Source organism: Thioclava pacifica DSM 10166 (genome assembly GCF_000714535.1).
Taxonomy (GTDB): domain Bacteria; phylum Pseudomonadota; class Alphaproteobacteria; order Rhodobacterales; family Rhodobacteraceae; genus Thioclava; species Thioclava pacifica.
In genome coordinates this window covers 285,311-340,416 of sequence record NZ_AUND01000034.1, presented here as the reverse complement: position 1 = coordinate 340,416, position 55,106 = coordinate 285,311, and the positions used below count along the sequence as shown (strand labels likewise).

Genomic DNA, 55,106 nt, shown 5'->3' with positions numbered 1-55,106 from the left:
CGCCGAGGTGGAGCGACAGATGAAACTCTCGGAAGATCTCCTGATGGTCGCGCGCAATCGCAAATGGTTTCCCAAGATCGAGGCTGCTGCCGAGAAGGGGGCGGTCGTGGTGGCGGTAGGTGCGCTGCACCTGTCGGGCAATGACGGGCTCCTGAAGATGCTGGCGGATGATGGCTGGACGATCGAGCGGTTGGACGGGTAGGGGGCACGCTTTAGCCATTCAGCCCGCGCCAGTAATCTGTTGGCACGGGCGACCAGACCGGGCCGCGCCCGTCCGGCGTTCGCGATGCTCAGGCGTTCGCCGGGGCGCCCTTCCACTGGAAGGCCGCTCAATCCCGGCTCACCCCTCCCCCCGGGAGGGCGCATTGGCGATGTCTCGCGGGCACCACCGACTTAAGGCCTTTCGAGATAAAGCACCAAGCCACGGTCGGATCGAAGCGCCCACCCGAGGGTCGGGTGCGGCCCTTTTCGCTCCTGGCGACGCCCGGCTTCTTCCCGATGGTGACAAGCCCCCGCGCAGCCCCTATAACCCGCCGCGACAGACGAACATCCGAGGGGATTTCTCCATGACGACCAAGGTTTTCGGCCATAAGGCCCCCGATACCGACTCGACCGGCTCGCCCATCGCCTGGGCTTGGTATCTCAGCGAGATCAAAGGCACGCCCGCGAAGGCTTGCCTTCTGGGCGAGCCCAACACCGAGGCCGCCTTCGTGATCGAGCACTGGGGTCTCGAGAAACCCGAGATCATCGCGGATGTGGCCGAGGGCGAGAAGGTCGTCATCGTGGACACCAACAACCCCGCCGAGCTGCCCGCGAGCATCAACTCGGCCGAGATCCTGCAGATCATCGACCACCACAAGCTGACCGGCGGAATCGAGACCACCACGCCGATCGACATCACCATGCGCCCGCTCGCCTGCACCGCGACCATCATGTATGACCTGATGGGCGACGATGTGGCGAAGGCGCCGCGCGGGGTGAAAGGCGCGATGCTGAGCTGCATCCTCTCGGACACGCTGGAATTCCGTTCGCCCACCACCACCGATCACGACCGCGCGGTGTGCGAGGCGCTGGCGTCGGATCTGGGCGTCGACATGCACGAGCTGGCGACGAAGATGTTCGAGGCGAAATCGGACGTCTCGGCCTTCTCGGACGCCGAGCTGCTGCGCATGGACTCGAAGGAATATGCCGTGGACGGCACCTCCTTCCGCGTCTCGGTGCTGGAGACCACCGCGCCGAAGATGATCCTTGATCGCAAGGCCTCGCTGATGGGCGCGATGGAGACGGTCGCGAAAGAAGATGGCGTCGATCAGGTGCTGCTCTTCGTGGTCGATATCCTCAATGAGGAAGCGACGCTGCTGGTGCCGAACGATCTGGTGAAGGGCGTGGCCGAGAAGAGCTTTGGTGCCACCGTCGCGGGCGACACCGTCGTGCTGCCGGGCGTGATGAGCCGGAAAAAGCAGATCATCCCGTCGCTCAAGGTCTGAGCCTTTCGGGATTTGGAATGGGGAAGGGGCGTCCGGTCGGGCGCCCTTTTTCGTCAGTCCATTGCTGGCGAAACCGATCCTGGCGCGGGGCGACCAACCCCGGGCCGCGCCCGACCCTCCCCACGGGAGGGCGCATTGGCGATGTCGTCGCGGGTATCACCGTCGTCCGGGCTTTAGAGATAAAACGCCCAGCCACGAGTGGATCAAAGCGCCCACCAAAGGGTCGGGCGCGTCCCTCGCTGCCTCAAACTTCCATCGTCCCGGTCTCCACGAACCGCTGGTGCCAGCTCAGCGCCTCGCCCAGCAGGTTCGGCGCGTGGTTCGCGAAACTTCCCGACTGCGCGCGGGTGAAATAGTCGCGCAACATCGGGCGGTAGACGGGGTGGGCGCAGGTCTCGATGATCGTCTCGGCGCGCTGCTTGGGAGAGAGTCCGCGCAGATCGGCCAGACCCTGCTCGGTCACGATCACCTGCACGTCCTGCGCGATGTGATCGACATGGGCGGCCATCGGGACAATGGCGGAAATCTTGCCGCCCTTGGCGACCGAAGGCGTCATGAAGATCGACACATAGCCATTGCGCGCGAAATCCCCCGAGCCGCCGATTCCGTTCTGGATCTTCGAGCCCATCACATGGGTCGAATTGACGTTGCCGTAGATATCCGCCTCGATCAGCCCGTTCATCGCGATGCAGCCCAGACGGCGCACCAGCTCGGGGTGGTTCGAAATCTCCTGCGGGCGCAGGATCAGCTTGTCACGGAAATAGGCGGCGTTGTCGTTGAAATACTGCGCCTTCTCGGGCGAGAGCGAGAACGCGGTGGCCGAGGCCATGCGCAGCTTGCCCGCCTCGATCATGTCGAGCATCCCGTCCTGAATGACCTCGGTGAAGGCGGTCATCTGGTCGAAGGGGGCCTCGATCAGCCCGGCCATCACCGCGTTGGGCACGTTGCCGACGCCCGATTGCAGCGGCAGAAGCCCGCGCGGCAGGCGGCCCTGTTTCACCTCATTGCCGAGGAAGTCGAGGATGTGGCCCGCGATCGCCTCGGCCACCGCGTCGGGGGGCGAGAACGGCGCATTGCGGTCGGGCGCGTCGGTCTCCACCACGGCCACGACCTTGTCGAGATCAACTTCGAAATAGGGCTGGCCAATCCGGTCATCGGGTTTCACGAGCGGGATCGGGACGCGGTTCGGGGGCAGGGCGGTGCCGTAATAGATGTCGTGCATCCCTTCGAGCATCGGCGATTGCCAGCGGTTCACCTCGAGGATGATCTTGTCGGCACATTCGAGCCACGTTTTGTTGTTGCCCACCGAGCTTGACGGGATCAGCTTGCCGTCCTCGGTAATGCCCGAAATCTCGATCACCGCGGTGTCGAGCTTGCCCAGAAACCCCATCCACGCCATCGGTGCGACCTGGCTCAGATGCATGTCGAAATATTTCATCTGACCCTTGTTGATCCGCTCCCGCGCGATCGGGTCGGAATTGTAGGGCAGGCGGAACTCGATCCCGTCCGCTTTCGCCAATGCGCCATCGAGCTCCGGGCCCGTCGAAGCCCCCGACCAGATCTTCACCTTGAAGGGACGACCGGCCGCATGTTCGGCCTCGATCCGGGCGGCGAGCGCCATTGGCACGGCCTTGGGATAGCCCGAGCCGGTGAAGCCGCTCATGCCAATCGTCGCACCATTGTCGATCAGCTGAGCGGCTTCCTCGGCCGACATGACCTTGTGGGTCAGCCCGGCATGGCGTTTGCGGATAATGCTGTTCACGCGCTCCTCCTTCGCTATCACTCGCAGGCCCGGGCGGAGCGGAGGCGCGATTAAAGCTCGCGCGCGATCCCGCCGGACCGGACGTTCCGCAGGTGATGAAAGGGCGGGCGTGGGAAGAGTCCACGTTTGGCTGGCATGCGAAAATTGCATACCTTTGTGCACAATGGGCATGGCTTGGCGCAGGAATAACGCGCGGGCGATCCGTTTATGTGGTCGCAAATCCCAAGGATTGCAGCGCCTTAGCGATATCGTCGGCGGTATAGGGCTTGAGCAGCATCTCGCCGCGGGGAAAGGCCTCGAGCATTTCGGAATCCGCGTCATACCCAGTCGAGTAGATGATGGGGACGGCATTTTCGTCGAGTGCACAGGCGGCTTCGAGCGAGGTCTCACCGCCCAGATCGATATCGAGAAGCGCCAGCGCGGGCCGCAACCCCGTTCCGATACGCTGCATCGCATCGCTCAGCGTGGCGCAGACCACGACCTCCGGGGCGCCGAACTCGCTCAGCATGGCAGCGGCATCGTAAGCCACGATCATCGCATCCTCGAGCACGAGCGCGATCCCGTCGATCCGCGGCAGGACAGGCATCGTCATGCGTGCGAGCTTTCATCTTGGAGGATAGTCGATCCGTGCGTTCCGCAGGAGATCTGAACCATTTTGCGATCCACCGTTACACCTTGTCCGGAGAGTGCCGGACGCTACTCGTTCTGCGCCCCGAATGAGGCAAAGTCATTTAACTATGACATAGGATTCGTGGAAAGCGTGAATTCGGGCAACATCCTGCCGCGCGTGGTTTTTTGCCGATTTCGCGGGGGTGCCTAAAGCTTTGCGTAGCTCAGGCTCAGGGCAGGGGGCATGTAAGATCACGGGAACCTTCCGCGCGATGGGGCGTTTTGCAAATGACACATCAACCGGAGAGAGAATGCCCTGTAGTTGCGATCATTGCCCCTTTGCCGAGAACCCGGCCTTCGAGCGTCACGATGCGAATGAGCGTGACGCCGTTCGTCTGGCGCGCTCCGGTGAGATGAGGGTGCGCGCAGGCCATCCAATTGTGACGGAAGGCTCGACACCGCAGCGATTCTATACGTTGCTCGAAGGGCAGGCGATCCGATACCGCATCTTGGAGGACGGGCGGCGTCAGGTGCTCAACTTCCTTTTCCCGGGCGACCTGATCGGCCTGCAATCGGCGCTTCTGGATGAAACCACGCACACGACCGAGGCGCTCAGCGCGGTGCGTCTTTGCGTGTTCGAGCGCAGCCAGCTCTGGGATCTTTTCGCAAAAGTTCCACGCCGCGCGATGATGCTGACTTGGCAGGTCGCGCGAGAGGAACATTTCCTGGGTGACGCGCTGGTCACGGTCGGTCAGCGCAGCGCGCGAGAGGCCCTCGCCTGGGCCTTCGTGACGCTCTTCGATCGTGGTGCACAGACCGGGCTAGTGCAAGACGGGCGCATGCCTTTCCCGGTGCGTCAGCAGGATCTGGCTGACGCATTGGGGCTGTCGCTGGTGCATACAAACAAGACTTTGGCGAAATTACGCGCTGAGGGCCTTGTCGAGTGGACAAATGGAGTGCTCGCTCTACCTGAAATCGAGGCCTTGGCGAGAATGGGGCTCGTGGAGCGGCATCAGATGCGTCCACGCTTCTTTCTCTAGTACTTTCCGCAACGTCCCGAAGCGTCTGCGGCGAAAAAATTTACCCTTTTAATCTATGACATAGCGGATTTCGTGGCTTCTTGCGATTGGTGCAAGGCTGCGGGGTTGCGCTGGCGAGTAAAGGACGAGACGCGGTTTGGAAGATCTGACGAGACAACCTGATTTCGGCTACTTGGCCGAACTGGTGACCGGGCGCCGTGTGGTGGCACCGGGGACGAGCTGCTTGCCCGATCAGAGCCAGGCGCTCGCACGGATCGAGACGGGAATTGCGATCCGGTATTCGCTGCTGGAGGACGGACGCCGCCAAATCGAGGGGTTGCTCTATCCGGGCGAACTCTGCGGGCTGAGCGAAAGCCTGATCGGGGGGGCGGGGAGCTATTACGAAGCCGTCACTGCCGTCGAGATCAGCTTCCTCGATCACGCCGACACGCGGCTGCGCAACAGCCCCGGTGAACATCCGGGTCATCACCTCCTGTGGCTGCTTGCGCGCGAGGTCTCGTTGATGTCGCAATGGCTCGCCTCGGCTGGGCAGCGCAACGCGGCCGAGGGTATCGCGTGGTTCGTGCACCATGTCTGGCAACGCGCCGAGGAAGCGGGGATGATCCTGCGCAACAGCGCGCCGTTCCCCTTCTCGCAGCAGGTCGTAGCCGATGTGCTCGGGCTGTCTCTTGTCCATACCAACAAGACGCTGCGCCGGCTGAGCGAGGACGGGTTGTTCCGGATCTCGGGCGGGCGCGTGCATGTGCGCTCGCTGGCGCAGCTTCGGCAGGCCGCGGCGCTCTGAGAGCGACCGCGGACCCATCTCATCCGACTTTGGTCTGAGGCTTTGCGGGGGCACGATGTCCCCATTTCGTTCACGCATCGCTCACGGCGGATTCACAAGCGCGAGAGAATGGGGCGTTTCGACCTGTATGAGGCCGAAATTTTGCAACCCCAACCCCCTTTATTTCTTGGGTTTTTGACAATGTGTCGCAGGGGTGCGACCAATAGTGACTAATAAAAACAAATACTTACGAGACATAGTGCGACATTTTGTCAAGTTCGTTTGACCTGCCTATTCCCGCCCTAGCTCGAAAAACATCGCGCGGGACGGGAGCCCTCGCGGCTTTCCAGCCACCGCGCCAAGAAGAGGGAATAGGAAAGGTATTCCGTGTTGTTCCATGACATATACAAGCGGCCCAGCCGCTATGCTGTTCCGGCCTTGATGGCCGTGACGGCCGTGTGGCTTTCAGGCTGCGCAGAAAACGGGGTGATGACCCCGCTCGGCCCGGTGGCGGCCGGGGAACGTTCGCACCTGATCAGCTTTTTCCTGTGGATGCTGCCGATCTCGCTGCCGCTTCTGATCGGCACGCCCTGGATCGCCCTGCGCTATCGTCGGCGCGGCGGCAAAGGCAAGTATGATCCGAACTGGTCGCATTCGGTTGCGGCCGAAACCGCGATCTGGGGGGGCGCCACGTTGACCTTCCTCATCGTCGGCTGGCTCACCTGGGGGCATGTGATGGGCGAAGATCCCTACAAGCCCACCGGCAAGGATCCGATCCATGTTCAGGTGATCGGCTCCGAGTGGAAATGGATGTTCATCTATCCCGACAAGATGGCGACCGTGAACAAGCTGGTCCTGCCGCAGCACACGCCGGTCGAATTCGACATCACCGCGACCGGCGCGATGCAGAGCTTCTGGATCCCGCGTCTGGCCGGTCAGATCTACGCTATGCCCGGCATGGGCACGAAGATGAACCTCACCACCGGCGATACGACCGAGATCTTCGGCTTCAACAGCCAGTTCAACGGTGCAGCCTTCCCGCTCGACAAGTTCGAAGTCGATGTCGTGACGAAGGACCAGTACGACGCCTTCCTGCAGGAGCCCAAACATCCCTGGGCCCAGCTTGAAGCCGCGTTCAAGAAAACCGCGACCTGGTCGGGGCCCGAGCTCTTCGAGCCGCCGATGAAGGATTACTGGATGAAAGTGATGATGAACCCCTCCATCGCGACCGATGGCGGTGCCGCGATCCTGCCTGACAACTCGCCCGCCCAGAAGGACATCGACAAGGCGATCAACCAGGATCTGCATCTTTCGCAACTCAACGGGGGCGCACAATGAGTATTCTTGGTAGCCTTGATCTGAACGATATCTTCATCGTTCCCTTCCTAAAGGAGCCGACGCTCTCGACCGGCATCGCCGCCGGCGCGGGGGGAATCGTGGTCCTCGGGGCGCTTGCCGTGGCTCTGTGGCTCACCGTCAAGGGCTGGTGGAAACCGCTCTGGAGCGAATGGCTGACCTCTCTCGATCACAAGAAGATCGGCGTGATGTATATCGTGCTCGCCGCGATCATGTTGATCCGCGGTGTGCTCGAGGCGGTGGTGATGCGTGCCCAGCAGGTTTCGCCCGCACCGGGCTTCCTGTCGGTCGAGCACCATGCCGAGCTGTTCTCGACCCATGGCACGATCATGATCTTCTTTGTCGCCATGCCCTTCCTGACCGGCGTGATCAACGTCGTCATGCCGCTCCAGATCGGCGCGCGCGACATGGAGTTCCCCTTCATGAACGCGATCTCGCTCTGGCTGTCGGTGGGCGGCGCCGCGCTGGTCATGGCCTCGCTGGTGGTCGGTCATTTCGAAACCGGTGGCTGGACGGCTTACCCGCCCTATACCGGCATCAAGCTTTCGCCCAATGAGGGCGTGGATTACTGGATCTGGTCGCTCGCGTTGACCTCGGTGGGCACGACCCTTTCGGGGATCAACTTCGCGGTGACGATCTACAAGCAGCGCGCCCCGGGCATGGACCTGATGAAGATGCCGATCTTCGCCTGGACGACGCTGTGCACGGCGATCCTGATGATCTTCGCGATGATGCCGCTGACCGTGGCCTCCTTGATGCTGGCGCTCGACCGCCATGCGGGCTTCCACTTCTTCACGGCCAGCAATGGCGGGAACATGATGAACTTCGCCAACATGTTCTGGCTCTTCGGTCACCCGGAAGTCTACATCCTGATCCTGCCGGCCTTCGGCGTGTTCTCGCATGTAATCCCGACCTTCTCGGGCAAGAAGCTCTATGGCTACACTTCGCTCGTGTGGGCGACGATCGCGATCGCGGTCCTGTCCTTCACGGTCTGGGTGCACCACTTCTTCACCATGGGTCAGACCGCGCATCTCAATGCCATCTTCGGCATTGCCACGATGACGATCGGTGTGCCGACCGGCGTGAAGGTCTTCAACTGGCTGCTGACGATGTGGCGCGGCAAGCTGCGCTTCTCGACGGCGATGCTGTTCTCGGCGGGCTTCATGTTCACGTTCGTCATCGGCGGGATCACGGGCGTCATGCTCGCCAACCCGACGATCGACTTCGCGACGCATAACTCGCTGTTCCTGGTGGCGCACTTCCACAACATGCTCATTCCGGGCCTGCTGTTCGGCATGTTCGCGGCTGTGAACTACTGGTTCCCGCTCGCCTTCGGGTTCCGCCTGGACGAGAAATGGGGCCGTCGGAGCTTCTGGCTCTGGATGATCGGCTTCTACCTCGCCTTCATGCCGCTTTACGCAATCGGCCTGATGGGTGCGCCGCGCCGCATGGCCTTCTTCACCGACCCGGCCTATTTCCCGTGGCTCGTGGTCGCGATGATCGGGGCGCTCTGTGTGCTCGCTGGTCTGACCTCGCAAGTCATCCAGATCTGGGTCTCGGTGAAGAACCGCGAGAGCCTGATGGTGCCTGCGGGCGACCCGTGGGACGGCCGTGGCCTCGAATGGTCGCTGGGTTGCCCGGTGCCGGAATACGACTTCACCACCGTCCCGAACATCACCTCGCGTGAGCCCTGGGTCGATACGAAAGCCGCCGGCAAGCACGTGATGGATCCGACCGAGTTTGTCGATATCCACCTGCCCAAGCCGACCGGCTTGCCAATCCTTGTGGCTGGCGTGGCAACCGTTGGCGCCTTCGCCCTGATCTTCGAGATGTGGCTGATCGCGGCGGTGTGCTTCGTGGCGATGTGGGTGCTGGTGCTGATCCGCTCCTACGACACCGATTGGGAAGAAACCATCACCGCCGAGGAACTGCGCGAAGGCTACGAAGCCCATAAGCGCCTCGTCGAGACCACGCCGAAAGTGTCGCTCGACGATGAATTCACCTCGAAAAATCGCGGTCTTATCCTGGAGGAAGCGGTATGAGTGCAACGATGACCAATACGGGGGCGGCGGGTCACACCGCCTCCCACGATCACGGCCACCACGACAAGACGGGCACGGTGATCTTCGGCTTCTGGATCTTCCTGATGTCGGACCTCATCGCTTTCTCGCTGATGATCGCGAACTATGCCGATGCCGAATGGCACGGCATCGCGAACGGGCCGAGCCCGCATGAGCTCTTCTCGCTGGGCCTACCCACGATCGAGACCATGGCGCTGCTGATCTCCACCTTCACCTTCGGCATCTGCACGCTGGGGATGAAATACGGCGCTTCGATGAAGCGCACGATCGGCTGGCTCGTGCTGACCCTCGCGCTTGGCGCGATCTTCCTCGGCATCGAACTTTACGAGTTCCACGAGTTCTGGACCGATGGCAACACGCCGCAGGTTTCGGGCTTCCTGACCGCCTATTACTCGCTGGTCGGTCTGCACGGTCTGCACGTCACGTCGGGCATCATCTGGGGGATCATCCTGATGGTTCAGATGAAGCATTTCGGGATGAATGACCTGCTGAAATCGCGCCTCGTGCGTCTGGGCCTGTTCTGGCACATGCTCGATATCGTCTGGATCGCACTGTTCACCAAAGTCTACCTGATGGGGGTGCTGTCATGAGCCATATCAATTCCGACAAGGGCATGGACTCGGGCGAATACAAGCACGCGATGGCGCGCTATGTCTGGGGGTTCGCGCTCTCGGTGGTGCTGACGCTTGCTGGCGTTGTGATCGCCGGTGGTGGCGTGTTCGGGGCCTCGCTGGCCTGGAGCATCGTCGGCATCCTCGCCATCGCCCAGCTCATCATCCAGTTCTGGGCTTTCATGCACGTGGACCTCTCGCAAGAGGCACGCCCGGATCTCTATCTGGTGATGTTCACCTTCCTGATCATCATCCTGATGGCTGCGGGCACCGTCTGGGTCCTCGCCGATCTGGCAAGCCGCATGGGCATGGGCCCGGGCGGCATGACCGGGATGTAAGAACACAAGAAGAGCAGGGGCGGGCAGCCGTTCGAGCAAAAGAGAACGCGGGCAGGGGATCTGCCCGCGTTTTTCCGTTTCCGAACGGGCTTACATCTCGAAGAGCTGGTAGCCCTCGCTTTCAAGCACCGGGATCGCGGCCAGCGCCGACAGCGCCACCTCGACATGGGGGCCGACCTGATCGGGGGTGATGTCGTTATCGGCCAGCGCCTGTCCGCAGACATAGAGCTTCACCCCGGCCGCCGCGAGCTCGTCCTTGAGTTGCTGGTTCGGGTCATCCTTGCCGAACTTGGACTTGTAGGCGGCGGGCGAAAGCGCGAGATCGGTCGCCGCCCCATGCAGCACCACCGCAAAATCGCGGTGCTCGCGGTCCACGCCCGCATCGGCATAGACATTGACTGCACGCGCGACATGCCAGAGTGCGGCGTTCACGCCGTTTTTCATCGCTTTGCCCATGCCCAGATCGAAGACCACTTTCCAGGTTTTGTTCGGATCGGGTTTGAGTGCGCCAAAAGGCACCGGGTGCATCTGCCCGTAATCCTTGATCACGGGGTTCACCCATTTTTGCGGCGCGTCGGTGGTGGCACCTGCGGCAAGGGCGCTGCTCGCGCCAAGCGCGATCGCAGCGATCGCAGGGACGATCAGGCGAAACGATTTGGTCATGAAAACTCTCCTGGACTGAAATGGCAAAGAGCGTGAGCCCTTGCGGATCAAGCCCGCGCGCCTGCTCCGGGTTCCCGGGACGCGCCTCACCACCGTTCATCAGGGCGTGACGGGAAATCGTTCAGGAATTTTCAACCAGACTGCGACAGAAAGTCACGGAAAACTCACGAAATGTCGCATATCCGTGATAGAGTTATTCACGTTAAGGAATGTGAACCGCCTGACAGCCTAGCCTATCGGAGTGCTGATGAGACAGACCGCTTTGCGGATCACGGCAATCGTCTCGACCGTGATTTGGGCCCAGTTCCCTGCCTTCGCGCAGGAAACCACGGCCGGGGAGGAGACGCCCGCTATTGGCGCCCAATCGAAGCCCGACGCTTCGAAGGCCGCCCGGATGAGCGATCCGGTGAAGGAAATCACCGCCGATCACTCGAAGTTCGATATTCTGAAAGGCCCTTTCGCCTCCGGGTCCGAAGTGACCACGGCCTGCCTCTCCTGCCATACCGAGGCGGGTAATCAGGTCATGCACTCGGTGCACTGGAAGTGGGAATACCAGAACGAGGTTACTGGCCAGACGCTTGGCAAGGCGCATGAGATGAATGCGTTTTGCGGCAACGTCGCCTCGAACGAGGTGCGCTGCACGAGCTGTCATACGGGCTATGGCTGGACCGATGTGCGTCAGCCGATGCCGGATGATCCGACCAAGGTCGACTGCCTCGTGTGCCACGACAAGTCGGGCCAGTATACCAAGCAGGACAACCTCGCGGGCGAGCCGCCGCTGGAGCCGGTCGCAGCCGGCGCCAAGACGATCACGGGCGAAGCTGCGTGGCCGGTCGATCTGGCCGAGGCCGCGCAGTCGGTCGGCCCGCCGCCCGGGCGCGACAACTGCGGCAACTGCCACTTCTACGGCGGCGGCGGCGATAACGTGAAACATGGCGATCTCAGCTCGGCGCTGTTCAACCCGTCGCGCGATGTCGATGTGCACATGTCGCCCGACGGCGGGAACTTCGCCTGTGAGACCTGCCACGTCTCGGACAAGCACGTCTTCGAAGGTTCGCGCTACGAGACCGACGTGGTCGATCCGCATCCCGATCGCATGGCGGGCTCGGCTCATGACGCGGCAGCCTGCCAGTCGTGCCACACCGATACGCCCCATGAAGGGCCCAATCCGCTGATCGCGGCGAAACTCAACGACCATACCGACACGATCGCCTGTCAGACCTGCCACATCCCGTCCTTCGCGCGCGGTGGCGTCGCGACCAAGACGGTCTGGGACTGGTCGACGGCGGGCAAGCTCAAGGATGGCAAGCCGTATCACGAAGAGGGCTTCACCCAGTCTGACGGCAAGCACCTGCACACCTACATGTCGCAGAAGGGCGATTTCCAATGGGGCGAGAACGTCACGCCCTATTACGCCTGGTCGAATGGCGAGATGACCTACACCCTGCCCGAAGAGAAGATCGACCCCACGAACGTCGTCGAGATCAACAAGATCGGCGGCAATCCGGGCGGCGACGACAGCCGGATCTTCCCCTTCAAGCGGATGGAGGGCACCCAGGCCTATGACAAGCAGCGCGACGTGCTTCTCTACAACCACGTCTACGGGCCGGGCGACGGCACGGCGCTGTGGTCCTATTTCGACTGGGAGAAATCACTCCAGGCCGGGATGGACTATGTCGGCCTCGAATATTCGGGCGATTTCGGCTTCGTGGAGACCTACATGTACTGGCCGATCACCCATATGGTCGCGCCCAAGGAAGACGCGCTGGTCTGCGAGAGCTGCCACGCACAGGACGGTCGCATGGCCAATCTCGCGGGCATCTACGTGCCGGGTTCGGGGATCAATCTCGGCGGCAAGCTCGGGCTTGCGGTGTTCCTGATGGCGCTTCTGGGCGTGCTCGGGCATGGCGCGCTGCGCGTGATCAGCCGCGGCAAGAACAAGGGAGGCCACCATGGCTGAGCATTGCGTCAAGGTTTACAGCCGCTTCAACCGGCTCTGGCACTGGTCGCAGGTCGGCTCGATCATGCTGCTGTTCTTCACCGGCGCGCGGCTTCTGGGCCTGCATTCGATCATGCCCTTCGGGCTGGCGGTCGTGGTGCATACCGTGGTGGCGCTCGCGCTGCTGTTGCTCTGGGCTTTCGCGACCTTCTGGCTCTTCACGACGGGCGGCTACAAGCAGTTCATCCCGCGCATGCAGGGCATGTGGGAAGTCGGCCGGTTCTACGCCTATGGCGTGTTCAAAGGGGAGGAGCACCCCTACATCAAGAGCTATGAGCGGCGTCACAACCCGCTCCAGGCAGCCGCCTATTTCGCGCTCAAGATGATGCTCTTCCCGGCGATCTGGATCTCGGGTCTGGCCTATCTGAGCTACGGCTTCTGGGACCATCTCGACGGCGGGTCGTTCTGGCTGGAAATCATCGCGAATTTCCACGTCTTGGCCGCCTTCGCGATTGCGAGTTTCGTTGTGATCCATGTCTACCTGCTCACGATCGGCCACGGTTTCCGTCAGCACGTGCGCCCGATGGTCTCTGGCTATGAGAAAGTCGACCTGACGCCGGAGGCCGAGGCCTATTTCCGCCAGCAGGGTCGCCTGCTCGACTGAGCGCGCTCGACAGCAAGAATTTGAAAAGGCCCCCGATAAGTCGGGGGCCTTTTTTGGTGAACCCGGCGGGGGGCTCTGCCCCCGTCGCGCTTTCGCGCGACTCCCCCGAGATATTTGGATCAAGAAGAAGGCCGATGAGGCGATGTCTTGAGGATGCCATGCCGCGGAGGCGCCGATTGCTGCGCGATCGGGTCGCGCAGCAATCGGTGTCAGGCGCCTCCCCGGAGGAGATTTACTTGGCGATCCGGTCGAGAATCCGCGCCCAGGAGCGGATGCCCTTGTGGAAGCTTTTCACGTCGTATTTCTCGTTGGGCGAGTGGATCGCGTCGTCGTCATTGGCGAAGCCGATCAGCATCGCATCCATGCCGAGGATCGACTTGAAGTAATAGCCGATCGGGATCGAGCCCCCCATGCCGACGATCACGGCCTCGCGGTTCCATTCATCCGAGAGCGCCTGACGGGCGGCTTCGAATTCAGGGCGCGACGTGTCCATGACCGAGGCTGGAGCACCGTCGAGATCATTGTCCCAAGTGATGGTCGCATCGACGGGCAGGCGGTCTTCGACATGTTTGCGCAAGGCTTTGCGGACATAGGCCGGGTCCATGTCGCCCACGAGGCGGCAAGTGATCTTGCAATGCGCCTCGGCCGGGATCACGGTCTTCGAGCCTGCACCCTGATAGCCGCCCCAGAGCCCGTTGATCTCGAGCGTCGGGCGCGCCCATTGCTGTTCGAGTGTGGTGTAACCTTTTTCGCCATGCGCGACGGTCATGCCGGCGTGGGCGAGATACTCCTTCTCGTCGAAACCGCAGGTCTTCCACGCTTCGAGCTGTTCGGGAGGAACTTCATGCACGCCCTCGTAGAAGCCTTCGACGGCGACGCGGCCCTCTTCGTCATGGAAGCTCGCAATGATCTTGGAAATCTCGCGCAGCGGGTTCAGCGCGGGGCCGCCGTAATGGCCCGAATGCAGGTCGATGCGCGGTCCGTGGAGTGTGAATTCGTCTTTCAGCATCCCGCGCAACGAGCCCGCGATCGAGGGCACGCCGGGCGAGACCATCGAGGTGTCGCAGATCAGGGCCAGATCGCAGGTCAGCTCCTCGGCGTTGTCCTTCATGAAGGGCACAAGCGAAGGAGAACCCGATTCTTCCTCACCCTCGAGGAAGATCACCAGATTGCCGGGCAGCTCGCCGTTCACGGCCTTGTAGGCGCGGCAGGCCTCGACGAAGGTCATCAGCTGCCCTTTGTCGTCCGAGGCGCCCCGGCCGCGGATCACCTTGCCGTTCGGCGTGTCCTGAATCTGGGGCTCGAACGGGGGCGTGTCCCAGAGCTCCAGCGGGTCCACCGGCTGCACGTCATAATGGCCGTAGAACAGGATGCGCGGGCCGTCGCCTTTCGAATGCGCGACCACCATCGGATGGCCGGGCGTGTCGCGCAATTCCGCCTCGAAACCCAGCGATGCCAACTCCTTGACCAGCCATTCGGCGGCCTCGCGGGTTTCGCTCTTGTAGGCGGGGTCGGTCGAAATCGAGCGGATCTTGAGCAGCTCGAACAGCCGCTCCATCGCGGCATCTAGGCCAGTGTCGATTTCCGTGAGAACCTCGTTCAGTGCCATGCAGGCCTCCTTTGTTTTGGCCTGAGCCTAGGGCTGCGCGCGGGACTGTCCAGAGGGGGTGACGCGAGGGCGCGACAGATTGTGAAAACTGAATGTTTGCTTTTCAGGTCTCTTTGCGACATTTTGACCCTTCAGGGAGAGGAATTTGACATTTATCAATGTCGAGCTTTGTGGTGCCCGGTAGGGCAGACCCAGCGAACAGTCATGCAAGGGAAGCACGAGATGGATTACGACCGCGCACTCGATCAGGCGATTGGCAAGCTGCACGAGGAGGGCCGCTACCGCGTCTTTATCGACATCGAGCGTGAGAAGGGCAATTTCCCGCATGCGGTCTGGACGAAGCCCGACGGGTCGAAGCAGGACATCACCATCTGGTGCGGCAATGACTATCTCGGCATGGGTCAGCACCCGGTCGTTCTGAACGCGATGCACGAGGCGCTCGACGCCACCGGTGCGGGCTCGGGTGGCACGCGCAACATCTCGGGCACGACCGTCTATCACAAGCGTCTCGAGGCCGAGATCGCGGATCTGCACGGCAAAGAGGCCGCGCTGGTCTTTTCCTCGGCCTATATCGCCAATGACGCGACGCTGAGCACGCTGCCGAAGCTGTTCCCGGGCCTCATCATCTATTCCGACGAGCTGAACCACGCCTCGATGATCGAGGGCATCCGCCGCAATGGCGGGGCCAAGCGCGTCTTCCGTCACAACGATGTGGCCCATCTGCGCGAGCTGCTGGCCGCCGACGATCCGGCAGCACCCAAACTGATCGCCTTCGAGTCGGTCTATTCGATGGATGGCGATTTCGGCCCGATCTCGGAGCTTTGCGATCTTGCCGAGGAGTTCAACGCGCTGACCTATCTCGACGAGGTGCACGCGGTGGGTATGTATGGCCCGCGCGGGGCAGGGATCGCCGAGAAGCTGGGCGAGATGCACCGCATCGACATTTTCAACGGCACGCTGGGCAAGGCGTTTGGCGTGTTCGGCGGCTATATCGCGGCCTCGGCCAAGATGGTGGACGCGGTGCGCTCCTACGCGCCGGGTTTCATCTTCACCACCTCGCTGCCGCCGGCGGTGGCCGCGGGCGCGGCTGCCTCGATCGCCTTCCTGAAGACGGCGGGCGGGCAGGAGCTGCGCGACAAGCAGCAACTGCACGCGAAGATCCTCAAGATGCGCCTGAAGGGCATGGGCATGCCGATCATCGATCACGGCTCGCATATCGTGCCGGTGATCATCGGCGATCCCAAGCACACCAAGGCGCTCTCGGACATGTTGCTCGAAGAGTTCGGCGTATACGTCCAGCCGATCAACTTCCCGACCGTGCCGCGTGGGACCGAGCGTCTGCGCTTTACCCCGTCGCCGGTACACGATTCTGGTATGATCGACGGGCTCGTAAAGGGCATGGACGCGCTCTGGTCGCGCTGTGAGCTAAATCGCGCCGAAGCCTCGGCGTGAACTCAATCGGCGCGTGCGCGCCTCTCTGGCTTGTGATAGGTCTTTGTTAATCGAAACGGGTAACACCCGCGAATCGAGACTGGCGAAAAGAGGCAGGGACAGGCGGCATGATCGGGCGGAGGGCTAAACCTTCGACGCAGGATGAACTCAAACCCAAAGGGTTTGACGATTTCGAACTGCGCCTAGGCGATGTGATGCGCGGCGAGCGGGCGACGCTCGCCAAATCGCTCCTCGACGTCCAGCGTGAACTTCGGATCAAAGCCGCTTATATCGCCGCCATCGAAAGCTGCGATGTTGAGGCGTTTGACACCCCCTCCTTCATCGCCGGTTATGTCCGGTCCTATGCGCGTTATCTCCGGCTTGACCCGGAATGGGCGTTCCAGCGCTTCTGCGCCGAGGCAGGCTATTCACCGGCCCATGGCATGTCGGAAGCGGCCTCCGGACCCAAGCCGCAGCGCCACCCGAAAGACGTCGCCGAGGCGCTTGCCAACCCCGCTTTCGTGCCGAAGAAGGAATCCCTCTGGGCCAAGATCGAACCGCGCGCCGTGGGTGCGCTGATGGTGCTTGCGCTGATCGCGGGCGGCATTGGCTATGGCGGCTGGACCGTTCTGCAAGAGGTGCAGCGCGTGCAGCTTGCTCCGGTCGATCAGGCGCCGGGCGTTGTGGCCGATCTCGATCCGCTCGACTCGGTCGAAGAAGGCCCGCAAATGGCGCAGGCTGATGACACGCTGCCGGTGATCGCGCAGCCCGAGCGGACCAGCCGGATCTACCGTCCGGCGGTTCTCGACGCGCCGGTGCTGATCTCGCGCGATGGGCCGATTGCCTCGATTGATCCCAATGCGACCGGCGCACTGGCCGGGACGGGCATCGGGGCCGCGGCTCCGGCGCTGACCCCGAGCCTCGCCACGCTGACCTCGGCAAGCCCCGCCGCGCCGCAGATTGCCTCGGCGGCAGGCCCGGAAAACTCGATCCAATCTGCCGTCGCCAAGGCGCTCGGCGCGGACAAGCCCGAGGTCGTCGTGATGGCGGTGCGCCCGTCCTGGGTGCGGATCAACTCGGCCGATGGTTCGACCATCTTCGAGAAGGTCATGGATGCGGGCGAACGCTACGTGCTGCCCAAGCTTGAAGAACCAGCGACGATGCGGACCGGCGAATCCGGCGCGATCTATTTCGCGGTCAACGGTGTGACCCATGGTCCGGTCGGCAAGCGCGGCGAAGTGACAAAGAACATCGCCCTCTCGCCCGAACATCTCGATGAGAGCTACCCGGTGGCCGATCTCAACCAGGACAAGGATCTGGCGAAGATGATCGCCGTGGCCGATGCGGGCGATACCGCAGCCCCCGCCGCCGATCAGCAATAAGCCCGACCCATTCGGTCGCAGTCACGATCCAGCCCGGCCCGTTGCACAGCAGCGGGCCTTCGCCTATCAGAGGGGCGAAACCCGCGAAGGAGCGTTCACGATGTCTCTCAACCCGGTCCGCCCGTGGCGCAATATCTACCGCCGCAAATCCCGTCAGATCATGGTCGGCAATGTGCCGGTCGGGGGCGATGCGCCGATCTCGGTGCAGACGATGACCAATACCGACAGCTCGGATGTGCGCGCGACGCTCGATCAGGTGATCCGCGCGGCCGATGTGGGCGCCGATATCGTGCGCGTCTCGACGCCGGATGAGGCCAGCACCCGCGCGCTGAAGGAAATCTGCCGCGAAAGCCCCGTGCCGATCGTGGCCGACATCCATTTCCACTACAAACGCGCCATCGAGGCGGCCGAGGCGGGTGCGGCCTGCCTGCGCATCAACCCCGGCAATATCGGCGACGAGAAGCGCGTGGCCGAGGTTGTGCGCGCCGCAAAGGATCACGGCTGTTCGATCCGCATCGGCGTGAATGCTGGGAGCCTCGAGAAGCACCTGCTCGAGAAATACGGCGAGCCCTGCCCCGAGGCGATGGTCGAGAGCGCGATGGACCATATCCGCATCCTCGAGGATCACGACTTCCAAGAATACAAGATCTCGGTGAAGGCGTCGGACGTGTTCCTTGCCGCCGCCGCCTATCAGGGCATCGCCGAGGCCACCGATGCACCGATCCACCTCGGCATTACCGAGGCGGGCGGGCTGATGGCGGGCACGGTGAAATCCGCGATCGGGCTCGGGAACCTGCTCTGGATGGGGATCGGCGACACGCTGCGCGTCTCGCTTTCGGCCGATCCGGTCGAAGAGGTGAAGGTCGGCTTCGAGATCCTCAAATCGCTGGGCCTGCGCACCCGCGGCGTGCAGATCATCTCCTGCCCCTCCTGCGCGCGTCAGGGCTTCGACGTGATCAAGACCGTCGAGGCGCTGGAAAAAAGGCTCGAACATATCAAGACCCCGATGAGCCTCTCGATCATCGGCTGCGTGGTGAATGGGCCGGGCGAGGCTTTGATGACCGATATCGGGTTCACTGGCGGCGGGGCCGGATCGGGCATGGTTTACCTCGCAGGCAAGCAGGATCATAAGCTCTCGAATGATCAGATGATCGACCATATCGTTGAACTTGTTGAGAAAAAGGCCGCCCAGATCGAGGCGGAACAGGCGGCCGCCGAATAAGCGGATAGACGCCGGGGCTTGGAAGTCACCCCGCTCTTCACGGGCTCGTGATCGCGTTTCTGAGGAACGGATCCGGGCCCGTCTTCATTTCGACCCCCACAGACGGAGAGAGATCGCCCTCATTGGCGGTCAGGGTAGAAACGGAGGAAATTCCATGACCCGTAAACTCGGTATCATTCTCGCGGCTGCGGCCAGCACGACCTTTCTCACCGGCACGGCTTTCGCCGAAGCCAATCCGCCGCTGATGGCGACTGCGCAAGGCGCGTTTGAGCTCCATTCCGGTGCGGCGGCACAATCCGCGGTCATCGAGACTGTTGAGGCCGGCTCGACCGTGATGGTTGATGGCTGTCTGCCCGATGGCATTACCTGCAAGGTCAGCGTCGACGGGCAGCCCGGCTGGGCTCCGGCTGCGGCACTCGGGGTAATGGTCGACGGTCAGGTCGCGCTGCTCTCGAGCCCGCCGCAGACGGTGACGATCAAACAGATTGAGGTGCCTGCCGACACGGCCAACAAGGATGGTCAGGCAACCGCCGCAGTGGCGGGCGCTGCCGCCGGTGGCGCGGCCGGTGCGGCTCTGGGTGGCCCGGTCGGCGCTGTGATCGGTGCGCTCGTTGGTTCGGCCTCGATCGGGGCCGCGGCGAAACCCGAACCGGCGACGATCACCTGGGTTGAGAAACACCCCGTGGCGCCGGTCTATCTGACGGGTGACCTCAAACCTGGTGTGATCGTGCCGGACGTTGTGACTTTGACTCCGGTGCCCGAAAGCACCTATGCCTATGTCAACATCAATGACGAGACGGTCTTCGTGAACCCCGACACCCGCGCGGTCGTCTATGTCGTGCCGGCCTCGTAACGGAACGACACGGCGAGGAAAAGCCGGCGCACCGGTGCGCCGGCTTTTTCATGTCGACGGCAAACTCTGCCCTGTTAACGGACGGTCCCGCGTTCAAATGGGGGCAGGGGGCGTGGCCCCCTCTGCCGGAGGCTGAAAAAGAAAGCGCCGCCCGAGGGCGGCGCTGGTTCGAAAGCGGTGATCGGGCCGATCAGGCGCCCCAGTGACGCACCGGGCCGCAATCCATATGGACGAAGTTGGAGCGCGAGTATTTGCCAACGCCGCCGGCGTGGCAGGCGCTCGCGGCCTTGAACATCTGGCTCACCGAGCGCGACTTCAGGCGCAGGTCCGTGGCCTGGCCCTGCATGTGAAGCGAGTTCTTCGCCACACCTTTCGAGTGCGAGCGCAACATCGCATTGGTCTTCGGCGAGCGGTAACCCGAGAGCAGCATGTAGGGCTCATGCACATCCATCAGGTTGTGAGCGGCAGCCGCGATGTCGATGGTTCGGGGGTCGATGGTCTTGACCTGGTTCGTGCGCCAGTCGCGGGCGAAGTAGGAGATCTCTTTCAGGGCTTCCTGAACGTAATCGCCTTCGATCCAGTAGACGGTGTCGAGGCTTTCGCCGGTGCGGCCGTTATACATCCGGATCCGTCGGATATCGCCTGCGCCTTTGAGAAGACCGAAAGCGTTACTCATGGTCGGCGCTGCCGTCACCATGGTCGCGGCAAATGCACCCAGAAGGCCACGCCGGGAGATCGTCGTCATCGCAAAAATCCTGTGTTCGCCTGTCTCTCGATTTTCTTCCGCCCTGTACCGGGCAGCTACATCGACTTGTTACCCCAAAACTTGCCATTGTTATTGCATAGCGGCGGGTGTGGATAAAGAATCGATTTGCCGCAGGAGGGCGTTTGCCCGGAAAATCGGCAAGAATCTGCTCGTTTTGGTGGCGTTTTCCGCTCGTGGGGGATGTTGCGGCGCTGCATCTCTCGGCTGATCTTTCGATTGACCTCGTGGGTAAGGGCTAATGCTGCCAAAGCTTTTCTGGACAGCGCGGGCGAAGTCTGGAAACTCTGGGGGGTGATTTTAGACTGGGTGCAGGTGGGTGTTGATGACGGTGTTTTTCCGATCGGTGGGTCTGGCGTTGTCGCTGACGGGGCTGGCTGTCGCGGCCGAGGCGCAGGGGACGGCGCAGATCGCCGCGCAGGGGGCGATGTCGCCGCTGACCGGAGTCGAGCTGTCGGGCTTCACCCAGGCCGTTGCGGAGGCGGCGTCGGATACGCCCGCGCTGGCTGCGTTTTATGCGGCCCGTGATTATCGCCCGATCTGGACTTCGGAGGCCGACGCGCCGCGTCGAGCGGCCTTCCTGCGCGCGCTCGATCTGGCGGATCTGCAAGGCCTGCCCAAGTCCCATTACGCCCCGGACGCGCTGCGCGCCGATTTTTCCGCCGTGCAATCCGAGCGCCAACGCGGGCTTCTCGAGGTCAAGCTGAGCAAGGTCTTTCTCGATTATGCCCATGACGTGTCGCACGGGGTGCTCGAGCCGCATGAGGTGATCTCGGATATCAAACGCGAGCCGCATCGCACCGATCCGCAGGTGCGTATCACCCAATTTGCGGCGTCTGGAAATCCCGCGCTCTTCCTGCGCGAACTGGCGCCGCAGATGCCGCAATATGCCCAACTGATCAAGGCGCGGCTCGATCTTGCGGCGCAGGTCGCGGCAGGCGGCTGGGGGCCAACCGTGCCCGGCAAAAAGCTTGAGCCCGGTGATACCGGGGAGGCTGTGATCGCGCTGCGCGATCGTCTTCAGGCGATGGGGTATCTCGGGCGGTCCGCCACTGCGAGCTATGACGGCGATATCCAGAAAGCCGTGCAGGCCTTCCAGGCCGATCAGGGGCTGAGCCCGGACGGGATCGCCGGTTCGGGAACGCTGACGGAACTGAACCGCTCGCCCGAGGAGCGGATGCAGTCCATCCTCGTCGCGCTCGAACGGCTGCGCTGGATGAACGGCACCGATTTCACGGGTCGCTACATCTGGGTCAACATCACCGATTTCTCGGTCCGGGTAATCGATGACGGCAAGACGACCTTCCGCTCGGTGACGGTGGTGGGGCAGAACAATCCCGACCGGCGCACGCCCGAATTCTCCGATCAGATGGAGATGATGGTGATCAACCCGACCTGGAACGTTCCGCGCTCGATCGTCACGAAGGAATATCTGCCGCAGCTCAAACGCAATCCCAATGCGGCCGGTCAGTTGCAGATCATCGACTCGCGCGGGCGCGTCGTGCCGCGTGGCGCGGTGGATTTCTCGGCCTATACGGCCCGTAATTTCCCCTTCGCGATGAAACAGCCGCCCTCGAACCGCAATGCACTTGGGCTGGTAAAGTTCCTTTTCCCGAACCAGTGGAACATTTACCTGCACGACACGCCCTCGAAATCTCTGTTCCAGAAGGAAACGCGGGCTTTCAGCCATGGCTGTATCCGTGTGGGCCAGCCTTTTGATCTGGCCTATGTGCTGCTGGGGGCGCAGACCAACGATCCGCAGGCCGAGTTCAAGCGGATCCTGAACACCGGGCGCGAGACGACCGTGCCGCTGAAAAAGCCCGTGCCGGTGCATCTGGTATATTACACCGCCTGGCCGACGGCCTCGGGCCATGTCGAATATCGCCGGGATGTCTATGGGCGGGATGCGATCCTGTTTCACGCGCTTGAGCAGGCCGGGGTGGAATTGGCGACGCAGGACAGCTAAATCTCTGGCGGACGGGGCGCATCGCCTCGCAAGTCACGAGAGGATCGGCCATGCCCCAGACCATCGAGCAAATCGCGAAGGCGCTTGAGGCGAAGGCCGAGGGTGATCTGTCGATTGCGGTTACCGGCGCGTCGGAACCTGCAAGCGCGGGCGCGGACCAGATCGCGCTCGCGATGAGCGAGAAATATGCCGACGGCCTTCGGGCCGGGCAAGCGCGCGCGGCGCTTCTCTGGGAGGGCGCGGACTGGCGCAGCTATGGGCTGGAGGCGGCGATTTTCGTGACGCGGCCGCGGCTTGCGATGGCGGGGCTGTCGAAGGCTTTCGACCCCGGTCCGTCGATTGCGCCCGGCATTCACCCGAGCTGCGTGATCGACCCTTCCGCCGAGATCGGAGAAGGTGCTGCAATCGGGCCGTTCACGGTGATCGGCAAGGGCGTGAAGATCGGGCCGAATGCACGCATCGTGGGTCAGGTCACGATTGCCGAGGACGCACGGATCGGGGCGGAGGCGCTGATCTATCCCGGGGCGCGGATCGGCGCGCGTGTGGTGATCGGGGATCGGCTGATCTGCCAGCCGGGCGCGGTGATCGGCTCGGACGGGTTTTCCTTCGTCACGCCCGAGCCCTCGGGGGTTGAAGAAATCCGCACAACCCTTGAACAACGCTCGGAAATCACCGAGCAGAAATGGACCAGAATCCATTCTCTCGGCACGGTTGAAATCGGGGATGATGTCGAGATCGGCGCCAACGCCTGCATCGACCGCGGCACGGTGCGCGCGACCGCAATCGGCTCGGGGACGAAGCTCGATAACATGGTCCATATCGGCCATAACGTGCAGGTGGGCGAGGATTGCCTGATCTGCGGTCAGGTCGGCATCGCGGGCTCGACCAAGATCGGTGACCGGGTGGTGCTGGCGGGCCAATGCGGCGTGTCCGACAATATCATCGTCGGCGATGACGTGATCGCGGCGGGCGGCACCAATATCTACACCAACGTGCCCAAGGGCCGCACGATCTGGGGCAGCCCGGCGGTGAAGATGGAAACGCAGCTCGAGATCAACAAATCGCTGCGGCGCCTGCCAAGATTGTTTGGACAAATCGCCGAGCTTCGGGAAACTGTTACGAAACTCGCGCAGAAAGGCGGCACGGAGTAACGCCACGAGATGAGGCCCGACGTGCAAGACCAGGTTTTCTCGATCATCGCTCGCGAAGCCCTTCGCGATCCCAGTGAGCTGAGCGCCGAGATGACGCTCGAAGAACTCGGCCTCGACAGCCTCGGGCTCGTCGAGGTGATCTTCGCCATTGAAGAGACGTTTGATGTCTCGGTCCCTTTCAACGCCAATGAACCCGCCGCAACGCAATTCGACATGTCTTCGGTCGGCGCCATCGTGACGGCGGTTGAGCGCCTGATGTCGGGCGGCAACCCCTCCAGCGCCGTCGCCTGATGCGGCGTGTGGTGATCTCGGGGGCGGGCACGATCAATGCGCTCGCCGAAGGGGTCGCGCAGACGCAGGCCGCGATGGAGGCGGGGCGCTGCGCGATCGGCGAGCTCGCGTTTCGTGATGTGGAACGGCTGAGCATCCGTATCGGCGCGCAGATCAAGGGCTATGACGCGAGCGCACGGTTTACCGCACAGGAACTCGCGCTTTACGACCCGTTCACCCAATATGCGCTGATCGCAGGCGCAGAGGCGATGGCGCAGGCGGGGCTGGAGCGCGCGCCCGACCCGGCCCGTTGGGGCTGTATCATCGGGACGGCCGGTGGCGGGCACACCACCGCGAATAACGCCTATCGCGCGGTCTTTGCCGAAGCGAAGAACCGCGTTCACCCGCTGACCGTGCCGAAGCTGATGGGCAATGCCGCGCCGTCGCATCTCGCGATCCGCTTCGGGCTTCAGGGGCCGAGCTTCGCCGTGGCCACCGCCTGCGCAAGTTCCAACCATGCGATCGGTCTGGCCTTTCAGATGGTGCGCTCGGGCATGGTCGAGGGGATGCTCGCGGGTGGCTCCGAGGCGATGCTGAATTTCGGCGGGCTCAAGGCCTGGGAGGGGCTGCGCGTGATGTCGCCCGATGGCTGCCGCCCGTTTTCGGCGAGTCGCAACGGAATGGTGCAGGGCGAGGGTGCGGGCGTTTTCGTGATCGAGACGCTGGAAAGTGCCACCGCGCGCGGGGCCACGCCGCTGGCCGAGATCGTGGGATTTGCGATGACATCCGATGCGAGCGACGTGGTGATGCCCTCGCTCGACGGTGCGGCGGCTGCAATCACGGGGGCTCTCGCCGATGCGGGGGTGGCGCCCGAAGAGGTGGGTTACATCAACGCGCATGGCACCGGGACGGCGGCGAATGACCGGATCGAGACGGCGGCGATCCGTCAGGTCTTCGGCGCGGCGGCTGAACTTGTCGCGATCAGCGCGACCAAGGCGATGCATGGCCACTGCATCGGTGGGACCGGCGCGGTGGAACTCGTGGCTTGCCTGATGGCGCTGCGCGACGGCGTGATCGCGCCCACGATTGGCTATGACACGGCCGATCCGGACTGCGATCTGGATTACGTGCCCAATGTTGCGCGGCGCGCGGAGGTGGGCGCAGCACTCTCGAATGCGTTTGCCTTTGGCGGTCTCAACGCGGTGCTCGCACTGCGTCGGATCTGAAAACGCCGCGCTGGGGTCAGCGCGGCGCTCTAACTTTTCTAAGCCTTGTCAGACGAAGCTAACGCTGATCACTTGACCGCGCCGGTTTCCTCATTGGCCTTTACGACCGCGTCGAATCCGGCGGTGAAGCCAGAAAGCGAGAGCGTCGCATTCACCTTCTCGGTCGGGGCGGCCAGCGGCACGATGGTGATCGTCGCCTTGTTGCCCTTCTTGAACGAGTCGAGGTCCTCCTGGGTCAGGCCGATACGGGCGAAGCACCCCATCGGCTGGCAGAAGGTGAACGGGTAGACCTGCGGCTTGGCGCCGTCGACCGAGATCAGCAGGTGCTGGGTCAGCAGCGTATCAAGCGGCACCATGATCGTGGCGCCAGCCACCGCCTTGCCGCCCTTGGGCAGACCGAAGAGCGAGATATCGGCGACATTGCCGCCCTGGTCGTTCTTGATCACCTGGTAGATCTGGCAGGGGTCCTTGCCATCGGGGGCCTTGATGCACTGAAGCTCCCAGTCACCATAGGTGCCCTTGGTATAGCTTTGCGGCTGCGCCGGAGCGGCAGGTTGCGGGGCGGCTGCGCCATCGACTGTGGTGTCGGGGGTGGCCTGACCGTTCGTCGCCGCGTCAGGGGCGGGCGCATCGGTCGTCGCTTCGGGCGCCGGGGCCGTCGCACCGTCCACCGCCGTCTCGCCGCTCGCGGCCGGGGTGGCCGTATCGGGCGTTGCGGTGGTGTCCTGCGCCCAGGCACCCTGCGCGAGACCGAGGGCGAGCGCGAATGCGAGCGGTTTCGTCAGTTGAGACATGGTAACTCTTCTCCTGAAACACTTCGGCCCGAGGCTTAACATGAGCGCGCGCCACTGTCAGGCGCGAAATCTGCGGCGGCGTTCACGGATCGGCGGTAAGATGCCACAGTTTCGTGAGGGTTGATCCGGAGCCGCTTCAATTGGCGCTCGATGAACCGCGATCCGCAGCGTCTCGTAGCCGCACACCCCCAGAAAAGGTGAAAGGGGCCCCTTGCGGAACCCCTTCCTTATTTCCCCCTGTCGGACTGGCCGACTTCATCATTGACGGCACGCTAGATCGGAATTTTTCACAGGTCAACAGGCAAAATTGAACGGGCGTGACGGGCTACCAAGCCCTTGCCGCGTCACGAAAAAGACCGCGCCGATATGGCGCGGTCAGTCTGACAGGGAGGAAGTGCCCCGCGCCGGAAACGAAGCGCGATGCGGGACAGGAACAGACTGGCGCAAAAGGGTTAAAAGAGTATTGTCGGGGCAAATGATTTTACGGGGGATGGCATGACGGGTGTCTTGACCGAAGAGGGTGTTTTTGTTGGCGGCGGTGGTGAGGGCTATGGCAGCCCGCAGGAATTGCTCCTCAAATACGGCAATCGCCACGGGCTGATCGCGGGCGCGACCGGCACCGGCAAGACCGTGACGCTGCAAATCCTCGCGGAAGGCTTCTCGAGCGCGGGCGTGCCAGTCTTCATGGCCGACGTGAAAGGCGATCTCTCGGGCGTGGCGGCGAGCGGTTCGGAGGCGGCCAAGTTGCACGCGCCCTTCATGGAACGTTCGGCCACGATCGGGTTCGACCTGGCCTATCGTGCCTATCCGACCGTGTTCTGGGACATGTTCGGCGAACAGGGGCACCCGGTGCGCACGACCGTCTCCGAGATGGGGCCGCTGCTGCTCTCGCGGCTGCTCGGGCTGACCGATGCGCAGGAGGGTGTCCTGAACATCGCGTTCCATATCGCCGACGAGGAAGGGTTGGCGCTTCTCGATCTTGATGACCTGCGCGCGATGCTGCGCCATGTGGGTGAGCGCGCCGACGAGATCTCGTTGCAATATGGCAATGTCGATATCCGCTCGATCGGCGCGATCCAGCGTGAATTGCTGGTTCTGGAAAATCAGGGTGGCGAGAAATTCTTCGGTGAACCGGCGCTGGAGCTGTCCGACCTGATCCGCACCGATTCCAGCGGTATGGGCCAGATCAACATCCTCGCCGCCGACAAGTTGATGGCGAGCCCGCGCCTTTACGCGACTTTCCTGCTCTGGCTTCTGTCGGAACTGTTCGAGGAACTGCCCGAGGTCGGAAACCCCGACAAGCCGAAGCTCGTCTTCTTCTTCGACGAGGCGCATCTTCTGTTCGACGACGCGCCCAAGGCGCTGGTGGACAAGGTCGAGCAGGTCGCGCGGCTGATCCGCTCGAAAGGGGTGGGCATCTATTTCATCACGCAGAACCCGACCGACGTGCCCGACGGCATTCTCAGCCAGCTTGGCAACCGGGTACAGCACGCGCTGCGCGCTTTCACCGCGCGGGACCAGAAGTCGCTGCGTCTTGCGGCCGAAAATTACCGTGCCAATCCGCGTTTCGACACCGAAATCGCGATCAAGGAGGTGGGGACCGGCGAGGCCGTGACTTCGTTCCTTCAGGCAAAGGGGGTGCCGGGAATGGTCGAGCGCACGCTGGTGCGCCCGCCGCAATCGCGGCTCGGCCCGCTCACCCCGCCCGAGCGCGCGCAGGTGATAGCGGACTCACCCCTTGGCACGAAATACGACACGCCGGTGAATCGCGAGTCGGCCCAGGAAATCCTCGCCAAGCGCGCCGAGCTTGCAGCCAAGGAAGCCGCCGAGGCGGAACTGCGCGAGAAGGCGTCGAAGACGGCCTCGGGGCGCTCGGAGCTCGATGCGGGCTTTGACGAGTTCAACAATGCCCGCCGTTACCAACCCACGAAGAAGACCACGAAGAAGACCACGCGCTCGAGCCGGTCGGACTCGATCGTGGAGACCTTCGGCAAGAGCCTTGCACGCCAGCTTGGCACGAAGACCGGGCAGGCTCTGGTGCGCGGCGTGCTGGGCTCGCTGTTCAAATCGCGCTGAGAATGGGCCGCGGCAGCAGCCGTGCCTCGGCCATCATCGCGATCAGGATCTCGATATGGCGCGCGACGTTATAGGTGGCCTCACCGTCACGTCGCGCCTGATCGAGGATTTCTTCCTCGGCCATGAGCATCGGCAGCGCGGTCCCCGGGCGCGGCAGTTCAGCGCATCGCAGAACGCGCTTGAGATCGCGTTTGCGGCTATAGCCTTCCAGTCCGAACCGGGCCGCGCGAACCAGTAAGCGCGGGCGCGTGACGTGCGACAGATCGACGGTCGGGGCGGGCAGGGCATGCAGCATGACGGGGTTCTCCGTTTGATTGAAGGCCGCGATCATGAATCAACCATAGCGGGTGTTGCGCATCGGGCCGAACCTGCGAACGCATCGCAAAGGTTTGTTTAGGAAGTTTAAGGAAATCTTGCAGGCGTCCCGTTTATTAACGAACGGGTAACCAAAGCAACCCACGGTTGTATTCGGACAGACTCGCCGTCGCTGCGCGGCGCCATCTGGGGGACAAAATGACTTCGATCGCACCGGTCACGGCGGGGTTTCCCGCCTGGCTGCCTGACCATGCTCGCCTCTATCTGCATCACGTGGAGCAAGGCATTCCGATCCGGGCATTGGCGAGGGCGGAAGGGTGCGCGGCTTCGACGATCCTGCGCCGCGTGCGTCGGATCGAGGCCCGGCGAGACGATCCGCTGATCGACGAGGCGCTCGAAAGCCTTGGCCGCGCGGCCGGGCAGGGCGCCGCCAATACTCTCCCTGAACCGACTATGACCGTGCCCCAAAAGGACACGCTTGCCATGACCGCACCCTTCCGCGCCGCCGAAATTCCCGCCGATGATCATCTGCTTGAGGCCGAGGCCCGCCGTATCCTGCGCCGCCTGGCCGAACCGGCTGCATTGCTGATCGTTGCCGCGGAAATGGAGAAGGCTGTCGTGCTGCGCGGTACCGTTCGCACGGCCGTGCTCGAACGTGCCGTCGCGCAGGCCTTCGCACTCAAGGACTGGATCGAGGTTGCTCATTCCGGACGTGTCACCAGCTACCGGATTACGCCGGCGGGGCGCGGGGCGCTCAAAAGGATCCTTGAGGAGGATCTGGCTGCACGCGGTGGGCATGACCCACAGCCGTTCGCCGCTCAGCATGGCGAGTTTGCCGAGCGGGATGACGAGGATGACGAAGGTCGCCAGCGGCGCATCCGCGCCAATCTCGCGGAAAGCCCGCTCGCGGTACTCGCACGGCGCCGCGACAAGGATGGCGTGCCGTTCCTTGGCGCCGACCTGGTCGCGGCGGGCGAGCGTCTGCGCGAGGATTTCGAACTGGCTCAGATGGGGCCGCGCGTCGCGCAGAACTGGGAGCGGTTCATGACTGGCGGTGGTGGGCGCGGCCAGTATCGCCCCGATCTGACGCAGGGGGGCGGGTCGGAAAGTGCGCGCGAGCGGGTGGCGCTGGCGCTGCGCGATCTGGGGCCGGGGCTCGGCGATATGGCTCTGCGCTGCTGCTGTTTCCTCGAAGGGCTGGAGACGGCCGAGAAACGACTCGGTTGGTCGGCGCGCTCGGGCAAGATCGTGCTGCGCATCGCGCTTCAGCGGCTCAAGCGCCACTATGACGACACCTATGGCGGCGCCAGCCCGATGATTGGCTGAAATCCGTTCCCGGTCCGAATGCAGCGGGACCTGAGAGACAAGCAAGGCGCGAGGGAATGCCCTCGCGCCTTTTTCCGTTCGCGCGTTTCCTGGGAGTGAACGGAAGGTCTCGATGCATCGGCAAGGGATTCGGCGTTAAACGTCCTGAGCCCGAGGTTTGCCGAAGCGTTTAAGTGGTAAATGCCGCGAATGAGCCATAAATGGAAATTGTAAAAACCTATCTCCTGGATAATCAGGCCTTATGAATATCACCCTCCGCCAATTGGCTTACCTTCGCGCGCTCGGCCATGCGCGCTCATTCTCGCGCGCGGCAGAAATGGTTCACGTCTCTCAGCCCGCGCTCTCCGTCCAGATCCGCGAGCTTGAGGATCAGGTCGGCCAGCCTTTGGTCGAACGCCGTCCGCGTGATGTACGTCTGACGCGCGCGGGGCGGCGGGTGCTCGAAACCGCCGAACGCGTCGCGGCAGAGCTGCGTGCGCTTCAGGCCGAGGCGCGCCGCGGTCTCGGTCAGGTCAATCTCGGCGTGATTCCGACCATCGCGCCGTACCTGCTTCCCGCCGCCCTTCCGGGGTTGCGCGCGCAAGGAGCATTGCGGCTGCGCGAGGCCACGACCGAGGAGCTGATTGAGGAGATCGGGCAGGGCACACTGGACGCCGCGATCATCGCAACGCCCGCGCCCGAGCTCTTCGAGGCGCCGCTCTTCGAGGATCGCTTTCTTCTCGCGGGCACCCCCGATCAGCTCGCGATGAACCGCGGACTTGCTCCGCAGGCGATCGATCCCGATCAGCTGCTGCTGCTCGACGAGGGACATTGCCTTGCCGATCAGGCGCTGGCGCTCTGTGGGCTCACGCGGGCGGCGCAGCGCATCGACCTTGGGGCTTCCTCGCTCACCACGCTCTGCGCGCTGGCGGGGCAGGCGATGGGGCTGACGCTGGTGCCCGAGATCGCCGCGATGCAGGAGAGCCGGGCCTTTCCGACGCTCGCACTTCTGCGCTTTTCCGAGGAGCCTGCGCGACAGGTACGGCTGGTGCGCGCGCGCGAGGCATCCGATCCCGAGACCTGGTTCGATCCGCTTGCGCGCGTTCTCAAGACGGCCGGGGATGGGCTGATCGCGCAGGCACGCAAGCGGTTCTGATCGAGAATTTGCATCCTGTGTGCAATCGTCCTATGTGACGGACAACCGCATTCCGAAAGGTCAATCATGCGCGATCTCAAGATCCCTGGTGAACGCCACCCCGAGAAGGCGCATCGCGCCGATAATGCTCAGCCCAAGAAACCAAGCTGGATCCGGGTCAAGGCGCCAGTCTCGGAGGGCTACAAGCAGACCCGCGAGATCCTAAAGTCGAACAAGCTGGTGACGGTCTGTGAAGAGGCGGGCTGCCCCAATGTCGGCGAGTGCTGGAGCCATGGCCACGCCACGATGATGATCATGGGGGAAATTTGCACCCGTGGTTGTTCGTTCTGTAATGTCGCGACCGGCAAGCCCGACAGGCTCGACGCCTTCGAGCCGGGTCGCGTCGCACATGCAGTCGAGACGCTGGGTCTGAACCATGTGGTGATCACCTCGGTCGACCGCGATGACCTCGAGGATGGCGGGGCCGAGCATTTTGCCCAGACGATCCGCGCCGTGCGCCACCGCTCGCCCGACACGACGATCGAGATCCTCACGCCCGACTTTCTGAAATGCGACCCTTCGGCGCTCGAGAAGGTCGTCGAGGCGCGCCCGGACGTGTTCAACCACAATCTCGAAACCGTCCCCGGCCTCTATCCGAGCGTCCGCCCCGGTGCGCGCTACTTCCACTCGCTGCGTCTCTTGCAGCGCGTCAAAGAGCTCGATCCGGCGATGTTCACCAAGTCGGGTATCATGGTGGGGCTGGGCGAGACCGCAGAGCAGGTGCGTCAGGTTATGGACGACATGCGCTCGGCCGATATCGACTTCCTCACCATCGGTCAGTATCTGCAACCCACGCCGAAGCACCACGCGGTCGATCGGTTCGTGACGCCGGAGGAATTCAAGGATTACGAAAAGGCCGCCTATGGCAAAGGCTTCCTCATGGTCTCGGCAACGCCTCTGACCCGTTCGAGCTATCACGCAGGCGACGATTTCGCCCGCCTGCGCGAAAATCGCCTGAAGAAACTTGGCCGGGTCTGATCGACCTGCAAGCCCGTCGAAGGACCCGGCCCAGTGGCCGGGTTTTTTCGTTGGGCGCGGCGCTTGGATGTCGGAGACGCTCCTGCGCAATGCCTCTTGATCGGGCGGCGCACCCCGGCTAGAGGAAGGGCCGGGGGCGGTTAGCTCAGTTGGTAGAGCGTCTCGTTTACACCGAGAATGTCGGGGGTTCGAGTCCCTCACCGCCCACCACCTCCCCAAACCCAATGATAATCAAGGCCTTAGGTTTGGCTTCCTGATCCTGTGAGTTTTCGCAGGGATCCTGCGCGCGGGCCGGGGGCTGTGATCGCGGCCTCGGCGCGCTATCTCTTTCTCTGAAAGGAAGGAAAGAGACATGAGCTGGAATCCCGCCCTCGACCCCGAAATCCCGATCGGCGACGCGGTCGACGCGATCGAAACCGTCATCGCACCCCGCGCCCGAGACCTCGGCGGATTCGAGGTGCGCCGTGCCTTGCCCTCGGCCAAGCGTCAGATGGTCGGCCCCTTTATCTTCTTTGACCAGATCGGCCCGGTGGAGTTTCTCTCGGGTCAGCGCGGCATCGATATCCGCCCCCATCCCCATATCGGCCTCGCGACCGTCACTTATCTTCTTCAAGGGCGGCTGCATCACCGCGATTCCCTCGGCACGGATCAATGGATCACGCCCGGTGCGGTGAACTGGATGAATGCCGGTTACGGGATCACTCATTCCGAGCGCACCGATGGAGACGTGCGCGAGAGAGGGCAATTGCTCTCGGGGATCCAGACTTGGGTGGCCCTGCCCGAGGAGATGGAAGAGGGGGCCGCGGGGTTCGAACATGTCGGCGCCGAGGCGCTTCCCGAGCTGGAGGCCGAAGGCAAGTCCGTGCGCCTGGTCCTTGGCGATGCCTGGGGCGCACGCGCGCCGCTCGATCTGCCGTCCGAGATGTTTTATGCGGATGCGAAGCTCGACCCGGGCGCGCAACTGCCGCTACCTGACAATCACGAGGATCGCGGCGTCTATGTCTTGCAAGGCGAGATCAGCGTCGCGGGCGAGACCTATGAGGCGGGCCGGATGCTCGTCTTTCGCCCCGGCGACCGAATCTCGCTCAAGGCAGGCGGGCAGGGCGCACGGCTGATGGTGTTGGGCGGGGCCACGATGAGCGGCCCGCGTTACATCTGGTGGAATTTCGTGGCCTCCTCGCGAGAGAAGATCGAAGCCGCGAAAGAAGCCTGGCGCGCAGGCGACTGGGCGCATGGGCGATTCCGACTGCCACCCGCCGATGACGCCGAGTTCATCCCCGCGCCCGAACGCTAAGCGCTCGGGGTAGGGGCTCCGCCCCCGGCCTGCGGCCTCCCCCGGGATATTTGGAGCAGTTGGAAACTGCGGACCCCCGCGTTCCAACTGCTCCAAATATCCCCGCCGGAGGCCTCCGAAATCACCGCCCGCGCGAGGTCCATTTCCTTGCCGCAACGACGGGTGAAAAAACGTCGAACTTTTTCGTCTCGTGCCGCTTGACGGGGGCAGGTGGCCCGCGTAATACGCTCCCCACGCTCGGATGGCGATCCGGGAAGATGATGCGAGCGGTTGTAGCTCAGTTGGTTAGAGTACCGGCCTGTCACGCCGGGGGTCGCGGGTTCGAGCCCCGTCAACCGCGCCATCATCCCCGGATCGTCCGAGCGTCATGCGCGGTTGTAGCTCAGTTGGTTAGAGTACCGGCCTGTCACGCCGGGGGTCGCGGGTTCGAGCCCCGTCAACCGCGCCACTTTCCTCCTCTCGAACGGAATGTTGCGTTGTGAATCGCGCCCCGCTCGCCTATATCCGGGCGAAGTTTCGGGAGACGCTCATGCGCTGGATCAAACAGGTTTTCGACCACATCACCCTTCTTCAGGCGGCCCTTTTCGCGGGGCTGCTCGGTCTCGCGCCCTTCACCCCAGAGCCACATATCTGGGAAAAGCTGAAGATGTTGGCGGCAGGCACGCTGGTGCGCCCGCTCGACTGGTTCGATCTGGTGCTGCACGGCCTGCCCTGGGTCGTGCTGGCGATCAAGCTGGCGCAATGGGTGAAGACGGGACAGACCGGGAAATCCGGTGGAGGTGCGTAATGAAAGACGAGTTTGACGCCAAGGGGCTGATCGAGACGATGGGGGCGGCCGCGCGCGCCGCCGCGGCCGAGCTGGCATTCACGAGTGCAGAGGCGAAGCAAAAGGCGCTCGAGGCGGCCGCCGATGCGGTGCTCGCGCATGCGAATGAGATTATCGCGGCCAATGGCGAGGATATGGCGTATGGCTCCGAGAAGGGGCTGAGCCCGGCGATGATGGATCGTCTGATGCTTGACCAGTCCCGCATCGAGGCGATTGCCAAGGGCCTGCGTGCGGTGGCTGCGCAGCGCGATCCGGTGGGCGATGTGATCACCGAGTGGGACATGCCCTCGGGCCTTCATATCCAGCGCGTGCGTACGCCCCTCGGTGTGATCGGCGTGATTTATGAATCGCGGCCCAACGTGACGGCGGATGCCGGGGCGCTGTGTCTGAAATCGGGCAATGCGGTGATCTTGCGCGGCGGCTCGGAGAGCTTCCATTCAAGCCGCGCGATCCATGCCTGCCTGCTCGAAGGGCTCAAATCGCAAGGCCTGCCCGAAGCGGCGATCCAGCTTGTGCCGACGCGCGACCGGGCTGCCGTGGCCGAGATGCTGCGTGCGACGGATTATATCGACGTGATCGTGCCGCGCGGCGGCAAGGGTCTGGTGGGGCTGGTGCAGGCCGAGGCCCGCGTGCCGGTCTTCGCCCATCTTGAAGGCATCTGCCATGTCTACGCGGATGGTGCGGCGGATCTGGACAAGGCGCGCGCGGTGGTGCTCAACGCCAAGACCCGGCGCACCGGGATTTGCGGCGCGATGGAATGCCTGCTGATCGACCGGGCCTTCTGGGATCAACATGGCGGCGTATTGGTCGAGGATCTGCTCAAGGCGGGTGTCGAGGTGCGCGGCATGGGCGATCTGTTGTCAATCGAGGGTGTGACCGAAGCCTCGGCGGAGGATTACGGGCGCGAGTTTCTCGACATGATCTGCGCGGCCAAGATCGTCGAGGGCGTGGATGGGGCGATCGAACATATCCGCCGTTACGGCAGCCAGCATACGGAATCGATCCTGACTGAGGATGATGCGGCGGCGGCACGCTTCTTCGAGCGGCTCGACAGCGCGATTTTGATGCGCAACGCCTCGACCCAGTTTGCCGATGGCGGCGAGTTCGGGATGGGCGCCGAGATCGGCATCGCGACGGGCAAGATGCATGCGCGCGGCCCGGTGGGCGCCGAGCAGCTGACCTCGTTCAAATACCTGGTGACCGGTGACGGCACGGTGCGGCCCTGAGTGCCGCGTCAGAACCGTATCACGCCGCCCTGATCGGTGAGCGCCCAGTCGAGGCCAAGCCCCAATCGCGTCGCCATGCGCGGCAGCAATGCGAATTGCACCCGCGCGGGTGTGACCTCGATGCTCGCCCCGTCAAGCGCCGAGAAGAGCCGCGCATCGCCGCGCGCCTTCTCGGAATGCGCCGCGATTTCCCAGCCGCCGTCGTGATCACGCACCGTAATCGTGCCGCCATAAGGCAGCACCGTCTCGAGGCAGAGGATCGACAGGAAGGCCAGTTTGACGCGAGCGCGGGCATGATCGCCCACGATCTCCCATTGCAGGCGCAGTCGGCCTTGTGCCGAAATCCCCGCCAGCAAGGTCGCGATCTCGGGCTGGCCGAGTTGTTGCTGCTCGCCCGATTGTCCGAAAGCGACGCGGAAGAATTTGACCCGCGCATTGGCCGCCGCGACGCTTTGCGCGATCAGCTCGATCTCGGGACCTTGCGTGGCGCAGCTCATGGTCAGCAATTCGAGCCCGTTTCCGATTGCGCCGATCGGGCTGATCAGGTCGTGGCACAGCCGCGAGCCCAGCAGACCCGTCAGATCGGCTTCAGGCAGGCTTGCCTCAACAGTTTCGAACGGCATCAATATCTCCGAAAGTGAGGGCGTAAATGTATGAGATCCTTGAACCCGGCATGCTGGTGCGAAACCCTGCCCAGCCCGATTGGGGCATCGGCCAGGTGCAGTCGCGGATCGGTGAAAAGGTGACGGTCAATTTTGAACATGTCGGCAAACAGGTGATCGACGGGCGAAGGGTTTCTCTGGAATTGGTTTTCCACGATCAAGGTTGACGAAAGGTTAACACCAGGGCGCGAATGGTCTAGTCGAAAAAACAACCCTAGGTTTTATTCGGCCGCGTCGCATATTGCCAAGCCGCTCGGGGGTTTCTACATCTGCGCCACAACGCGGGCGTCAGGAGGGGATGCGTGGGCGAGAATGCGGCATTCGATATCAGGCTCGCCCGGGGTGCGGCGGATCTCGAAGCCTCGCAACGTTTGCGCTATCGCGTCTTCGTCGAGGAACTGGGCGGGGGCGGTCAGACCGTTGATCACGCAGCGCGTATCGAGCGCGACGATCTCGACCCCGTCTATGATCACCTCCTGCTTGTCGACCGGAATAGGCCTCTGGGCGAGCATGTCGTGGGCGCCTATCGGCTGCTGACGTCGGATCGCGCCGCCGAGGCCGGGCATTTCTATTGCGATACGGAATATGATCTGGAGCCGCTGCGCGCCTCGGGCCGCAAGTTGCTCGAGCTGGGCCGGTCCTGCGTGCATCCCGATTACCGGGGCGGGGCGGCGATGCTTTTGTTGTGGAATGCGCTGGCTGATTACGTGCTGGCCCATGAGATCGAGATCCTCTTCGGCGTGGCCTCGTTTCACGGGACCGACCCGCAGGCGCTGAAGATGCCGCTAGCGTGGCTGCATCATCATCATCTCGCGCCCGAGGGCTTGCGCCCGCGGGCGCGCTCGGAAGCGTTTCAGAGCATGGATCTGGTCCGCGAACCCGAGCTCGACCGGCGTGCGGCGATGGCGCAGATGCCCAACCTGATCAAGGCCTATCTGCGGCTCGGCGGGTTCGTGGGCGAGGGCGCCTTCGTCGACCATCCGTTCAACACGACCGATGTGCTGCTGCTGATGGACACCAAAGCGATGAGCGACAAGCATCGCGCTTTCTACACGCGGCGCTTCGAGGGCAAGGGATGAGCTGGATCGAGGAGGAACCCGATCCGAAACCGCTCGGCCCGCTCGATTGGGCGCGGGCCATCGCGCGCGGACTGATCTGGGGGATCTTGCTGCTGACCGGGCTGATCGTCCTGCTTTTGCTGCGGTTGATCGAGCGCCCGATCCACGGGCTTGCACGCCCTTGGACTCCGTGGATCACACAGACAGTCTGCCGCCTGAGCATGCCGATCCTTGGCATGGGGTACCGGGTGAGCGGCCGCCCGATGAACAAGATCGGCGCGGTGGTGGCCAATCACGGCTCCTGGCTTGATATTTTCGCGCTGAACGCCTGCCAGCGGGTCTATTTCGTCTCTAAAGCTGAAGTGGCGCGCTGGCCCTTTGTCGGCTGGCTCGCCCGCGCTACCGGCACGGTGTTCATCAAGCGTGATCCGCGCGAGGCCAAGGCCCAACAGGCCCTCTTCGAGGAGCGGATCCGCGCAGGCCATCACCTGCTGTTCTTTCCCGAGGGCACCTCGACAGACGCGCGCCGGGTGCTGCCTTTCAAGCCGACCCTGTTTCAGGCCTTCTATAGCCATGGCCTCGACAAGGTGATGCAGATCCAGCCGGTGACGGTGATCTACCGCCCGCCCGACGGAGAAGATCCGCGCTTTTACGGCTGGTGGGGGGATATGGAGTTCGGCCCGCATCTGCTCAAGGTGCTGGCCCAACGCCGGCAGGGCTCGGTCGAGATCGTCTTCCACACGCCGCTGTCAGTGGCCGATTTTCCCTCGCGCAAGGAGCTGGCCTGGGCCGCTGAAGCGGCGGTGCGGGCCGGGCTTCCCTATGAGATTGCGCGGTCGCGGTAATAGGCCAAAACGTAAAGCCGGATCGCGGTCGCAAGCCCCGCATCGGTGCCGCGATCCACATCAATTTCGGCCGCCAGTTCATTGATCCCGAGGGATTTCTCGGCCGCGATCTCGCGAAAGGCACGCCAGAATTCATCTTCGAGCGTCACCGAGGTGCGATGGCCGCCCAAGGTCAGCGACCGTTTCTTCGGTCGGCTCATTCGTCACCGCTTTCACGCTGATGCCCGTCGAGATCGCGCTGCGCTTTTTCCTCGCGTGCGGTCTCGAGCGATTTCTGCGCCTTGCTGCGTCCGAATTTCGCGGCGTTCACATCGCCTTGGGCACGTTTCTTGTCGCGGGCCTGCTGTTTGCGAAACTGGTTGAGATTGGTGACTTTGCTCATGCAATGAACCTGCCACAGCTCGGGGCGTCGGAAAAGGGGCGTCAGGGCGGCTGCATCCGTGCTGGTTCGGTCAGCGCGCGGGTGAGACGGGGATATCCGGGACGGTGGATCGCGGCTGCATCTTCACCGCGACGTGATGCTGCGGCAAGCGGGTCCGCTTCGCCTTGCCAAGGTCTGAGGCCACGGATAGGGTGCGCGCCGACAAACCGGGGCGTGATGCCCCCAAGGCCCAAGACAAAGGACCACTTGTAATGTTCGTGACCCCCGCTTTTGCTCAGGCCGCCGGTGGCGCCGCAAATCCCGCAGCTGCGTTCGGCCAGTTCCTGCCGCTCATCCTGATCTTCGTGATCATGTACTTCCTGCTGATCCGTCCGCAGCAGAAGAAGGCCAAGGAGCACAAGTCGATGCTCGAGGCGCTGCGCCGTGGCGACAACGTGATCACTCAAGGTGGCATCATCGGCAAAGTGACCCATATCCGTGAAGACGGCGAGGTCGAGGTCGAGATCGCGCAGGGCGTGAAGGTGCGCGTCGTGAAGGCGACCATCGTTCAGGTTCTGTCGAAGACCGAACCCGCCAAGACCTCGGAATAAGCCATATAAGGCCCTTCGCCCATGTTGCAGATCTCGCTGTGGAAGCGCGTGCTGATCCTGATCATCGTTCTGATCGGGATCGTATTCGCCGCGCCCAACGTCTTTTACAACCGGGTGGAGGGTCATAATGACGCGCTCTCTGCCGAGGCAAAGGGCAACGCCCTGACGCCCGAACAGCAGGCTGCGAAGTCTGCTTGGCCCGATTGGATGCCGTCGGACATCATCAACCTCGGCCTCGACCTGCGCGGCGGCGCGCAGCTTCTGGCGCAGGTCAATGTCACCGAGGTCTACAAGGCCCGTGTCGACGGCCTCTGGCCCGAGTTCCGCAAGGCACTGGCCGATGAACGCGCGACGCTGGGATCGATCCGGCGCGTGAAATCCGATCCGGGCGTGCTGCGCATCCAGATCGGCAATGCCGACCAGATCCAGGAAGCACAGCGCATCGCCGAGACGCTCAACACGCCGGTCGCTTCGCTGACCGGGGTGGGGCAGAAGACCCTCTCGATCACCACCGATGGCAACCAGCTGGTGATCCAGCTCTCGGATGCCGAGAAAGCCTCGACCGACGACCGCACGATGCAGCAATCGCTCGAGATCGTGCGCCGCCGGATCGACGCTGCGGGCACGCGCGAGCCGACCATCGTGCGCGAGGGCTCGGACCGTATCCTGATCCAGGTGCCGGGCGCGAGCTCGGCGCAGGAGATCAAGCAGCTCATCGGAACCACCGCGAAGCTGACCTTCAATTCGGTGATCGGGACGACCTCGAACCCGAACCAGGCCACCGGCACGGATGAAGAGATCCTGCCCGCCGCCGATCAGAAGGGCCTCTATTACATTCTCGATCCGCTCCCGGTTGTGACCGGCGAGGATCTGACCGATGCGCGTCCCGATACCGATCAGAACGGCTACCCGGCCGTGGCCTTCCGCTTCAACGCCTCGGCCGCACGGACCTTCGGCGATTACACGCAGGCCAATATCGGCAAGCCCTTTGCGATCGTCCTCGATAGCAAGGTGATCTCGGCCCCGACGATCCAGAGCCATATCGCGGGCGGCTCGGGCATCATCACGGGTCGCTTCACCGTCAAGGAAGCGACCGATCTGGCGTTGCTGCTGCGCGCCGGTGCGCTGCCTGCCTCGATGACCTTCCTCGAAGAACGGACCATCGGCCCGGAACTGGGCGCGGACTCGATCCAGGCCGGCAAGCTCGCCGCTGCCGTGGGCGCTGTACTGGTGGTGGTCTTCATGGTCGCCTCATACGGGCTCTTCGGGGTCTTCGCCTCTTTCGCGCTCGGTATCAACATCGCGCTGATCTTCGCGATCATGTCGCTGATCGGCGGGACGCTGACGCTGCCGGGTATCGCGGGGATCGTGCTGACCATGGGCACGGCGGTCGACGCCAACGTGCTCGTCTTCGAGCGGATCCGCGAAGAGCTGCGCATTGCCAAGAAACCCGCCCGAGCGATCGAGCTGGGCTATGAGCGCGCGATGTCGGCGATCATCGACGCCAACGTGACCACCTTCCTGACGGCTGTTATCCTCTTTGTGCTGGGCGCGGGCCCGGTGCGGGGCTTCGCCGTCACCTTCCTGATCGGGATCGTCACCTCGGTCTTCACCGCGATCTGGGTGACGCGGCTGTTCGTGAGCCTCTGGTTCGCGCGCCGTCGTCCCAAGGATCTGGTTCTGTAAGGGAGATCGAGACATGGCATTTCGTCTGAAACTGGTCCCCGAAAAGACCACCTTCGACTTTTTCAAACACCAATACCTGACCTTCGGGTTCTCGGTCTTCATGGTGCTGGCCTCGCTGGTGCTGGTGGTGACCATGGGGCTCAATCTCGGGATCGACTTCCGGGGCGGCACCACGATCCGCACCGAGGCCGATCAGACCGAGCCGGTCGACATCGGCGCGTATCGGTCGGCCATCGCGCCGCTCGATCTGGGCGATGTGCTGATCACGCAGGTCTATGACCCGAATTTCCGCGATGACCAGAAGGTCGTCACGATCCGCATCCAGGCCCAGGACGGGCAGGAGGCGATCAGCCCCGACACCCAGGCCAAGGTGCTCAACGCGCTTCAGACCGTGAACAAGGACATCAAGATCGTGGCAACCGAGTCGATCGGTCCCAAGGTCTCGGGCGAGCTGATCTGGACTGCGGTCTGGTCGGTTCTGGCCGCCGTCTTCGCGATCCTCGTCTATATCTGGCTGCGCTTCGAATGGCAGTTCTCCGTGGGCGCGGTCGCGGCTCTTGTGCATGACGTGACGGTGACGATCGGGATCTTCTCGCTCTTCCAGTTCAAGTTCGACCTGTCGATCATCGCGGCCCTGCTGACGATCCTCGGGTATTCGATCAACGATACCGTGGTCGTCTTCGACCGTCTTCGCGAGAACCTCGTGAAATACAAGAAGATGCCGCTGCGCGACGTGATGAACCTCTCGGTCAACGAGACGCTGTCGAGGACCGTGATGACCTCGGGTACCACGCTTCTGGCGCTGATCGCGCTTCTGGTGCTCGGTGGTGACGTGATCCGCAATTTCGTCTTCGCGATGACCTGGGGCGTGATCGTCGGCACCTATTCCTCGGTCTTCGTTGCCAAGAACATCGTGTTGTTCATCGGCCTCGACCGCAACAAGGAGAAGAAGGACCCCGCCGAGCAGTTCTTCGACAAATCCGATGTCGCTGCTGACTGAGGCGAATTTCGGAGCCTCCCTGCCGATCGACGGCTACGGGCCGGGCTTTTTCCGCGTCGCGGGCGAGGTCCGGCACGGCAATGTCTGGGTGATGGCCGATCGCTGCGGGGACTGGGGCGGGTTCGAGGATCCCGAAACGCTCACCGCTCTTGCGGGTCAGATCGACCTGCTTTTCGTCGGGACCGGAGCCGAAATCGCGCATCTTCCAAAAGCGTTCGTGGCCACGCTCGAAGCGAAAGGCATCATGTGTGAGGGCATGGCGACGCCCTCTGCCGCGCGCACCTACAACGTGCTCCTGTCCGAGGGGCGCCGCGTCGGCTGCGCGCTGATCGCGATGCCTCCGAAGGGAGAGGCGTCATGACGATGCTGTCGGTCGAGGGGCTTGCGGTGTCGCGCGGGGGGCTCCCGGTTCTCGAAAATATCGGCTTCACGCTCGAGGCGGGCCATGCGCTGGTTCTGCGCGGGCCGAACGGGATCGGCAAGACGACGCTGCTGCGCACGCTCGCAGGGCTGCAACCGGCGCTCGCGGGCACCGTGTCGATGCCGCCCGAGAGCATGGCCTATGCCGCCCATTCCGACGGGCTCAAATCGACCCTCACCGTGCGCGAGAACATGACCTTCTGGGCCTCGGTTTACGCCACCCACGATATCGAACCCGCGCTCGATCGGATGAACCTGCGCAACCTTGATCATCGCGCCGCCCATAGTCTGTCGGCGGGGCAGAAACGCCGTCTCGGCCTCGCGCGGCTTCTGGTGACGGGGCGCCCGATCTGGGTGCTCGATGAGCCGACCGTCTCGCTCGACACCGCCTCGGTCGCGCTTTTTGCCGAAGCCGTGCGCGGCCACCTGTCCACCGGCGGGGCCGCATTGATCGCTACCCATATCGATCTCGGTCTCGAGGAGGCCCGCGTGCTCGACCTCGCCCCCTTCAAGGCCAAGCCCCCCGAAGAGGGCGGTATGCAGGGCGCATTCGACGAGGCCTTCCTATGACCCGGCGCGGCACTTTTGGCCCGCTCGGAAGCCTCCGGCGGGGATATTTGAAGCAGTTGGAAGACGCGTTTCTCATTCCAACTGCATTAAATATCCCGGGGGGTGAGCGGCGCAGCCGCGAGGGGGGCAGCGCCCCCATCCTGCGTCCCGATATCGGAGGCGTCGCATGATCGCATTGCTTCTCAGGGATCTGCGTCTTGCAGTGCGGGCCGGTGGCGGCTTCGGGCTCGGTCTTGCGTTCTTCCTGATCGTTGTGACGCTGGTGCCTTTCGGCGTTGGTCCGCAAGGCGAGATCCTCGCTCGGATCGCGCCGGGGATCTTGTGGCTCGGCGCGCTCTTGGCCTGCCTGCTGTCGCTGGACCGGATCTTCGCGCTCGATTTCGAGGATGGCTCGCTTGATCTGCTCGTGACGGCGCCGATCCCGCTCGAAGGGGTGGTCTCGATCAAGGCGCTCGCGCATTGGATCACCACCGGGCTGCCGCTTGTCGTCGCCGCGCCTGTCTTCGGGATCTTGCTGCATCTCGCGCCCGAAGCGCAGATCTGGATGATCGTGGCGCTTCTTCTGGGCACGCCGGCGCTCTCGGTTCTGGGCACGTTCGGGGCGGCCCTCACGGTCGGGCTCAAGCGCGGCGGGCTTCTTCTGTCGTTGCTGGTCTTGCCATTCTACGTCCCGACCCTCATCTTCGGGGCGGAGCTCGTGCGCCGTGGCGCCGAGGGGATGAACACCCAGGTGCCGCTTCTGATGCTGGCAGGGATCACGGCTGCGACGATCGCGCTCGTGCCCTTCGCCTCGGCGGCCGCGATCCGCGTCAATCTGCGCTAGGGCATCCGGCGCACGCCATGCTAGGAAAGGCCGAACCGGCCAAAAGGTGAGCAGAACAACACGATGTCGATCTGGGAATACGCCAACCCCGTCAAATTCATGAAGACCACGGACAAGGTTCTGCCTTGGACCGTTGGACTTGCCGTGATCACCCTCGTTGTCGGGTTGATCTGGGGCTATTTCTTCGTGCCGTCCGCCGAGAATTTCGGTGGCTCGGTGAAAGTGATTTATGTGCATGTGCCCGCCGCGATGATGGCGATCAACATCTGGGTGATGATGCTGGTCACCTCGCTGATCTGGCTGATCCGGCGCCACCACGTCTCGGCCCTGGCCGCCAAGGCCGCGGCGCCCATCGGTGCGGTGATGACGCTGATCGCGCTGATCACCGGTGCCGTCTGGGGCCAGCCGATGTGGGGGACCTGGTGGGAATGGGACCCGCGCCTGACCTCCTTCCTCATCCTCTTCCTGTTCTACCTGGGCTATATCGCGCTCTGGGCTTCGGTCGAGAACCCGGATACGGCGGCCGATCTGACGGGGGTTCTGTGCTTGGTCGGGGCGGTCTTCGCGCTGCTCTCGCGCTATGCGGCGAATTTCTGGAACCAGGGTCTGCATCAGGGCGCGACGCTCTCGCTCGACAAGGAGCAGCACATCGCCGATGTCTACTGGTTCCCGCTTCTGATGTGCATGGCCGGCTTCGTTCTGTTCTTCGTGGCGCTTGTGCTGGTGCGCACCCGCACCGAGATCCGCGCGCGCCGTCTCGGCGCCATCCAGCAACGTGAGCGCATGGCATGAGTGATACGACCGAGCAAGGCACGACCGTCACCGAGGGCGGGGTCGTCCTCGTGGATCCGTCCACAAAATCCTACACCTACACGGTCAATATCGCCTGGGGCGCGACGATCCTGCTACTCGTGCTGATCGTCGTGGTCTCGATGATGCGCAGTGCCAAGATCAAGCGCCAGTTGGCCGAGGCCGAGGCGCGCCGGAAAGGGGGCTCTGATGGTTAAGCCGCTGATGCTTTTGCCGCCGGTTATCTTCGCCGGTCTTGCGGGGCTTTTCATCTGGGGGATGAACCGTGAGGATCCGACCCAGCTGCCGACCGTCTTCGCGGGCAAGGAGGCACCGCCGGTTCAACTCGAACCGCTGGGTGAGTTCGAGCCCTTCACCGATAGCGATCTCAAGGACGGAAAGATCAAGCTGGTGAATTTCTGGGCCAGCTGGTGCGCGCCTTGCCGGATCGAGCATCCCAATCTCGAGGCGCTGGCGAAAGAAGGTGTCGATATCTACGGGGTGAATTACAAGGATACGCCGTCGAAAGCGCAGGGCTTCCTGGCCGAGATGGGCAACCCCTATGCTGCGCTCGGCGCCGATCCGAAGGGGCAGATGGCGCTCAACTGGGGCGTATACGGTGTGCCCGAAACTTTCGTTGTTGATGGCGAGGGCAAGGTGCTGTTCCGCTTCGCAGGTCCGGTGACCGAGCGGGTGATCGCCTCTGATCTGCGTCCTCTCCTCGAAGGCAAGGCACCCGCGCAGTAAGCGCGCCTGAGCGGTCAGCCGGGAAGGGGGGCGCGGCCCTCCGCCCCCTCGCGCCTCCCCGGGTCCTAAAGTGCGTCTTTCAGGGACTTTATCGCCATCAAAGAAGACCGCGCCCCAATGATGCGCGCAGGATTGCAGTCTGCATCGTCAACAAGACGCACAACGTCAAAGCCTTCTCGATGAACGGGCAGGGCCGCAAGGGGGGCAGACCGATCCATCGCGGCTGCCAGTCAATCACACCCAGCAATATCGGCCTGTGGAAACAGACGATCCCGAAGCAGTCCAAGCAGGTGCAGGGCAAGGATTTGGACACGACCAGTCGCGGTGGCGGAGGTGTGGTCATGGTCTGGGTCACCGACTGACGCCTTGCACGATAGGGTCACTTAGTGTGGGAGGTGGCCGTTTTGGCCGCGTTGTCATGTCCGTCGCGTGATTAGCCGCCATCGCTGCGGCGCGGGCGGATACGCATCGACTTCTGAATAGCGCGGGGTTAAGGCGGCCTGCTCAAGGCCTTCGGATCGGGCTTTTGGCCGCGGTCGAAGCGTACATAATGGCCGGGCGCTGTCCCCGTAGCGTCAGGGTTTCCAATTCCGAAGCCCGCGCGGGTTCAGCTTCGCCCAATCGGGCCAGTATCCAAGCTTGTCCACGACGACGATCACGATCACCGCGAGAACCGCCACCGCCGCAATCTTCACATGCAGCATCGAGGGCGGACGGCGTGCCCATTTCGCCATCCGCATCAGCCAGGTGACGTTCACGCCTCATCCTCGAGGAAGCGCACCTTGCCGATGAAGGGCAGGTTGCGGTTGCGCTGCGCAAAGTCGATCCCGTAGCCCACGACGAACTCGTCGGGGATCTCGAAGCCTGTCCAGGTCGCGCGCACGTCGACCTCACGCCGGGAAGGTTTGTCCAGAAGCGCACAGCATTCGATCCGGGCCGGTTTGCGCGCGCGCAGCATGCCCATCACATGCCGCAGCGTGAACCCGGTATCGACGATATCCTCGACCACCAGCACGTCGCGCCCCTCGATGCCCGCGCGCAGGTCTTTGAGGATGCGGACTTCGCGGGTGCTCTCGGTGCCATCGCCATAGGAGGAGGCTTCGAGGAAATCGACCTCCACGGGCAGGTCGATCTCGCGCACCAGATCGGCGATGAAGACAAAGGAGCCGCGCAGCAGCCCCACAACGACCAGCTTGTCGGTCTTGGCATAGGTGCGGGTGATTTCGGCGGCCAGTTCCTCGACGCGGGCGGCGATCTGCTTGGCCGAGATCATCTGGTCGATCACATAGGGACGCTGCGGCATGATGTCGGGCCTTTGATCGGGACGCGGGGCTTGAACTCGCCCCCAGCTTTATCGCATCAAGTGGCGCAAGGAAACGGAAGAGACATGCCCAAGCATCACGAGAACCGCGTCATGCCCTACAGCGCCCAGCAGATCTATGATCTGGTGGCCGATGTCGCGCGCTACCCGGAATTTCTGCCGTGGAATTCGGCCGCGCGGATCCGTTCGCGTGTCGAACAGCCCGACGGCTCGATCCTGATGCTCGCGGACCTCGTGATCTCGTTCAAGGTCTTCCGCGAGAAGTTCGGCTCGCGCGTGGTGTTGCATCCCGAGGATCATCACATCGAGACCGAGTATCTCGACGGGCCCTTCAAATACATGCACAGCCACTGGCGGATGACGGATCGGCCCGATGGCGGCTGCGATGTCGATTTCCATGTCGATTTCGAGTTCAAGAACGCGATCCTGCAAGGCGTGATCGGGGTGGTGTTCAACGAGGCGATGCATCGCATCGTGCGCGCTTTCGAGAAACGCGCCGAGGAGCTTTACGGGGCAAAAGGGTAAGCGCCGGCTGCCAGGCAAGACCCAACGAAAAGGCCGCCCCGAGAGGCGGCCTTTTCTATGATCGCAAGCGCGTACGATCAGGAATTCACGTCATAGGCGCGCTCGCCATGGGTCGACAGGTCCAGCCCGTTCGTCTCGTGCTCAAGGCTCACGCGGATCGGGAAGACCAGCGCCACGAGCTTGGCGATGATCCAGCTGCCCACGATGGTGAACACGCCTACCACGGCCAGCGCGCCGAGCTGCGCCACGAACGAGCCATGACCGAAGACCGCGATCATGATCGTGCCGAAGATGCCGCCCACGCCATGCACCGCAAAGACATCGAGGCTGTCATCGACATGCAGTTTCTCGCGGATCAGGATCACGAATTCCTGGCAGATGATCCCGGCGGCAAAGCCGATCACCAGCGCTTCGACCGGGCCGACCCAACCCGCGGCGGGGGTGATCGAGGCCAGACCTGCAATCGTACCGGTCACGAGGCCGACCATCGAGGCGCGGCCGAACTTGATCCGCTCCCACAGCGCCCAGCTCAGAGAGGCTGCGGCGGCGGAGAGATGTGTCACGGTGATCGCCATGCCCGCAACGCCATCCGCTGCCAGCGCCGACCCACCGTTGAAACCGAACCAGCCGACCCAAAGCAAGCCCGCGCCCATCGCGACCATGCCGGGATTATGCGGCGGTGTATTGCGTTTCGTGCGCGGGCCGATCATCAGCGCCAGCACGAGGGCCGCCAGGCCGGCGGTCTCGTGCACGACGATGCCGCCTGCGAAATCCTTGGTGCCCACCGCGCCCCAGATCCCGCCATCGGCCATCATCCCGCCGCCCCAGATCCAATGCGCGACGGGCGCATAGATCACCAGCATCCAGATGCCGGTGAAGGCCATCACGAAGGCATAGTTGATGCGCTCGACGAAGGCGCCGACGATCAGCGCGGGGGTGATGATCGCGAAGGTCATCTGGAAGGCGAAGAAGACGATCTCGGGGATGGTGCCCGCCAGTGTGTCAGGCGTGACCCCGAGCATCGCGAATTTGCCGAGCCCGCCCCAATAGCCATTGGCGTCCCCGAAGGCGATGGAATAGCCGAACAGGAGCCAGAGCACGCTCATCAGCGCCGCGATCGAGAAACATTGCATGAAGATCGACAGCACGTTGCGTGCTCGCACCAGCCCGCCGTAGAACAGCGCCAGTCCTGGCAATGTCATCAACAGCACAAGCGCCGTGGCCACCATGATCCAAGCGGTATCCGCCCCATTCATCCCTCGAATCCTCCTCGCAAATCCGTCTTGGAGGGGCATGGGGCATAGGTGCTGTGCTCAATAAAGAGTCATTGGCGCGCTAAGACGATTAAATGAGCGCCGGTTTGCATGCAGCATAAAAATTAATCTGAAATAGTGGGCGTTGGCGAAAAAGGTGGCGCTAGTGAATCAGTTGTTTGCTGCCGTGAGCAGCAGTCCCAGCGCGTGATCGCGGGCGGCCATGCGAACGTTCTCGCGTCCGAGCGCGCCGAAATCCACCGTCTCGGTCACCGTCTCGCGCCCATCGCAGGCCAGTCCGAAGCAGACCCGACCCTCGGGCTTGAACTCCGAACCGCCGGGCCCCGCAATGCCGGTGATTGCGACGGCGATCTGAACGGGCGCATGGGCGCGGGCGCCCTCGGCCATTTCGCGGGCGACCTCTTCCGAAACCGCCCCATGCACATCGAGCGTTTCGGCGCGCACGCCCAGCAACTCGCGCTTCGCGGCGTTGGTATAGGTGATAAAGCCACGTTCGACGACGGCCGAGGAGCCCGCGACATCGGTCAGCGCTGCGCAGACCATGCCGCCGGTGCAGCTCTCGGCTGTGGCGAGCATCCAACCGCGCGCCTTGCAGGCGTCAAGAACCTCCGCAGCAAGGCTCATTGCATCATCCCCAGGAAGACGGCGTGATAAAGCGCGGCAAGGATGATGGTCACGACGCCCGCGAAGACGCCGGCCCAGAGATCGTCCAGCATCACGCCGGTCGCGTCGTGGCGACGGTCCGCGCGGCCCACGAGCCAGGGTTTCCAGATGTCGAAGAGGCGGAAGCAGATGAAGGCCGCGACCGCGCCGGGCCAGACCATGTGCAGCTCGACGCCCGTCGAAAGCCCGCGCGACCAGAATCCGAATGCCGGGAAGAGAAGGGCGACCCATTGGCCCGCGACCTCGTCGATGACGATCTCGGAGGGGTCGTCGGAGCTGTCTCCGAGCTGCGCGCGCACCGACCAGAAGCCAAGCGCGGTGACCGCGACGGTCGCGATGACGAGCGGGATGAAGCCCAGCCAATGCTCGATGGCCCAGCCGACCAGGACGGCAACCAGAGAGCCCCAGGTGCCCGGTGCGGGCTTGAGCAGGCCGACATATCCGACCGTGTTGATGGCGCGCAGCATGGGCTTACTCCTTGATCAGCGTGGCGGTGGCGATGGCGGCGATACCTTCTTCGCGGCCGGTGAAGCCCAGACGTTCCGAGGTGGTCGCCTTGACCGAGATCCGGCCGGGCTCCAACCCCATGATCCGGGCAAGCTCCGCGGCCATCTCGAGCGCATGCGGGCCGATCTTCGGGCGTTCGCAGATCAGCGTGACATCGACATTGCCGATCCGGAAGCCGCGCGTTTCGGCCAGTTTCACCGCATGGTCGAGGAAGATCTCCGACGCGGCGCCTTTCCATTGCGGCTCTGAGGGCGGGAAATGCCGCCCGATATCGCCCTCGGCAAGCGCGCCATAAATCGCATCGGTCAGCGCATGCATCCCCACATCGGCGTCGGAATGGCCCTTGAGCTTGGCATTATGCGGCACCTTCACCCCGCAGAGGATCACATGATCGCCCGGCTCGAACGCGTGCACGTCATAGCCATGACCCAAACGGATATCCATTTTGCCTCCAAGTTGCCTCTCGGCCCGGACGAAATCCTCCGGGTAGGTGATCTTGAAATTGTCTTCCGAGCCGCGCGTGATCGCAACCGAAAGCCCGGCTGCGCGAGCCACTTCCACGTCATCGGCGGCCCCGCCCGGATGGGCGCGATGCGCGCTCAGGATCGCGTCGAAATCGAAACCCTGCGGGGTCTGCGCGCGCCAGAGCCCGCTGCGGTCCTGCGTGCCGGTGACCGCGCCTTCCGCCCCGGTCCAGAGCGCATCCGTGACGGGCAGGGCGGGGGCTGCGGCCGGGCTATTCTCGAGCGCGCTAAGGACGCCATCGATGACCTCGCGGCTGACCAAGGGCCGCGCGCCGTCATGGATCAGCACCTTGGTCACGCCCGACCCCTCGAGCATCTCCAGCGCGTTGCGCACCGAAGCGTCGCGGCTGGTCCCGCCCGCGCAGAGCGTCACCGTGCCGCCGAAAAGCGCTACGCCCCGACCCATATCCTCGGGATGAAGGACGACGACGATCCGGCCGACGCCTGCGAACGCCGCGACCGTATGGGCAAGAACCGGCTGCCCGGCGAGAGGCTGCCATTGCTTTGGCTGCTCCCCTCCGGCACGGGTGCCGCGCCCAGCGGCAACGATGATCACTGCGATAGTCATTGGCGCTCCCTTTGCGCCAAAGGCTTAGGCTATGGGGCAGGGCGGCGCAATCGCCTCGGGATGATAGCGCGTGGCTTCTGATGCGACATTCCGCGCGGCGTGTGTGATTAAAAAATACGCAATTGCTAATTTTTCTCGCCACAAAGGGCTCGACGCAATTGTGATTCCCCGATCAAAAGCCTAGATGATGGTTGAAAGAGTGACAGGAACGCCCGTGCCTCAGGTTTTGGCTCTCGACGACATCCAGCTTTCGCCGCCGGTCTTTCTTGCACCGATGGCGGGGATCACCGACCTTCCGTTCCGCCGGATGGTTGCGCGCTTTGGCGCGGGTCTCGTCGTGTCCGAGATGGTGGCCTCGGGTGAGATGCTGACGAAGAAGCCCTCGGTGCGGGCCAAGGCGCGGGTCGAGATGGGGCTTGAGCTTCCGACCTCGGTCCAGCTCGCAGGCCGCGAGGCGCAGCCGATGGCCGAGGCCGCGAAGATGGTGGCCGGCATGGGTGCTCGGATCATCGACATCAATATGGGGTGTCCGGCGAAGAAGGTGACGGGCGGGGCGTCGGGCTCGGCGCTGATGCGCGACCCCGATCATGCGCTGCGCTTGATCGAAGCTACGGTGAACGCGGTCGATCTGCCCGTGACGCTGAAGATGCGGCTCGGTTGGGACGATGACAGCCGCAACGCCCCCTCGATTGCCCGGCGGGCGGAAGCGGCGGGGATCAAGATGATCGTCGTGCACGGGCGCACCCGGATGCAGTTCTACAAAGGCGCAGCCGATTGGGCCGCGATTGCCGAGACCCGCGCGGCCGTGTCGATCCCGGTCGTCGCCAATGGCGATATCGTGGACGCGGCTTCGGCGCGGCGGGCCCTTGAACAATCCGGCGCTGCGGGCGTGATGGTCGGACGAGGGGCGCAGGGCGCGCCTTGGCGTCTGGCTGAAATCGGCCATGCGCTGTTTGGAGACTCCGCTCCGGACGTGCCACACGGAAACTCGCTTTGTGATTTTATCTCAGAGCATTACGAGGCGATCTTGAGCTTCTACGGGCGCGATCTGGGTCTGCGCCTCGCGCGCAAGCATCTCGGTTGGTATGCCGAGGAAGCTGGCGCCCCCTTGCGGGCCGAGATGATGGTCTCCGAGACGCCCGAGGCCACGCTCTCCCTGATTGAACGCGCCTTTGGCGAAAGGATGGCGGCATGAACCTTCCCGCGCCCGGCATCATTTGGAATTCCTTGCCGACCCCGGCGCTGTTGATCGACGGCGAGGACAAGGTCGACGAGGTGAACCCGGCCGCCGAGCTGTTCCTCAACCTCTCGGCCAAATCGCTGAGGGGCCAGACCATCGGCGAGCGGCTCGCGATTTCCGCGCCATTGGAGGAGATCTTCTCACGGGTCCGCAAGAACCGAGCATCGCTTTTCGTGAACGACGTCGAGGTCACGACCGGCGAGAAGGCGCCCGTGCAGTGCAACCTGCAAGCCGCGCCCGTTGGCGAAGAGCCCGACCGGGTCCTTTTGCTGATCGAGCCGCGTGAACTGGCCGACCGTCTTGGCCGCGCGAGCCTCGTGAAATCGGCTGCACGCTCGGCGATCGGCATGGCCGAGATGCTGGCGCATGAGATCAAGAATCCGCTTGCCGGGATTGCCGGGGCCGCGCAGCTCCTGAGCATGAACTTGTCCGGCGAAGATCTTGAATTGACGGACCTTATCGTTGACGAGACGCGTCGGATCGTGAAGCTTCTCGAACAGGTCGAGCAGTTCGGCAATGTCCGTGCACCGGAGAAGAAGCCGGTCAATATTCATGACGTTCTGGATCGTGCGCGCAAATCCGCGGGTGTGGGATTCGGTGCGCATATGACGATCACGGAAGAATACGATCCCTCGCTGCCATCCACGCTGGGCGATGCCGATCAGTTGACCCAAGTCTTCCTGAACCTTTTGAAGAATGCTGCAGAAGCGTCTGACGGAGCAGGAAAAATCAAGATCCGCACCTTCTACGAGCACAGCCTGCGCCTGCGTCGCGCCGATGGTTCGGGACAGCCGCTGCCGCTACAGGTCGAGATCATCGACGATGGTCCCGGCATCCCGCCCGAAATCGCCAACGAGATCTTCGAACCCTTCGTTTCCGGTCGTGAGAACGGCACAGGTCTCGGGCTCGCGCTCGTTTCGAAGATCATCTCCGATCATGATGGCTGGGTCTCGCTCGACTCGGTGCCCGGCCGCACCCGTTTTCGCATTTCCCTACCAGTTGCGCCCAAGGAGGCTTGATCCATGGACGGCACCGTACTTGTCGCCGATGACGATCGCACGATCCGCACCGTTCTCACCCAGGCCCTGACCCGAGCCGGGTGCAAGGTCCATGCCACCGCTTCGCTCGTGACGCTCATGCGCTGGGTCGAGGAGGGGAAGGGCGATTTGGTGATCTCGGATGTGATCATGCCCGATGGCAACGGGCTCGAGGCGCTGCCGAAGATTTCCGAGGAACGCCCCGGTCTGCCGGTGATCGTGATTTCGGCGCAGAACACGATCATGACGGCGATTCAGGCGGCCGAGGCCGAGGCGTTCGACTATCTGCCCAAGCCCTTCGATCTGCCCGATCTGATGAAACGTGCGCAAAAGGCGCTCGAGCAGAAACGCCGCGCGCCCGTGTCCACGAAACCCGGTGAACCGCTGAGCGAAGGCGGCGATCTGCCGCTGGTCGGGCGCACCGCGGCGATGCAGGAGCTGTACCGTCTCGTCGCGCGGGTGATGAATGCCGATCTTCCGGTGTTGATCTCTGGCGAGAGCGGAACGGGTAAATCACTGATCGCGCGTGCAATCCACGACTTCTCCGACCGCCGTACACTGCCCTTCGTGGTGGCGCAGTCGGGGGATCTGCAAGGTGCGGACGGGCCGGCGATGTTGCTGTCGAAAGCCAAGGGCGGGTCGCTCGTCTTCGATGAGGTCGGCGATTACGACGACGAAACCCAGGCGCGCATCGTGCGCATGCTCGACGCGCTGCCCGATCCTGCGCCGCGGATCATGGCGACGACGCAGATCGATCTCGCGGGCCTGATGGAGGCGGGCAAATTCCGGCAGGATCTGTTCTATCGCCTCGGCGGCGTTACGCTGAATGTCCCGTCCTTGCGTGAACGGGTCGAGGATATCCCGCTTCTGGCCGAACATTTCCTGGGCCGCGCCGAGCGTGATGGCCTTGGCACCCGCCGCTTCACCCCCGAGGCGATGCAGCTCGTGCGCGCCTATAGCTGGCCGGGCAATGTGCGCCAGCTCGAAAACACGATCCGCCGGCTTGCCGTAACCTCTTCCGAGGAAGAAATCGCGCGCTCCGAGGTGGAGTTCGTCCTTGGCAACCAGCCTGCGATCGAGCCGCTGCGCCAGGGTGGCGAGGGCGAGAAGCTCTCGGCCTCGATCGCGCGTCACTTGCGCCGCTATTTCGATTTGCACGGAGGCTCGCTGCCGCCTGCGGGCCTATATGACCGGATTCTCAAGGAAATGGAGGCTCCGCTGATCGAGATCGCCCTCGATGCGACTGGCGGCAATCAGGCAAGATGTGCCGATCTTCTGGGCATCAACCGCAATACGTTGCGGAAAAAGATCACCGATCTCGATATTCAGGTTACGCGTCGGCGCAAACTGATGTAAACCCGCAACAGGGGATTGTGGCTTTTCCGCTGTCACGGATTCGCGAGGCTGCCCCCTGAATTGTGGGGGCATCGGTGCAGGGCAGCACGGCATATCGCTCAGGCTGGGACAGGCTGGCGCGCTTTCGGCGTCAGCGGCGCGTGCGCAATATCTTCACGCTGAGCCTTGTCGTGCTTGGTCCCGTTCTGGCGATCGGGACCTTCGTGGTTCTGGGCCCGATGGGACAGGGGGCTGACAGCGCCTCGCTGCGCCTGATCCTGCTGGGTGACTTCGTCTATTTCCTCCTGCTCGCCGGGCTGATCCTGATGCGCCTTGCGCAGATGGTGGCCGCAAGACGCGCGCGGTCCGCGGGCTCGCGTTTGACATTGCGACTGACCGGGGTCTTCGCCGGGATTGCGTTGGTGCCGACGGTGCTGGTTGCGATCTTCGCGGGGCTGACGGTGAATATCGGTCTTGAGGGCTGGTTCTCGGATCGGGTGCGCTCGGTCGTGGGCACATCACTGCAAGCGGCCGAGGCCTATCAGGCGGAACACAAGCGCGACCTTGTGCAGGACAGCCGCGCGCTTGCCGGCTTTCTCAACCTGCGCCGTCAGGCCTCGACCTTCATGTCCGATGGCGAGCTGAGGGAGCTGTTGATCGCCGGTCAGGCGGGCATTCAGCGTGGCGTGAAGGAAGCTTACGTCATTGATGGAACCGGGAAAATCGTCGCGCGCGGTGATCGCTCCTATCTCTTCGATTATGAACAGCCCTCTGCCAAGGATGTGGTCGAGGCGCAAAAGGGTGAGACCGTCCTGATCGAGGATTGGCCGAACTCGGAACTGCGCGCGCTGATCCGTCTCGACGCATTCGTGGATCGCTACCTCTACATTTCGCGCAAGGTCGACGGACAGATCCTGTCGTTGCTCGACCAGACGCGCGAGACGGTGACGCTTTATCAGCAACTCGAGACCGCGCGGGGACGCGTGATCTTCGAATTCGGCCTCGTCTATTTCGGCTTCGCGCTGATCCTGATCCTTGCGGCGGTCTGGATGGGGCTGTGGTTTGCCGAGCGGCTCTCGAAACCGATCGGGCGTCTTGCTGCGGCCGCGGAACGGGTCGGCGCGGGCGATCTGGATGCGCGGGTGATCGAGGCCGAGGGCGATGACGAGATCGCGACGCTCGGCGCGGCATTCAACCGGATGACGAGCCAGCTCAAGGGACAGCGCATGGCGCTGGTCGAAAACCATCGTGAGACCGAGGAGCGCCGCCGCCTCTTCGATTCCGTGCTGTCGTCGGTGACCTCCGGCGTGATCGGTCTCGATGCAGATGGCCGGATAGATTTCGT

58 protein-coding genes and 3 tRNA genes (2 of these 61 running past the window's edge) are annotated in these 55,106 nt (G+C 63.4%); 45 read left to right on the top strand and 16 right to left on the bottom strand.

The annotated features are described in order from the left end of the window. Positions 1-202, top strand: partial view of a TraB/GumN family protein gene (locus TP2_RS13710; RefSeq protein ID WP_038078460.1) — the final stretch only. 788 nt of this gene lie to the left of the window's left edge; only the last 202 of its 990 coding nucleotides appear in the window; the start codon falls outside the window, past its left edge; it ends in the stop codon at positions 200-202. Positions 203-566: 364 nt separating this feature from the next. Continuing rightward, positions 567-1,487: a manganese-dependent inorganic pyrophosphatase gene (locus TP2_RS13705; protein ID WP_038078458.1), complete on the top strand. Its 921-nt coding sequence runs from the start codon at positions 567-569 to the stop codon at positions 1,485-1,487. A gap of 244 nt (positions 1,488-1,731) precedes the next feature. Here TP2_RS13705 and TP2_RS13700 read toward each other — a convergent pair whose 3' ends face one another. Both TP2_RS13700 and TP2_RS13695 read right to left on the bottom strand, forming a co-directional pair. Next, the gene (locus TP2_RS13700; protein WP_276202133.1) at positions 1,732-3,249 is read right to left on the bottom strand and encodes an acetyl-CoA hydrolase/transferase family protein; all 1,518 of its coding nucleotides are present in this window, start codon (positions 3,247-3,249) and stop codon (positions 1,732-1,734) included. A gap of 205 nt (positions 3,250-3,454) precedes the next feature. After that, positions 3,455-3,841 (bottom strand): response regulator, encoded by a 387-nt coding sequence (locus TP2_RS13695; RefSeq protein ID WP_038078457.1) that lies wholly within the window; start codon positions 3,839-3,841, stop codon positions 3,455-3,457. A 328-nt stretch (positions 3,842-4,169) separates the two neighbouring features. Here TP2_RS13695 and TP2_RS13690 point away from each other — a divergent pair, with 328 nt between their 5' ends. The 6 genes from TP2_RS13690 (at position 4,170) to TP2_RS13665 (ending at position 10,047) form a co-directional block, all read left to right on the top strand. After that, positions 4,170-4,898 carry a Crp/Fnr family transcriptional regulator gene (locus TP2_RS13690; RefSeq protein ID WP_038078453.1) on the top strand — a complete coding sequence of 243 codons (729 nt, stop codon included), beginning with the start codon at positions 4,170-4,172 and terminating at the stop codon, positions 4,896-4,898. Between the two features lie 136 nt (positions 4,899-5,034). Continuing rightward, entirely contained in the window at positions 5,035-5,682 is a 648-nt protein-coding gene (locus TP2_RS13685) for a Crp/Fnr family transcriptional regulator (RefSeq protein WP_051692622.1), read from the top strand. Between the two features lie 468 nt (positions 5,683-6,150). Next, positions 6,151-6,999: a cytochrome ubiquinol oxidase subunit II family protein gene (locus TP2_RS13680; protein ID WP_157617132.1), complete on the top strand. Its 849-nt coding sequence runs from the start codon at positions 6,151-6,153 to the stop codon at positions 6,997-6,999. Continuing rightward, positions 6,996-9,059, top strand: a complete 2,064-nt coding sequence (locus TP2_RS13675; RefSeq protein ID WP_084714271.1) for a cbb3-type cytochrome c oxidase subunit I — start codon at positions 6,996-6,998, stop codon at positions 9,057-9,059. Before TP2_RS13680 ends, TP2_RS13675 begins: the two co-directional genes overlap by 4 nt. Then, positions 9,056-9,688: a cytochrome c oxidase subunit 3 gene (locus TP2_RS13670; RefSeq protein ID WP_038078450.1), complete on the top strand. Its 633-nt coding sequence runs from the start codon at positions 9,056-9,058 to the stop codon at positions 9,686-9,688. The genes TP2_RS13675 and TP2_RS13670 overlap by 4 nt, the downstream gene beginning before the upstream one ends. Then, a complete protein-coding gene (locus TP2_RS13665) occupies positions 9,685-10,047 on the top strand; it encodes a cytochrome o ubiquinol oxidase subunit IV (RefSeq protein WP_051692617.1) in 363 nt (120 codons plus the stop codon). The genes TP2_RS13670 and TP2_RS13665 overlap by 4 nt, the downstream gene beginning before the upstream one ends. 90 nt (positions 10,048-10,137) lie before the next feature. Here the strand turns inward: TP2_RS13665 and TP2_RS13660 are convergent, their stop codons facing one another. Further along, positions 10,138-10,710 carry a DsrE family protein gene (locus tag TP2_RS13660; protein WP_038078448.1) on the bottom strand — a complete coding sequence of 191 codons (573 nt, stop codon included), beginning with the start codon at positions 10,708-10,710 and terminating at the stop codon, positions 10,138-10,140. Positions 10,711-10,957: 247 nt separating this feature from the next. On the opposite strand from TP2_RS13660, the gene TP2_RS13655 reads away from it, so the two are divergent. Both TP2_RS13655 and TP2_RS13650 read left to right on the top strand, forming a co-directional pair. Then, entirely contained in the window at positions 10,958-12,670 is a 1,713-nt protein-coding gene (locus TP2_RS13655; RefSeq protein ID WP_038078702.1) for a tetrathionate reductase family octaheme c-type cytochrome, read from the top strand. After that, the gene (locus tag TP2_RS13650; RefSeq protein ID WP_038078445.1) at positions 12,663-13,313 is read left to right on the top strand and encodes a cytochrome b/b6 domain-containing protein; all 651 of its coding nucleotides are present in this window, start codon (positions 12,663-12,665) and stop codon (positions 13,311-13,313) included. Before TP2_RS13655 ends, TP2_RS13650 begins: the two co-directional genes overlap by 8 nt. 232 nt (positions 13,314-13,545) lie before the next feature. Here TP2_RS13650 and TP2_RS13645 read toward each other — a convergent pair whose 3' ends face one another. Next, the gene (locus TP2_RS13645) at positions 13,546-14,922 is read right to left on the bottom strand and encodes a dipeptidase (protein WP_038078443.1); all 1,377 of its coding nucleotides are present in this window, start codon (positions 14,920-14,922) and stop codon (positions 13,546-13,548) included. 222 nt (positions 14,923-15,144) lie between these two features. Here TP2_RS13645 and hemA point away from each other — a divergent pair, with 222 nt between their 5' ends. The 4 genes from hemA (at position 15,145) to TP2_RS13625 (ending at position 19,810) form a co-directional block, all read left to right on the top strand. Beyond that, positions 15,145-16,374: a 5-aminolevulinate synthase gene (gene hemA / locus TP2_RS13640; protein ID WP_038078441.1), complete on the top strand. Its 1,230-nt coding sequence runs from the start codon at positions 15,145-15,147 to the stop codon at positions 16,372-16,374. Positions 16,375-16,481: 107 nt separating this feature from the next. Continuing rightward, positions 16,482-17,735, top strand: coding sequence for a helix-turn-helix domain-containing protein (locus TP2_RS13635; RefSeq protein WP_038078438.1), 1,254 nt, complete (start codon positions 16,482-16,484; stop codon positions 17,733-17,735). 100 nt (positions 17,736-17,835) lie between these two features. Further along, positions 17,836-18,957: a flavodoxin-dependent (E)-4-hydroxy-3-methylbut-2-enyl-diphosphate synthase gene (ispG, locus tag TP2_RS13630; RefSeq protein WP_038078435.1), complete on the top strand. Its 1,122-nt coding sequence runs from the start codon at positions 17,836-17,838 to the stop codon at positions 18,955-18,957. A 154-nt stretch (positions 18,958-19,111) separates the two neighbouring features. Further along, complete coding sequence (locus tag TP2_RS13625) at positions 19,112-19,810, top strand: DUF1236 domain-containing protein (RefSeq protein ID WP_051692614.1); 699 nt, start codon at positions 19,112-19,114, stop codon at positions 19,808-19,810. Positions 19,811-20,000: 190 nt separating this feature from the next. Here TP2_RS13625 and mepK read toward each other — a convergent pair whose 3' ends face one another. Beyond that, positions 20,001-20,555 (bottom strand): peptidoglycan L,D-endopeptidase MepK, encoded by a 555-nt coding sequence (gene mepK, locus TP2_RS13620; RefSeq protein WP_038078432.1) that lies wholly within the window; start codon positions 20,553-20,555, stop codon positions 20,001-20,003. 343 nt (positions 20,556-20,898) lie between these two features. Here mepK and TP2_RS13615 point away from each other — a divergent pair, with 343 nt between their 5' ends. Genes TP2_RS13615 through TP2_RS13600 form a run of 4 tightly spaced genes read left to right on the top strand, consistent with a single transcriptional unit; the run spans position 20,899 to position 25,186 of the window. Continuing rightward, positions 20,899-22,539, top strand: coding sequence for a L,D-transpeptidase family protein (locus tag TP2_RS13615; protein WP_038078427.1), 1,641 nt, complete (start codon positions 20,899-20,901; stop codon positions 22,537-22,539). A 50-nt stretch (positions 22,540-22,589) separates the two neighbouring features. Beyond that, complete coding sequence (locus tag TP2_RS13610) at positions 22,590-23,690, top strand: UDP-3-O-(3-hydroxymyristoyl)glucosamine N-acyltransferase (RefSeq protein WP_038078425.1); 1,101 nt, start codon at positions 22,590-22,592, stop codon at positions 23,688-23,690. 9 nt (positions 23,691-23,699) lie between these two features. Then, positions 23,700-23,981, top strand: coding sequence for an acyl carrier protein (locus TP2_RS13605; protein ID WP_038078422.1), 282 nt, complete (start codon positions 23,700-23,702; stop codon positions 23,979-23,981). Next, positions 23,981-25,186, top strand: coding sequence for a beta-ketoacyl-[acyl-carrier-protein] synthase family protein (locus TP2_RS13600; protein ID WP_038078420.1), 1,206 nt, complete (start codon positions 23,981-23,983; stop codon positions 25,184-25,186). Before TP2_RS13605 ends, TP2_RS13600 begins: the two co-directional genes overlap by 1 nt. Positions 25,187-25,254: 68 nt before the next feature. Here the strand turns inward: TP2_RS13600 and TP2_RS13595 are convergent, their stop codons facing one another. Next, complete coding sequence (locus tag TP2_RS13595; RefSeq protein ID WP_038078418.1) at positions 25,255-25,980, bottom strand: invasion associated locus B family protein; 726 nt, start codon at positions 25,978-25,980, stop codon at positions 25,255-25,257. Between the two features lie 495 nt (positions 25,981-26,475). Between TP2_RS13595 and TP2_RS13590 the strand changes: the two genes are divergently transcribed. Continuing rightward, positions 26,476-28,056 (top strand): helicase HerA-like domain-containing protein, encoded by a 1,581-nt coding sequence (locus tag TP2_RS13590; protein ID WP_038078415.1) that lies wholly within the window; start codon positions 26,476-26,478, stop codon positions 28,054-28,056. Here TP2_RS13590 and TP2_RS13585 read toward each other — a convergent pair. Continuing rightward, on the bottom strand, positions 28,043-28,351 hold the full coding sequence (locus TP2_RS13585) for a DUF6477 family protein (protein WP_038078698.1): 309 nt from the start codon (positions 28,349-28,351) through the stop codon (positions 28,043-28,045). The two genes, TP2_RS13590 and TP2_RS13585, sit on opposite strands and share 14 nt — an antisense overlap. A 218-nt stretch (positions 28,352-28,569) precedes the next feature. On the opposite strand from TP2_RS13585, the gene TP2_RS13580 reads away from it, so the two are divergent. The 9 genes from TP2_RS13580 to TP2_RS13540 all read left to right on the top strand — a co-directional run bounded on the left by TP2_RS13580 (position 28,570) and on the right by TP2_RS13540 (position 35,195). Further along, positions 28,570-29,697, top strand: a complete 1,128-nt coding sequence (locus TP2_RS13580; RefSeq protein WP_038078413.1) for a DUF6456 domain-containing protein — start codon at positions 28,570-28,572, stop codon at positions 29,695-29,697. 241 nt (positions 29,698-29,938) lie between these two features. Continuing rightward, the gene (locus tag TP2_RS13575; RefSeq protein ID WP_038078411.1) at positions 29,939-30,832 is read left to right on the top strand and encodes a hydrogen peroxide-inducible genes activator; all 894 of its coding nucleotides are present in this window, start codon (positions 29,939-29,941) and stop codon (positions 30,830-30,832) included. A gap of 66 nt (positions 30,833-30,898) precedes the next feature. Then, positions 30,899-31,849 (top strand): lipoyl synthase, encoded by a 951-nt coding sequence (gene lipA / locus TP2_RS13570; RefSeq protein ID WP_038078408.1) that lies wholly within the window; start codon positions 30,899-30,901, stop codon positions 31,847-31,849. Between the two features lie 134 nt (positions 31,850-31,983). Continuing rightward, positions 31,984-32,059, top strand: a tRNA-Val gene (locus TP2_RS13565). 142 nt (positions 32,060-32,201) lie between these two features. Next, complete coding sequence (locus TP2_RS13560) at positions 32,202-33,143, top strand: pirin family protein (protein WP_038078406.1); 942 nt, start codon at positions 32,202-32,204, stop codon at positions 33,141-33,143. A 266-nt stretch (positions 33,144-33,409) separates the two neighbouring features. Next, positions 33,410-33,486: transfer RNA gene (locus TP2_RS13555), tRNA-Asp, on the top strand. 28 nt (positions 33,487-33,514) lie between these two features. Continuing rightward, positions 33,515-33,591, top strand: a tRNA-Asp gene (locus tag TP2_RS13550). An 81-nt stretch (positions 33,592-33,672) separates the two neighbouring features. Continuing rightward, positions 33,673-33,930 (top strand): RND transporter, encoded by a 258-nt coding sequence (locus TP2_RS13545; protein ID WP_051692642.1) that lies wholly within the window; start codon positions 33,673-33,675, stop codon positions 33,928-33,930. After that, on the top strand, positions 33,930-35,195 hold the full coding sequence (locus tag TP2_RS13540; protein ID WP_038078403.1) for a glutamate-5-semialdehyde dehydrogenase: 1,266 nt from the start codon (positions 33,930-33,932) through the stop codon (positions 35,193-35,195). Before TP2_RS13545 ends, TP2_RS13540 begins: the two co-directional genes overlap by 1 nt. An 8-nt stretch (positions 35,196-35,203) precedes the next feature. On the opposite strand, the gene TP2_RS13535 is transcribed toward TP2_RS13540, so the two are convergent. Further along, positions 35,204-35,818, bottom strand: a complete 615-nt coding sequence (locus tag TP2_RS13535; RefSeq protein WP_038078400.1) for a histidine phosphotransferase family protein — start codon at positions 35,816-35,818, stop codon at positions 35,204-35,206. Between the two features lie 26 nt (positions 35,819-35,844). Here TP2_RS13535 and TP2_RS13530 point away from each other — a divergent pair, with 26 nt between their 5' ends. The 3 genes from TP2_RS13530 (at position 35,845) to olsA (ending at position 37,760) form a co-directional block, all read left to right on the top strand. Beyond that, positions 35,845-36,024, top strand: a complete 180-nt coding sequence (locus tag TP2_RS13530) for a DUF3553 domain-containing protein (RefSeq protein WP_038078398.1) — start codon at positions 35,845-35,847, stop codon at positions 36,022-36,024. Between the two features lie 135 nt (positions 36,025-36,159). Further along, on the top strand, positions 36,160-36,936 hold the full coding sequence (gene olsB / locus TP2_RS13525; protein WP_038078396.1) for an L-ornithine N(alpha)-acyltransferase: 777 nt from the start codon (positions 36,160-36,162) through the stop codon (positions 36,934-36,936). Further along, positions 36,933-37,760, top strand: coding sequence for a lyso-ornithine lipid O-acyltransferase (gene olsA / locus TP2_RS13520; protein WP_038078395.1), 828 nt, complete (start codon positions 36,933-36,935; stop codon positions 37,758-37,760). Before olsB ends, olsA begins: the two co-directional genes overlap by 4 nt. Here the strand turns inward: olsA and TP2_RS13515 are convergent. Both TP2_RS13515 and TP2_RS13510 read right to left on the bottom strand, forming a co-directional pair. Continuing rightward, entirely contained in the window at positions 37,736-37,960 is a 225-nt protein-coding gene (locus TP2_RS13515; RefSeq protein WP_038078394.1) for a ribbon-helix-helix domain-containing protein, read from the bottom strand. The two genes, olsA and TP2_RS13515, sit on opposite strands and share 25 nt — an antisense overlap. Further along, complete coding sequence (locus TP2_RS13510; protein WP_038078393.1) at positions 37,957-38,142, bottom strand: DUF4169 family protein; 186 nt, start codon at positions 38,140-38,142, stop codon at positions 37,957-37,959. Before TP2_RS13510 ends, TP2_RS13515 begins: the two co-directional genes overlap by 4 nt. 251 nt (positions 38,143-38,393) lie before the next feature. Between TP2_RS13510 and yajC the strand changes: the two genes are divergently transcribed. From yajC to TP2_RS13465, 9 genes are all read left to right on the top strand, one after another. Next, positions 38,394-38,732 carry a preprotein translocase subunit YajC gene (gene yajC / locus TP2_RS13505; RefSeq protein ID WP_051692612.1) on the top strand — a complete coding sequence of 113 codons (339 nt, stop codon included), beginning with the start codon at positions 38,394-38,396 and terminating at the stop codon, positions 38,730-38,732. Positions 38,733-38,753: 21 nt separating this feature from the next. Continuing rightward, positions 38,754-40,418: a protein translocase subunit SecD gene (secD, locus tag TP2_RS13500; RefSeq protein WP_038078392.1), complete on the top strand. Its 1,665-nt coding sequence runs from the start codon at positions 38,754-38,756 to the stop codon at positions 40,416-40,418. Between the two features lie 13 nt (positions 40,419-40,431). Beyond that, positions 40,432-41,418: a protein translocase subunit SecF gene (gene secF, locus TP2_RS13495; protein ID WP_038078390.1), complete on the top strand. Its 987-nt coding sequence runs from the start codon at positions 40,432-40,434 to the stop codon at positions 41,416-41,418. Beyond that, complete coding sequence (locus TP2_RS13490; protein ID WP_038078388.1) at positions 41,402-41,779, top strand: Mth938-like domain-containing protein; 378 nt, start codon at positions 41,402-41,404, stop codon at positions 41,777-41,779. Before secF ends, TP2_RS13490 begins: the two co-directional genes overlap by 17 nt. Beyond that, entirely contained in the window at positions 41,776-42,408 is a 633-nt protein-coding gene (gene ccmA, locus TP2_RS13485) for a heme ABC exporter ATP-binding protein CcmA (protein WP_038078383.1), read from the top strand. The genes TP2_RS13490 and ccmA overlap by 4 nt, the downstream gene beginning before the upstream one ends. Positions 42,409-42,574: 166 nt before the next feature. After that, a complete protein-coding gene (gene ccmB, locus TP2_RS13480) occupies positions 42,575-43,231 on the top strand; it encodes a heme exporter protein CcmB (protein ID WP_038078378.1) in 657 nt (218 codons plus the stop codon). A 63-nt stretch (positions 43,232-43,294) separates the two neighbouring features. Further along, positions 43,295-44,023, top strand: coding sequence for a heme ABC transporter permease (locus TP2_RS13475; protein WP_038078376.1), 729 nt, complete (start codon positions 43,295-43,297; stop codon positions 44,021-44,023). Further along, entirely contained in the window at positions 44,020-44,238 is a 219-nt protein-coding gene (ccmD, locus tag TP2_RS13470; protein WP_038078373.1) for a heme exporter protein CcmD, read from the top strand. The genes TP2_RS13475 and ccmD overlap by 4 nt, the downstream gene beginning before the upstream one ends. Next, positions 44,231-44,767, top strand: coding sequence for a DsbE family thiol:disulfide interchange protein (locus TP2_RS13465; RefSeq protein ID WP_157617131.1), 537 nt, complete (start codon positions 44,231-44,233; stop codon positions 44,765-44,767). The genes ccmD and TP2_RS13465 overlap by 8 nt, the downstream gene beginning before the upstream one ends. A gap of 575 nt (positions 44,768-45,342) precedes the next feature. Here TP2_RS13465 and TP2_RS13455 read toward each other — a convergent pair. Next, positions 45,343-45,525 carry a hypothetical protein gene (locus tag TP2_RS13455; protein WP_038078369.1) on the bottom strand — a complete coding sequence of 61 codons (183 nt, stop codon included), beginning with the start codon at positions 45,523-45,525 and terminating at the stop codon, positions 45,343-45,345. After that, positions 45,522-46,070, bottom strand: coding sequence for a hypoxanthine phosphoribosyltransferase (gene hpt / locus TP2_RS13450; RefSeq protein ID WP_038078367.1), 549 nt, complete (start codon positions 46,068-46,070; stop codon positions 45,522-45,524). Before hpt ends, TP2_RS13455 begins: the two co-directional genes overlap by 4 nt. Before the next feature lie 84 nt (positions 46,071-46,154). On the opposite strand from hpt, the gene TP2_RS13445 reads away from it, so the two are divergent. Further along, positions 46,155-46,613 (top strand): type II toxin-antitoxin system RatA family toxin, encoded by a 459-nt coding sequence (locus TP2_RS13445; RefSeq protein WP_038078364.1) that lies wholly within the window; start codon positions 46,155-46,157, stop codon positions 46,611-46,613. A 77-nt stretch (positions 46,614-46,690) separates the two neighbouring features. On the opposite strand, the gene TP2_RS13440 is transcribed toward TP2_RS13445, so the two are convergent. The 4 genes from TP2_RS13440 to TP2_RS13425 form a co-directional block, all read right to left on the bottom strand. Next, complete coding sequence (locus TP2_RS13440) at positions 46,691-47,869, bottom strand: ammonium transporter (RefSeq protein WP_038078361.1); 1,179 nt, start codon at positions 47,867-47,869, stop codon at positions 46,691-46,693. A gap of 168 nt (positions 47,870-48,037) precedes the next feature. Beyond that, positions 48,038-48,511, bottom strand: a complete 474-nt coding sequence (locus tag TP2_RS13435; RefSeq protein WP_038078357.1) for a CinA family protein — start codon at positions 48,509-48,511, stop codon at positions 48,038-48,040. Beyond that, complete coding sequence (locus tag TP2_RS13430; RefSeq protein ID WP_038078355.1) at positions 48,508-49,017, bottom strand: phosphatidylglycerophosphatase A family protein; 510 nt, start codon at positions 49,015-49,017, stop codon at positions 48,508-48,510. The genes TP2_RS13435 and TP2_RS13430 overlap by 4 nt, the downstream gene beginning before the upstream one ends. Before the next feature lie 4 nt (positions 49,018-49,021). Further along, positions 49,022-50,149: a bifunctional 2-C-methyl-D-erythritol 4-phosphate cytidylyltransferase/2-C-methyl-D-erythritol 2,4-cyclodiphosphate synthase gene (locus tag TP2_RS13425; protein WP_038078353.1), complete on the bottom strand. Its 1,128-nt coding sequence runs from the start codon at positions 50,147-50,149 to the stop codon at positions 49,022-49,024. A gap of 187 nt (positions 50,150-50,336) precedes the next feature. On the opposite strand from TP2_RS13425, the gene dusB reads away from it, so the two are divergent. The 4 genes from dusB to TP2_RS13405 form a co-directional block, all read left to right on the top strand. Beyond that, entirely contained in the window at positions 50,337-51,344 is a 1,008-nt protein-coding gene (gene dusB, locus TP2_RS13420; protein WP_051692640.1) for a tRNA dihydrouridine synthase DusB, read from the top strand. After that, a complete protein-coding gene (locus TP2_RS13415) occupies positions 51,341-52,408 on the top strand; it encodes a two-component system sensor histidine kinase NtrB (protein WP_038078349.1) in 1,068 nt (355 codons plus the stop codon). The genes dusB and TP2_RS13415 overlap by 4 nt, the downstream gene beginning before the upstream one ends. 3 nt (positions 52,409-52,411) lie before the next feature. After that, positions 52,412-53,782 carry a sigma-54-dependent Fis family transcriptional regulator gene (locus TP2_RS13410; protein WP_038078347.1) on the top strand — a complete coding sequence of 457 codons (1,371 nt, stop codon included), beginning with the start codon at positions 52,412-52,414 and terminating at the stop codon, positions 53,780-53,782. Positions 53,783-53,856: 74 nt separating this feature from the next. Then, positions 53,857-55,106, top strand: the 5' portion of a protein-coding gene (locus TP2_RS13405; RefSeq protein WP_038078345.1) for a sensor histidine kinase NtrY-like. It continues 1,030 nt past the right edge of the window; only the first 1,250 of its 2,280 coding nucleotides appear in the window; the start codon lies at positions 53,857-53,859; its stop codon lies beyond the right edge, outside the window.

Bases quoted from the DNA above. Each gene is read 5' to 3' on its own strand.
- TP2_RS13705 (WP_038078458.1), top strand. From the start codon at position 567: ATGACGACCAAGGTTTTCGGCCATAAGGCCCCCGATACCGACTCGACC.
- TP2_RS13695 (WP_038078457.1), bottom strand. From the start codon at position 3,841: ATGACGATGCCTGTCCTGCCGCGGATCGACGGGATCGCGCTCGTGCTC.
- TP2_RS13690 (WP_038078453.1), top strand. From the start codon at position 4,170: ATGCCCTGTAGTTGCGATCATTGCCCCTTTGCCGAGAACCCGGCCTTC.
- TP2_RS13680 (WP_157617132.1), top strand. From the start codon at position 6,151: ATGACCCCGCTCGGCCCGGTGGCGGCCGGGGAACGTTCGCACCTGATC.
- TP2_RS13675 (WP_084714271.1), top strand. From the start codon at position 6,996: ATGAGTATTCTTGGTAGCCTTGATCTGAACGATATCTTCATCGTTCCC.
- TP2_RS13670 (WP_038078450.1), top strand. From the start codon at position 9,056: ATGAGTGCAACGATGACCAATACGGGGGCGGCGGGTCACACCGCCTCC.
- TP2_RS13665 (WP_051692617.1), top strand. From the start codon at position 9,685: ATGAGCCATATCAATTCCGACAAGGGCATGGACTCGGGCGAATACAAG.
- TP2_RS13660 (WP_038078448.1), bottom strand. From the start codon at position 10,710: ATGACCAAATCGTTTCGCCTGATCGTCCCTGCGATCGCTGCGATCGCG.
- TP2_RS13655 (WP_038078702.1), top strand. From the start codon at position 10,958: ATGAGACAGACCGCTTTGCGGATCACGGCAATCGTCTCGACCGTGATT.
- TP2_RS13650 (WP_038078445.1), top strand. From the start codon at position 12,663: ATGGCTGAGCATTGCGTCAAGGTTTACAGCCGCTTCAACCGGCTCTGG.
- TP2_RS13645 (WP_038078443.1), bottom strand. From the start codon at position 14,922: ATGGCACTGAACGAGGTTCTCACGGAAATCGACACTGGCCTAGATGCC.
- hemA (WP_038078441.1), top strand. From the start codon at position 15,145: ATGGATTACGACCGCGCACTCGATCAGGCGATTGGCAAGCTGCACGAG.
- TP2_RS13635 (WP_038078438.1), top strand. From the start codon at position 16,482: ATGATCGGGCGGAGGGCTAAACCTTCGACGCAGGATGAACTCAAACCC.
- ispG (WP_038078435.1), top strand. From the start codon at position 17,836: ATGTCTCTCAACCCGGTCCGCCCGTGGCGCAATATCTACCGCCGCAAA.
- TP2_RS13625 (WP_051692614.1), top strand. From the start codon at position 19,112: ATGACCCGTAAACTCGGTATCATTCTCGCGGCTGCGGCCAGCACGACC.
- mepK (WP_038078432.1), bottom strand. From the start codon at position 20,555: ATGACGACGATCTCCCGGCGTGGCCTTCTGGGTGCATTTGCCGCGACC.
- TP2_RS13615 (WP_038078427.1), top strand. From the start codon at position 20,899: ATGACGGTGTTTTTCCGATCGGTGGGTCTGGCGTTGTCGCTGACGGGG.
- TP2_RS13610 (WP_038078425.1), top strand. From the start codon at position 22,590: ATGCCCCAGACCATCGAGCAAATCGCGAAGGCGCTTGAGGCGAAGGCC.
- TP2_RS13605 (WP_038078422.1), top strand. From the start codon at position 23,700: ATGAGGCCCGACGTGCAAGACCAGGTTTTCTCGATCATCGCTCGCGAA.
- TP2_RS13600 (WP_038078420.1), top strand. From the start codon at position 23,981: ATGCGGCGTGTGGTGATCTCGGGGGCGGGCACGATCAATGCGCTCGCC.
- TP2_RS13595 (WP_038078418.1), bottom strand. From the start codon at position 25,980: ATGTCTCAACTGACGAAACCGCTCGCATTCGCGCTCGCCCTCGGTCTC.
- TP2_RS13590 (WP_038078415.1), top strand. From the start codon at position 26,476: ATGACGGGTGTCTTGACCGAAGAGGGTGTTTTTGTTGGCGGCGGTGGT.
- TP2_RS13585 (WP_038078698.1), bottom strand. From the start codon at position 28,351: ATGCTGCATGCCCTGCCCGCCCCGACCGTCGATCTGTCGCACGTCACG.
- TP2_RS13580 (WP_038078413.1), top strand. From the start codon at position 28,570: ATGACTTCGATCGCACCGGTCACGGCGGGGTTTCCCGCCTGGCTGCCT.
- TP2_RS13575 (WP_038078411.1), top strand. From the start codon at position 29,939: ATGAATATCACCCTCCGCCAATTGGCTTACCTTCGCGCGCTCGGCCAT.
- lipA (WP_038078408.1), top strand. From the start codon at position 30,899: ATGCGCGATCTCAAGATCCCTGGTGAACGCCACCCCGAGAAGGCGCAT.
- TP2_RS13560 (WP_038078406.1), top strand. From the start codon at position 32,202: ATGAGCTGGAATCCCGCCCTCGACCCCGAAATCCCGATCGGCGACGCG.
- TP2_RS13545 (WP_051692642.1), top strand. From the start codon at position 33,673: ATGCGCTGGATCAAACAGGTTTTCGACCACATCACCCTTCTTCAGGCG.
- TP2_RS13540 (WP_038078403.1), top strand. From the start codon at position 33,930: ATGAAAGACGAGTTTGACGCCAAGGGGCTGATCGAGACGATGGGGGCG.
- TP2_RS13535 (WP_038078400.1), bottom strand. From the start codon at position 35,818: ATGCCGTTCGAAACTGTTGAGGCAAGCCTGCCTGAAGCCGATCTGACG.
- TP2_RS13530 (WP_038078398.1), top strand. From the start codon at position 35,845: ATGTATGAGATCCTTGAACCCGGCATGCTGGTGCGAAACCCTGCCCAG.
- olsA (WP_038078395.1), top strand. From the start codon at position 36,933: ATGAGCTGGATCGAGGAGGAACCCGATCCGAAACCGCTCGGCCCGCTC.
- TP2_RS13515 (WP_038078394.1), bottom strand. From the start codon at position 37,960: ATGAGCCGACCGAAGAAACGGTCGCTGACCTTGGGCGGCCATCGCACC.
- TP2_RS13510 (WP_038078393.1), bottom strand. From the start codon at position 38,142: ATGAGCAAAGTCACCAATCTCAACCAGTTTCGCAAACAGCAGGCCCGC.
- yajC (WP_051692612.1), top strand. From the start codon at position 38,394: ATGTTCGTGACCCCCGCTTTTGCTCAGGCCGCCGGTGGCGCCGCAAAT.
- secD (WP_038078392.1), top strand. From the start codon at position 38,754: ATGTTGCAGATCTCGCTGTGGAAGCGCGTGCTGATCCTGATCATCGTT.
- secF (WP_038078390.1), top strand. From the start codon at position 40,432: ATGGCATTTCGTCTGAAACTGGTCCCCGAAAAGACCACCTTCGACTTT.
- TP2_RS13490 (WP_038078388.1), top strand. From the start codon at position 41,402: ATGTCGCTGCTGACTGAGGCGAATTTCGGAGCCTCCCTGCCGATCGAC.
- ccmA (WP_038078383.1), top strand. From the start codon at position 41,776: ATGACGATGCTGTCGGTCGAGGGGCTTGCGGTGTCGCGCGGGGGGCTC.
- ccmB (WP_038078378.1), top strand. From the start codon at position 42,575: ATGATCGCATTGCTTCTCAGGGATCTGCGTCTTGCAGTGCGGGCCGGT.
- TP2_RS13475 (WP_038078376.1), top strand. From the start codon at position 43,295: ATGTCGATCTGGGAATACGCCAACCCCGTCAAATTCATGAAGACCACG.
- ccmD (WP_038078373.1), top strand. From the start codon at position 44,020: ATGAGTGATACGACCGAGCAAGGCACGACCGTCACCGAGGGCGGGGTC.
- TP2_RS13465 (WP_157617131.1), top strand. From the start codon at position 44,231: ATGGTTAAGCCGCTGATGCTTTTGCCGCCGGTTATCTTCGCCGGTCTT.
- hpt (WP_038078367.1), bottom strand. From the start codon at position 46,070: ATGCCGCAGCGTCCCTATGTGATCGACCAGATGATCTCGGCCAAGCAG.
- TP2_RS13445 (WP_038078364.1), top strand. From the start codon at position 46,155: ATGCCCAAGCATCACGAGAACCGCGTCATGCCCTACAGCGCCCAGCAG.
- TP2_RS13440 (WP_038078361.1), bottom strand. From the start codon at position 47,869: ATGAATGGGGCGGATACCGCTTGGATCATGGTGGCCACGGCGCTTGTG.
- TP2_RS13435 (WP_038078357.1), bottom strand. From the start codon at position 48,511: ATGAGCCTTGCTGCGGAGGTTCTTGACGCCTGCAAGGCGCGCGGTTGG.
- TP2_RS13430 (WP_038078355.1), bottom strand. From the start codon at position 49,017: ATGCTGCGCGCCATCAACACGGTCGGATATGTCGGCCTGCTCAAGCCC.
- TP2_RS13425 (WP_038078353.1), bottom strand. From the start codon at position 50,149: ATGACTATCGCAGTGATCATCGTTGCCGCTGGGCGCGGCACCCGTGCC.
- dusB (WP_051692640.1), top strand. From the start codon at position 50,337: ATGGTTGAAAGAGTGACAGGAACGCCCGTGCCTCAGGTTTTGGCTCTC.
- TP2_RS13415 (WP_038078349.1), top strand. From the start codon at position 51,341: ATGAACCTTCCCGCGCCCGGCATCATTTGGAATTCCTTGCCGACCCCG.
- TP2_RS13410 (WP_038078347.1), top strand. From the start codon at position 52,412: ATGGACGGCACCGTACTTGTCGCCGATGACGATCGCACGATCCGCACC.